Raw genomic sequence first — 42912 nt, forward strand, 5'->3', positions numbered from 1 at the left:
TCCTGCACGGCGGAGTCGGCAAACGGCGTCGCGACACCATGGTGGCCGAATTCCAGTCACCGGACGGACCGCCGCTGATGTTGCTGTCGCTCAAGGCCGGTGGCACCGGCCTCAATCTGACCGCCGCCAATCATGTCGTGCACCTGGACCGCTGGTGGAATCCGGCGGTGGAGAACCAGGCCACCGATCGGGCGTACCGGATCGGCCAGCAACGCGCGGTGCAGGTGCGCAAGCTGGTGTGCGTCGACACCATCGAGGAACGCATCGACGAAATGATCAGCGGCAAACGCCAACTCGCCGATCTCGCGGTCGGTTCGGGGGAGAACTGGATCACCGAGTTGAGCACCGACGAGCTGCGTGATCTGTTCACGCTCGGCGCGGAGGCGGTGGGCGAATGAGTCCACGCGTGGATTACCGCGAATTCGGTCCGCGACGGCCGGTGTCCGGTGGCGTCGAAGCGCGCAGCAGACGGGGCGCTTTCGCGCGTACGGCGTGGGGTCGGGCGTTCATCCAGGCGGTCGAACGGATGGCCGAACCGGGGCGGCTCGCGCGTGGGCGCAGCTACGCGCGATCCGGGCAGGTCGTCAGTTACCGGATCGAACGTGGCGCGGTCGTCGGTGAAGTGCAGGGCAGCCAGCCGCGCCCGTTCACCGCCACCTGCACGGTGCGGCCGCTGCGCGCCGAGGAGATCGATCTGCTGGTCGAGGAGATTCGCTCGGCGCCAGGCATGCTGGCCCAGATCGCCTCCGGCGCGCTGCCCGCCGCGCTCGCACCGCATCTGCTGCCCGAGACCGCGGCGGATCTCGATTTCGGCTGCACCTGCCCCGACCCGGGCTGGCCGTGCAAGCATGTGGCGGCGCTGTGCTACCTACTCGCCGAACGGCTCGACGAGTACCCGCGTGATCTGCTCACCCTGCGCGGGCTCTCATTGGACACGCTGATCGGGGGAGTCGAGCGTGGCGGCGGCACCGGCGGTGACAGCGACCCCTACGGCGAAGGGCTCGAGCTGCCCGCCTTGCCGACACCCGAATTCCGGCCCGCGACAGCGGATCTCGACCCGACCCTGCTGCGCCGTGCGCTGCGCATGCTCGCCGAGGACGAGACCGTCGCCGCGAGTGGCCTGCGCACCCTGACCGCCTGGTACGACGACTTGCGGCAGGCCTGACTCAGGCTTCGTCGATGCGGTACACGCGCTGTGCGTTCGCCCGGAACACCTGATCGAGGCACTCCGAATCGCCCACGTGTTCGGTGACGACCGCCGCCACGGCCTGCGCACTGCCGGCGATGGTGGTGATCGGCTTGTCCACCGGGAAATTCGAACCCCACACCAGCCGCTCGACCCCGAAGCAGTCCACCGCGTGCCGCAACATCGGGCCGATTCGTTCGATCAGCTGGGGAACCGGTGTCGCGCTGCCGCGCGGTGGAACCGGATGTCCGAGGATCGGCATCATCAGACCGCTGATCTTGGCCACCACATTCGGCTGGGCCGCTACGGCGGCGATGTCGTCGCGCCAGCGCACGAACAGCTCGCGCCGATGCCCCGGGTTGAATCCGGTGTGCTTGCCGACCGCGCCGAAGATTCCGGCGGGTGTGCCGAGATGATTCAGCACGATGGTGACCTCGGGGTACCGCGCGGCCAGCGCGGCCACATCCGGCAGCTGATGCGAATACACCCACGCCTCGAACGACAGCTGCCGCCGCGCGAGTTCGGCGAAGCCTTCGAGGAAGGCGTTCGCGGTGAGGTCACCGGGCGTGCTGGTGAACGAGCGCACGTCCGGGTCGGGATGATGCGCGACCATGGTGCGGATGCCGCGCAGCAGCGGCGACGCCGAGGCGTGTGCCTCGAGCAACTCGGCGAAGCCCGGTGCCGCCGGATCGGCACTGGCGATGATCGCGCCGAGGCGCGGGGTGTCGATACCGAACGGCAGACTCGCCACCCAGCGCGTCTCGTCCGCCTTCGCCAGCGGTCCGGCCCCGGTCCATTCGACCTCGATATGGGCGATGGTGCGGACCTTCAGCCCGGCCGTATCGTTGCGGTAGTTCGCGGGCAGATACGGATGCATATACGGCGTCGGATCGCCGACGAATTCGCGGTCACGGCGTGGCGCCACCTTCATCGCGATACCGATCGGCAGCGGCAGATACCGGAACAACCGCGCCAGACCGCTGAAATCGCGTGGCGTCGACAGCGGATCCCACTGGTGGATATGCGCGTCGATGATCGGAATGTCGGTGAGATCCATGATGTCCGTTCCGTCCGCCGTTCACCCGGTCCGGGCGATTGTCACACGCGAGCCGTGCCCGCATCCGGAGTACGGCCGAAACCGCGGGCGGGTCGGACATACTGGCGGCGTGGACCACGACAACAGTGCGGGATCGGGGTCGGCGCACGCGGCCGCCTTGCGCCCCCTGGTCGATTCCGGGGTGCTCACCGAGCAGCAACTGGACCGCGTGCTCGCCGCGCTGGCCGAACCGGTCACTCGGCCCGCCCGCACCAAGGTGCTGGCCGAGGTCGCTGCCTATGCGGGCGCGGGATTGTTGCTTGCCGGGATCGCATTGGTGTTGGCCGCCTCATGGGAAGACCTGGCGCGCACCGGCCGTGTGGCGATTCTGATGTTGATCACCGTGGTGGTCGCGGTGATCGGGGTTGCGGTCGCGGGCGGCCCGGCCGGGCTGTTCCCGTCCTTCCGTGACCGTGCCTCCGCAGGCATCCGGGTGCCGGCGTCCCGCCTCCGGCTCGCCGCGGTCCTGTTCGCACTCACCGCCGCGCTGGTCGCCGGAACCGTCGGCAGCGCGATCGAGGACGGTGACACCGATTCCGCCTGGGTCTACGCCTGCATCGCGGGCCTGATCGCCGCCGCGATCGGATATCTCGCGCTGCCGTCGCCGGCCGGGATGATCGTGTGCGCGATATTCAGCGCTGCTGTCGTCTCCGGGATGATCACCGATGTCGCCGGGCTCCGCGAGGGCTGGCCCGGGTTCGGCATCCTGCTGCTCGGTGTCGGCTGGGCCGTCCTCACCCGGTTCGGCGCCTTCGGCGAACGCTGGGCCGGCTACCTGATCGCGGTGCTCTTCGCGATCTTCGGCGCCCAGACCTGCGGCGAATACGAGTCCATGGTCCTGGCCTACTGGCTCACCGCGTTGATCGCCGTGCTCTGCTTCGCCCTCTACCTGACCGAACGTTCCTGGGTCCTCGTCCTCGGCGGCGGCGCTGCTCTCGCCCTGGCGGCGGCGGAAGCGGTCTGGGACTGGACCGATGGCTCCGTCGCCGCGGCCGGCGCGGTGCTCATCGTCGGCGCCCTGGTTCTCGGCGCCGGCGGCTACCTGCTCACCCGCGCCGGCCACGCCTCGCGATAGCGCGAACCAGCGGCTAGGAAGCCTCGGGTGCGTACGCCCGGAGGAAGGTCTCGACCGCCGCGTTCGCGATATCGCGGAGAGTCGCCTCCGGGACCTCACGGGTGCCGAGCCTGCTGTGCCGTTCGAGCGGCCCGGTGAGCAGGGCCAGTAATTGCTCGGCCGCGCGTTCCGGATCGGCATGGCGCAGCCGCCCGTCGAGCATGTAGCGAGCCAGCCGGTCGGACAGCGCCTCGGCCAGCCGCTGCGGCACCCGCTCCAGGACCTCGGCGGCCAGCTCGGGGAAGGTGACCAGCTGTGCGTAGGTCAGCCGATGTAATGCCGTGGCTCGGGCGCCGGCGCACACCGTTGCCAGGCGATAGGCGGCCTCTCCGAGCGCGGCGCGCGGATCGGGACTCGAGCCGCGCAGTGGTTCCAGCGCGGCCGAACACTGCGCCGCGACCGAATCCGCCGCCGCGCGCATCGCCTCCCGGAGCAGGGTCGGCTTATCGGTGAGGTGGTTGTACACGGTCGGCTTGGCCACCCCGGCCGCATCCGCGATCTCCTGGACGCACGCCTGGTCATAGCCGCGGCGTGCGAAGACCTCGAATGCCACATCGAGGATCGCCTGCCGTTTGTCGATGCGTCCCCGGCCGGTCGTCGGTGAAGTCACGGGGGGGAGCTTATCGGGAACGAACAGATTTTGAACTTGCGGGTTCATTCTTCTGACTGTACTAGTAGGTACGGCATTTTGAACCAGCAAGTTCAACTGGAGGCTTGATGATCGTGCACGTACTACGTTTCGGGTTCCGCGAGGAGGTCACCGAGCAGCAGAAGGAGCTGGTCTTGGCGACAATGCGCCGCACCGCCGCGGTGGAATCGGTCGAATTCGCCTGCGTCGGACAGGATCTCGGCGATCCCGCGTCGGGATACACACACTCGTACTGCGTGGGTATCGCGGACCTGGCCGCGCTGGAGCGCTACATGCACGATCCGGTGCACCTGGCCGGAGATCCGGTGATCATCCCGTATCTGGCCAAGGTGGCGATCGGCCCGGATATCTCCGATGACCCCGATCCGGAGCTCGGTGCCCGCATCATGGCGCTGCATCAGCGCAAGGTGCGGATGTATCCGGAGTGGGATCGGCTCATGTCGACGATCCCCGAGGTGCTCATCGCCTGAGTCTGGTGTGACGAAGTGGGTGGGTGTAGCATTTTGCTTGGACGTCCAACTATTGGACGACCGTAAACCTGCGCATGCGCCGCATGTTGCCACTGTTCAACCACCCTGAGGACAGGATTCGCATGGTTCGTGAACTCACCCACTTCATCGGCGGACAGCAGGTCCCCGGCACCTCCGGCCGCTTCGGTGACGTGTTCGATCCCAATGTCGGGCAGGTGCAGGCCAGGGTTCCGCTGGCCAGTACCTCCGAGGTGCAGGCGGCCATCGCGAACGCCGCCGCCGCGCAGCCGGAATGGGCCGCGTTCAATCCGCAGAAGCGGGCGCGGGTCCTGATGAAATTCCTGACCCTGGTCCAGGACGAGATGGACAGCCTGGCCGCGCTGCTGTCGAGCGAGCACGGCAAGACCCTCGCCGACGCCAAGGGCGATATCCAGCGCGGCCTCGAGGTGATCGAATTCGCGACCGGCATCCCGCACCTGCTCAAGGGCGAATACACCGAGAGCGCGGGCACCGGCATCGACGTCTACTCGATGCGTCAGCCGCTCGGCGTGGTCGCGGGCATCACCCCGTTCAACTTCCCGGCCATGATCCCGCTGTGGAAGGCCGGACCGGCGCTGGCCTGCGGTAACGCCTTCGTGCTCAAGCCATCCGAGCGCGATCCCTCGGTGCCGCTGCGACTGGCCGAGCTGTTCCTCGAGGCCGGGCTGCCCGCGGGCGTGTTCAACGTCGTCAACGGCGACAAGGAGGCCGTCGACGCGATCCTGCACGATCCGCGCATCCAGGCGGTGGGCTTCGTCGGTTCCACTCCGATCGCTCAGTACATCTACGAGACCGCCACCGCCAACGGCAAGCGCGCCCAGTGCTTCGGCGGTGCGAAGAACCACGCCATCGTGATGCCCGACGCCGACCTCGACGACGTCGCCGATCAGCTCATCGGCGCGGGTTACGGCTCGGCGGGCGAGCGCTGCATGGCCATCTCGGTGGCCGTGCCCGTCGGTGAGGAGACCGCCGACCGGCTGGTCGCCAAGCTCACCGAGCGGGTGCACAAACTCAATGTCGGCCGCTCCGACGATCCGGGCGTCGACTTCGGCCCGCTGGTCGGCGCCGACGGCCTGGACCGGGTGAACAACTACATCCAGGTCGGCATCGATGAAGGTGCCGAACTGGTCGTCGACGGTCGCGGCCTGACCGTCGACGGCGCCGAGGACGGCTACTTCGTCGGCGCGACCCTGTTCGACAAGGTCACCCCCGAGATGCGGATCTACACCGAGGAGATCTTCGGTCCGGTGCTCAGCGTGGTGCGCGCGCACGATTACGAAGAAGGCCTGCGCCTGGCCAGCGAGCACGAGTTCGGCAACGGTGTCGCGATCTTCACCCGCGACGGCGATACCGCGCGTGATTTCGCCGCCCGTGTGCAGGTGGGCATGGTCGGCATCAATGTGCCGATCCCGGTGCCCATCGCCTACCACACCTTCGGCGGCTGGAAGCGCTCCGGTTTCGGCGATCTGAACCAGCACGGCCCGGATTCGATCCGCTTCTACACCAAGACCAAGACCGTCACCCAGCGCTGGCCGAAGGGTCTGAAGGAGAACGCGGACCACTTCGTCATCCCCACGATGGACTGATGCGATGTTCACACTGAACGACGACGAACGCGCCATCCGCGAGACCGCACGCGATTTCGCCGACGAGTTCCTCGCCCCGCACGCACTCGAATGGGATGAGCACATGCACTTCCCGATCGAGGTGCTGCGCAAATCCGGATCGGTCGGCCTCGGCGGCATCTATGTCGCCGAGGACGTGGGCGGATCCGCGCTGCGCAGGCTGGACGCGGTGCGCATCTTCGAGGAACTGGCCACCGGCTGCCCGGCGGTCGCCGCCTATATCTCGATCCACAATATGGCGGCGTGGATGATCGACGCCTACGGTGACGACGCCCAGCGTTTCCGCTGGCTGCCGGGCATGACGTCGATGGAGATCCTCGGCAGCTACGCCCTCACCGAACCTGGCGTCGGCTCGGACGCGGCGGCGTTGACCACCAAGGCGGTCCGCGACGGCGACGATTACATCCTCAACGGCGCCAAACAGTTCATCTCCGGCGCGGGCGCCAATGACGTCTACGTGATGATGGTGCGCACCGGAGACGAAGGCGCACGCGGCATTTCGGCGCTGATCGTGCCCGCCGACACGCCCGGCCTCACCGTCGGCCCGAACGAGAAGAAGATGGGCTGGAAGGCGCAGCCGACCAGGCAGGTGATCCTCACCGACGCCCGTGTCCCGGTCGCCAATCGGCTCGGCGCCGAGGGTGACGGCTTCCGCATCGCCATGAACGGGCTCAACGGCGGCAGACTCAATATCGCGGCTTGCTCGATCGGCGGCGCGCAGGCGGCACTGGACAAGACCGTGCCGTACCTGGCGCAGCGGCAGGCGTTCGGGGCGCCGCTGTTGAAGAATCAGGCCTTGCAGTTCGACCTGGCCGATATGCGCACGCAGCTGGAGGCCGCGCGCACCCTGCTGTGGCGGGCCGCCGACGCCCTCGACGCCGATGCCGACGACAAGGTCGAGTTGTGCGCGATGGCCAAGCGTTTCGCCACCGATGCCGGGTTCGAGGTCGCCAACAAGGCCCTGCAACTGCACGGCGGCTACGGTTACCTCGCCGAGTACGGTCTGGAGAAAATCGTCCGGGATCTGCGCGTGCATCAGATCCTCGAGGGCACCAACGAGATCATGCGGGTGGTCGTCGCCAGGTCGATGACCTCGGCCGCCCGTGGGGCAGGAGCAGCATGAGTGAACCCGAAGTCCTGATCGAGACCCGTGACGGGCTCGGCGTCATCACCCTGAACCGGCCAAAGGCCATCAACGCGCTCAACCACGCGATGGTGCTCACCATCACCGAGGCGCTGCGGGCCTGGGCCGAAGACCCGCAGGTGCGGACCGTGGTGCTCACCGGCGCCGGCGAGCGCGGTTTGTGCGCGGGCGGCGATATCGTCGCCATCCACAACGATGCCAAGAGCACACAGCAGGATTCGGCGTCCCAGGCCACCGGCGCCGAATCGGCGTCCGGCCGGTTCTGGCGTGACGAGTACATCCTCAACGCGCTGATCGGCCGGTATCCGAAGCCGTATGTCGCGGTGATGGACGGCATCGTGATGGGTGGCGGCGTCGGGTTGTCCGGTCATGCCGGGCACCGCATCGTCACCGAGCGGTCCATGATCGGGATGCCCGAGGTGGGGATCGGGTTCGTTCCCGATGTGGGCGGTACCTATCTGCTGGCAAGGACTCCGGGCGAGCTCGGCACCCATGTCGCGCTCACCACCGCCCGGATGCGCGCCGGTGACGCCATCGCCGCCGGTTTCGCCGACTATTACATCCCGTCCGAGCACATCCCGGCGCTGCTGGACACGCTGCGCACCGAGACCGCCGATATCGCCATCGCCAAATTCGCCACGGCCGCACCGGAATCGGAGCTACTGGCCCAGCGTTCCTGGATCGACGCCTGCTACAGCGCCGACACGGTCGAGGAAATCGTCGAGCGGTTGCGCGCCAACGGACCCGAGGCGGAAGCGGCGGCCACCGAACTGCTCTCGAAATCGCCTGTCTCGCTGAAGGTCACGCTGCGCTCGCTGCGTTCGGCCCGGCGCGCGGATTCGCTGGAGGCGGTGCTGAACGAGGAGTATCGCGTCTCGATCGCCACGCTCGGTTCCCACGACCTGGTCGAGGGCATCCGCGCGCAGGTGATCGACAAGGACCGCAACCCGCAATGGTCTCCGTCCACCCTGGACGCGGTGACCGACGAGCAGGTCGCGGCCTATTTCACCGAATTGGGTGGCCATGAACTGGGTTTGACCGCCCCGAGCCCGGAGGGACAGCAGTGAACGAGCCTGCCCGCAAGACCATCGGTTTCCTCGGCCTCGGCCATATGGGTGCGCCGATGGCCGCCAATCTGGTGCGCGCCGGATACGACGTGCACGCCTTCGACCCGATGCCCGCCGCCCAGGAGGCCGCCCGCGAGGCCGGGATCCGGCTGGTCGAATCCGGCGTCGCCGCCGCCGTCGACCGCGACATCGTGATCACCATGCTGACCAACGGCAAACTGGTCCGCGACGTCTACGGCGAACTGGTGCCGGCCGCGCGGCCCGGCGCGCTGTTCATCGATTGTTCGACCATCGATGTCGCCGACGCCAAGGCGGCCGCCGAGATGGCGATCGCCGCAGGTCATCGCGCACTGGACGCGCCAGTGTCGGGTGGGGTCGCCGGTGCTGCCGCAGGCACGCTGACCTTCATGGTCGGCGGCGCGGAGGCCGATTTCGCCGAGGCGCTTCCGGTGCTGGAGGTCATGGGCGCCAAGGTCGTGCACTGCGGCCCGAACGGCGTCGGCCAGGTCGCCAAGATCTGCAACAACATGCTGCTCGGTATCTCGATGATCGGCCTGTCCGAGGCGCTGGTGCTGGGGGAGAAGCTGGGGCTGAGCCATCAGTCGTTCTTCGATGTGGTGTCCAAGGCCTCCGGCCAGAGCTGGGCGCTGACCAACTACTGTCCGGTCCCCGGTCCGGTGCCGACCAGCCCGGCCAATAACGATTACGAGCCCGGTTTCGCCACCGCGCTGATGAACAAGGACCTCGGCCTGGCCGCGAATGCGCTGCGTAACAACGGTGTCGATGGTCAGCTCGGCCTGCTGGCGGCGCAGATCTACGAGCGGTTCAACCAGTCGGCTGCTGGTAAAGACTTCTCCGCTATCGTCACCGACATCCGTAACCGCAGCGAGCAAGAGGGTGCACAGTGAACGAATTCGAGACCATTCTGCTGGAGCGCAAGGGCCGGGTCGGCCTGATCACGCTGAACCGGCCGAAGGCGCTGAACGCGCTGAACGCGCAGGTCCTCGATGACGTTATCGCCGCACTCGACGAACTGGAGCATGACGACGAGATCGGCGCCGTCGTCATCACCGGCTCCGAGAAGGCCTTCGCCGCGGGCGCCGACATCAAGGAAATGCAGCCCAAGTCGTACATGGACATGTTCATGAACGACTACTTCGCCCGCTGGGACCGGCTCGCGGAGTTCCGCAAGCCGACCATCGCCGCCGTCGCCGGGTACGCGCTCGGCGGTGGCTGTGAGCTGGCGATGATCTGCGATCTGCTGATCGCCGCCGATACCGCCAAGTTCGGTCAGCCCGAGATCAAGCTCGGCGTCATCCCCGGTATCGGCGGTTCGCAGCGGCTGACCCGCGCCATCGGCAAGGCCAAGGCCATGGACCTGGTGCTCACCGGCCGCAATATGGACGTCGAGGAGGCCGAACGCGCCGGGCTCGTCTCCCGGATCGTGCCTGCCGCCGAACTGCTCGACACCGCGCTGGAGGTGGCCGACACCATCGCCTCCATGTCGCTGCCGGTCGCGATGATCGCCAAGGAAGCGGTGAACCGGTCCTTCGAGACCACCCTGTCCGAGGGGCTGCGATTCGAGCGCCGGGTCTTCCACTCGCTGTTCGCCATCGAGGATCAGAAGGAAGGCATGGCGGCCTTCGTGGAGAAGCGGCAGGCGAAGTTCACCAACCGCTGATCGACGCGGGCTCGGTCAGCGCTCGGAGCCGGACGGAATTCCGGCGATCTCCATCGGCGTCGGCGCGGTACCCCCCTCGGGGTGCCGCGCCGATTCGCCGTTGACGGTGAGCAGTCCCGCGATGGTGGCGCCGAGCCCCGCGGTCACCGCGAGGGCCGCGACGAGCTTGCGGCGCCCGACCGGACCGCCACCGGCAAGGCTCGCCGACAGCCCGCGGTGGCGCAGGCGCGGCATCTTGATCTCGGCCGCGCGCCGTTCGGCCGCGAGCAGCACCGCCCCGCGCGCCGAGACGTATTCGGGCTCGGGATCGTAGACGATCGGCATCCCGACCAGCCGTTCCAGTTCGGCCCGGAGGGTCGGGTTGCGGGTACAACCACCCAGCAGCACCATCGCGTCCGCGCGCACCCCCGTCTCCTCCGCGAGCTGGCGGACGAACGAGGCCGAATGATGGATGCCTGCCGCGCACAGTTCGGCGAGATCGCTGCGGGTGACCACCGCACGCTCGTCGGTGCCGGGGTTCATCGCGGTCACCACCCGCGCACTGCTGAGCGCTTCGCGATGTTTGCGGATGGTCGGTTTGTCGGTCAGCACGCCGCCGCGGGCCAGCTGCCAGCGCAGCAGGGCGTCGTAGCCGTCACCGCCGAGCACCGTGCTGCGGCGCGAGGCCAGCACGGCGTCGGTGCGGCAGTCGATATGGGTGATGGTGAGCCCGGAACTGCCCAGGTCGTAGAGGATGACGGTGTCGGCATCGGGCAGCGCCCCGGTGAAGCGCAGGTAGCGCAGCTGGGCCAGCGGCTCGTCGACGATGGTGAGCTCGTGCCCACCGGCTGCGGCCCTGATGCTGTCGGCGTGCAGCGAGCATCGACAGGTCACCGCGATGCGGGTGATCAGTTCGTCGCGCCGCGCGGCGGCGACCCGCATCCTGCGGATCGCCTCGAACACTGCCTCTTCGATCCCCGCCCCGGCACGCCGTGGAACCTGGCATCGGTCGATGGGATCCAGATGGGGTTGGTCGGAGTGGGTGAGCACAGCGCGCGCACCACAGGCACCCGCCGACACCCCGAGGACCAGCACCATGCGCTCCATGGTGGACCACCGGCGCAGCGTTGCCAAGATGAACGGGCGCGAAATTCGCTACTTGGATGCCGGAACGTTACCCAGCGGATGTCTCGGAGGAGTAATGGACGGTACGGTTTTCGCCGTTTGTGCTACTTGGGCGTTTCGCGCGGTTTGTCGTTGTGCTGGTTCACGAATCGGTGGCGCTCCAGCGGGCCGGTTCCTCGCCGGTGTCGAAGTCGCCCGCGGTGTGCCGGAATTCCGCCAGGATCTGCAGCAGTGTGCGCAGCCGGTCGGGCTCGAGTCCCGGGTGCGCGAAGACTTCGGCGTTGAGACGTTCAGTGGCCTTGGCAACCACTTCCCTTCCCGGATCCGTGATTTCGATGAGCGTGGCGCGCCGATCGCTCGGATGCGGTACCCGCACCACCAATCCGGCCGCTTCCAGGCGGTCGACGGTATTGGTGACGCTGGTCGGATGCACCTGCAACCTGGCGCTGGCCTTGGCCATCGGTAGTGCCCCGGTCTTGCTGAAACTCAGCAGCATGAGCAGTTCGTAGCGGGAGAAGGTTAGCCCGGTGGGCTTCAACGCCTCGTCCACCCGTGACATCACGATCTGCTGGGCCCGCACCAGCGAGGTCACCGCCGCCATCCCGTCGGCCACCGCGCCCCAGCCGTGGCCCACCCATTGCCGGTGGGCCTCCTGGATCGGGTCGAGCGGTAGCGGACGTGACCTGGACATGGATCCGATCATTCCATGTGCCCACCGCCGGGCCGTCGCGCCGCGACCCGTGCCTTGCGATCACGGTGATCGCAACCCTGGGCGTCCGGCGGCGGACCCGGCAGTATGCAGAGGCGAGGCGGGCGTGGCTGAGTGGTTCAGGCAACGGTCTGCAAAGCCGTTCACGCGGGTTCGATTCCCGCCGCTCGCTCCACGCATGGGTGCGCCGCCGCGGTGCCTCGCCCGGTTCCGTCACTGCCGGGCGAGGTGCCGGGCGGTCTCAGTGCAGGCCCGAGAAATCCCGTGGCACAACATGATTACGGTCGGCGAACGTGCCGAGGGTGTAATCGGGGAACAGGCCGAAGTACTCACCGCGGGTCAGTGTGCTCCAGCGGCGCGCCTGCTCGGTGCGGGTCTTGTAGAAATTCAGCATGTACCCGCCCTCGTAGATCCGCAGCAGACTGTAGCCGCCCGGATATTCCTTCACCGCCGCCACCTCGAGGAATTCGACGGCGCAGGCCGTGTCGGGGCGGGTGCGCCGGTTGCGGTGGGTATGACCGCTGTGGTGCAGGAACACCCCGGGTGCGCGCTCGTACAGGGCCTGCAGTTGGGCACTGTCGTGGCGGTTGAGCACGAACCCGGGGCCCGCGGTGTTGGTCAGGCCGGATTCGACGGTGACCGGATGATGCCCGAAGACCAGGGTGGGACGCTCGGGCTCCGCGCGCAGGAGCTCGCGGAGCCGCGCCAGCTGCGGCGCCTCGATCGTGCCGCCCGCGCCGTCCAGCTCGCTGGTGTCGAGGCCGATCAGCCGTAACCCGCCGAGATCATGCTCCACCGGCTGCTGACGCGCCCCGAATTCCGCTGCCCAGCAATCGGAATGAGAATCGTTTCCGGGGACTGCGGGGCAGTCGCGGTATTCGGCGCCGGTGTGCGGGCGGTCGTGGTTGCCGCGCACGGCCAGATAGTCGGTGCCTGCCGTACCCCAGTCGTCGAGCCGGGCGCGCACGCCACGGGTCTCGGCCGGAGTGGCCTCGCTGGTGAGATCACCGGCCAGGAGCAGGATCCCGGCGTCGCGATCCGGGCGGCGCAGGTCGTCGAGCAAGGCCGCGAGCATCACCTCCGGGTACGGCCGCAGCCCCGGTTCCTGGCGGAAACCGGGCGGCAGCTCCCCGATGACGAGTCCGCTGACCTCCTCGCCGAAATGCACGTCATTGGCCAGCGCTACCGTGCGCAGCAGCCGGCCAGGGGGCGGGACCAGCGTGGTGAACTCGCCGAGCAGTTCGGGGCTGCCGGGCAGACGCGTGGTGAGCGATACCGCGGGCGCGGCCCGCACCCCATGGGACCAGGCTTCGAAACGGTAGCGCCGACCCGGCTCCAGTCCATCGAACTGCGCGTAGTGGAAGGGGGTTCGCGCCTCCGAGGCCCAGACCTGGATCGGCGCACGCGAACTGTCCGCGGGAACCAGCCGCACTTCGCCGTCGGTGGGCACCGGCAGCAAGCGTCCGCCGGCATCCGGTGCACGTGTGGTCCAGGTGAGCACGGCCGACCGATCGGTGACGGTGACGAGTTCCAGATCGCCCGCGACGATCGGATTCGGCTGGGCCAGAACCGAACCCGGCCGCACTACGCCCATAGCGGGCAGCAGCGCGGCCAGGCCGATGGCGCCGAGGAAGCTCCGGCGCGAGGGTCCGCAGCAGGTCACCGGCGGCGGATCAGTTGTTGTCGTCGGAGTCCGAGCAGATCTTCCACTTGCCGTCTTCCTTGGCGAGCGTCTCGTCCGAGGTGTTCTCCGGGTCGGTGCTGTCCTCACCGGGCATGGAAATGCTGAACGTGCCGGTGACCTTCGCGGTGGCCTTGTCGCCGGTGATCACCACGTTGTCGACCTTGTCGATCTCGATCGAGAAGGACGCCTTGTCCATCATGTCCTTCTCGCTCTGCGAGGCCTTGTCGAACTCGGCCCGGTCGGCCGCGCACGACAGCTCGGCCGCGGCGATGATGCCCTCGTTCTCCATGGTGTCGTAGAACTCGCGGATCGAGTTCTCGATCTGCTTCTCGTCCGAGGCCAGCGGCGTCTTGCCCTGCATGGTGAGCACGATGCCGGTGGTGATACCGCCCACCACCACGAGTGCGAGCACCACGAGGCCGACGATCAGGCCGGTCTTCTTCTTGGGCGGCTGCTGCGGCGGGTACCCGCCGGGCTGCGGGAACCCGCCCTGCGGCGGATACTGGCCCGGCTGCGGCCCGTACTGCGGCTGCTGCCCGTACGGCTGCTGACCATAGGGCGGCTGCTGCCCGTACGGGGGCTGCTGCCCATGCGGGGGCTGCTGCCCGTGCGGCGGCTGTCCTGCTGGTGGGTACGTCATGTGGGTTCGTCCTCCCTATCCCCGGGGTGTGCGTGGAACATTACGACACCCGGTGCCCGCTGTCCGCGTCCGGCTCGATGACCGCAGGCACGCCACAGGGCGAGCGTCACCAGCACTGGGAAACGTGGATCCCGGTCCGGTGTCAGGCTGTTCGGGCGCCTGCGCCGGTGCCAGGCGTGCACGCCGGGAAAGCTGGAGGTAGTCATGGTCGGACGCGGAATTCACTTGTGCGGCAGCGTGCCGATGGATGGCCCCGAAGCCGTGTTCCGCCAGGTGTCCGCTCGCCTCGGTAGGCGAGTTGCCCGGATACCCGACGGTGAAACCGGCATTCGCGACAACTGGGTCGTCTGGCAGCTGGCCTGCCTTCAGGCTCATCCTGATCTGATGACGGTGCCGCCGCCGAGCCCGGAGTACGGGCCGAGCGAGCGGGTGCGACCGCGGCCTGGTGTCGATCCGCTCTCGATCGACCTCGGCCCGCTCGGCTACGCCGAGGCCGCGGTGGAATCGTGGAAGGTCTTCGAGCGGTTGCGCGCCGACGGGGTGATCGACGGCGGTATCCGGTTCCAGGTGAGCTTGCCCTCGCCGATCGCGGTGATCGGTGCTTTCACGGCCGGTCCGCAGGCGGAATTGGAGCGGCGCTACGAGGCCGCGCTGCTCGCTGAGCTGGAGATGATCGTGGCCGAGGTCCCGGCGCGCGATCTGGCGATCCAGTGGGATGCCGCGGTCGAGTTCGCTCTCTTCGAAGGGGTGTTCCCGTCCTGGTTCGGGTCCGGCTACGACCAGTTGCTGGCGGGCGTCACCGAGCGGCTGGTCCGGTTGGGCGCCGCCGTTCCCGAGGGCGTGGAGCTCGGATATCACCTGTGCTACGGCGATTTCGGCCATCGCCATTTCGTCGAACCCGCCGACACGTCGACGCTGGTGGCGGTCGCCAACGGCATCGCATCGGCTGCGAACCGGCCGGTGGAGTGGATTCATCTGCCGGTGCCGCGCGATCGTGCCGACGCCGCGTACTTCGCGCCGCTGGCCGATCTCCGCCTCGCACCCAGCACCACGCTGTACCTCGGTGTGGTGCACGCCGGTGACGGGTTCGCCGGCGGACGGCGGCGGATCGAGGCGGCCGCGGCCGTCGTCCCCGATTTCGGTATCGCCACCGAATGCGGTTTCGGTAGGCGCCCGGCCGAGCAGATCCCGCAGTTGTTGGATCTGCACGCTCGACTGGCGGATTCGCTGGGGTGACCCATCTGGGGCGGGGATCGGCCACCTGAGAGCCTGAACGAGAAAGACCCCGACCGGCGAAACGCTGGTCGGGGTCTTTCGTGCTGTGCCCTCGGCAGGAATCGAACCTGCGGCCTTCTGCTCCGGAGGCAGACGCTCTATCCCCTGAGCTACGAGGGCGGGGATCGGGCCGGTCGGGGCCGGGAGGGCCGTCCGATCGGGCGGCCAAAGCGTATCGCATCCGTCGGCCGTGTGCCAAAAGCGGCTCAGTTCAGCGGCAGGGGAGCGGCGCCGCGGGCGGTGAGCATGCCGGTCATCAGCTGGGATTCGCCCTGCTGGGTCTGGTCCATGTTGCTCGCCAAGGTCCGCACCGCCGCTGTCTCGGCGTAGGTGGCGGCGTACTGGATCATCGGCAGCCCGCCCTGGTGGTGGCGCAGCATCAGTTGCAGGAACAGCACATCCAGCTCGGTGCCTTCGGCCCGGCGCAGCGCCGACAGCTCCTCGGGGCTCGCCATTCCCGGCATCTCGCGCATCGGTCCCTCGGTGGCGTGCGGCGAGGTCTGGCCGGTGCCCGTGTGGTCGTGGCCGCCGGCGTGCTCGGTCATCCAGCCCATGTAGCCGTCGACCGCGCGGGCGGGTTCGCCCCACAGTTGCAACCAGCCCTGCATCCGGCCGACCTGGTTCTGCTGGGTGGTGAGGATGTCGTAGGCCAGCCGCCGCACATCCTGATCGCCGGACCGGATCAGCGCCACCCCCGCCATCTCCACCGCTTGGGCGTGATGAGCCGACATGTCCTGGCTGAACCCGACGTCGACGGCGCTGGGGGAGGGCCCGGAATCCCGGTCCAGCGGCTGACGGGCCAGCACCCCGATGGCGAAGCCGAGCACCATCGCCCCGATGACGCCGATCACCAGCAGGGCCGTGCGCTGGCGCCGGACCTGCCCGGCGAAGCCGGAGTCGTCCTCTGCCGATTCCTCGTCGTTACCGGTCTCGGGAACATCACCTCGGGCGGCGACATCGGAGTCGGCCGCGCTGTCGGTATCCGTACCGGAAGCCCGGGCCGCGGTCTCCTCGGAGTCCTTCGGCAGCTCCGTCGATCCCATCTACTGGCCCGCGCCCGGCTGGGCGCCCTGCGGAGCCTGCGGAACGGGCGCACCACCCGGCACCGGCGCACCGCCGGGCATACCGGGCAGACCACCCGGCAGACCGGGGATGCCGGGAACGCCGGGGACACCGGGCACCCCGCCCGGCATGCCGCCCAGTTCGGTCGGATCTGGCGTGATGCCGCCACCGTCCATCGGCACCGCGTCGGGGCCGGGGGGAGTGGGGTCGAACGGCGGCGGGTTCTCGGTGTCGAAGACGATTGTCGAGCAGTCCGCGCCGACCTCGGGGTAGGCATAGGAGTTCAGCCGCAGCGCGGTGATGAACTGGCCGACGCGCTTGTCGTCGGCGCTGTCGAGCTTGAGCTGATGCCCCCACGATTGCAGTGCGACGGCCGAATCCTGGCCGGGGTAGGGCGACATCATCGTGTACTGCTCGCCCTTGACCTTGCTCGCCAGCGTCTCGATCCCCGCGGCGTCGACCTTGTCCGGGTTGTAGGTGATCCACACCGCGCCGTGCTCGAGCGAGTGCACGGCGTTCTCCACCCGGATCGGCTTGTCGTAGACGATGCCGGTGCAGGTGGCCCAGGAACTGTCGTGCGGGCCGCCGAAGGGCGGGCTCTGGTCGTAGGCCACCCGCTGATTCGGCTGGATGTGCAGGCCGGCCGGGTATTCCTTCTTCACCACGCCGTCGATGGCGAGCGATGGGTCCTGGTTGTCCTCGCTGGGGGTGAACTTCTCCAGTTCCGCCGCTTCCTGGTACTTCGGTACCAGGTTGTAGGCCAGGGCGCCGATCAGCGCGATGATCACGGCGGCGGCCCCGATGGCCAGCCAGGGAATCTGGCGCTGACGTGTACCTTTACCCTTGCCGCTGCCCTTTTTCCGGCCGGGCGCCGCCTTTCCCGCGGCCTTCACGGCCTTGGCCGACGTGGCGCTGGTCTTGCTCGGCATCGCTGATCGTGCTCTTTCGACGTGGTGGACGGTCGTGTGCGCGGTGCCCGCGTGAGGACGAACACCTGGTGCCCACTCGTGGTGCACACCTGCCCAGACCATAGGATAGAGACTCGTGACTCCAGCTGACCTTGCAGATCTCCTTCACGCGACCGCGGCGAAGGTGCTTGTCGAACGTGGACTGGACCCGGCGGTCCTGCCCGACGAGGTCACCGTGGAGCGTCCCCGTAATCCGGAACACGGCGACTATGCCACGAATCTGGCCATGCGTGTCGCCAAGAAGGCCGGAACCAATCCGCGTGAGCTGGCCACCTGGCTGGCCGAAGCGCTGGACGCCACCGACGCCGTCGCCGCGGCCGAGGTCGCCGGCCCCGGATTCCTGAACATCCGCCTGGCCGCTTCCGCGCAGGGCGCGATTCTCGAGCAGGTCCGCACCGCAGGCGCGGCCTACGGCACCGCCGACACCCTGGCCGGCACCAAGATCAACCTCGAGTTCGTCTCCGCCAACCCCACCGGTCCCGTGCACCTCGGCGGCACCCGCTGGGCCGCCGTCGGTGACGCGCTCGGCCGCATTCTCGCCGCCCAGGGCGCCGAGGTGGTGCGCGAGTACTACTTCAACGATCACGGCGCGCAGATCGACCGCTTCGCCGAATCGCTGGTCGCGGCCGCCACCGGCGCTCCGACTCCGGAGAAGGGTTACGCGGGCGCCTACATCAGGGAGATCGCGGACAAGATCGTCGCCGAGCATCCCGGTGTGCTCGATATCGAGCCCGAACTGCGCCTGGAGCGGTTCCGCGCCGAGGGCGTGGAGCTGATGTTCGCCCACATCAAGAAGACGCTGCACGATTTCGGCACCGACTTCGACGTGTACTTCAACGAGAGCTCGCTGTTCGCCTCCGGTGCGGTCGAGGAGGCGGTGAACACCCTCAAGAACTCCGGCGACCTGTACGAAAAGGATGGCGCCTGGTGGATCGCCAGCTCCGAATACGGCGACGATCAGGACCGAGTCGTCATCAAGAGCGACGGCAATGCCGCCTACATCGCCGGTGACATCGCCTATTTCCAGAACAAGCGGGCCCGCGGCTTCGACCTGTGCATCTACATGCTCGGTGCCGACCACCACGGCTACATCGGCCGGTTGAAGGCCGCCGCCGCCGCGTTCGGCGACGATCCGGCCACCGTCGAGGTGCTCATCGGTCAGATGGTGAACCTGCTGCGCGACGGTGTCGCGGTGCGGATGAGTAAGCGTGCCGGCACCGTCGTCACCCTCGACGACCTGGTCGAGGCCATCGGCGTGGACGCCGCACGCTATTCACTGGTGCGCAGCTCGGTGAATTCGAGCCTGGACATCGACCTGGATCTGTGGACCAAACAGGACAGCGTCAACCCGGTCTACTACGTGCAGTACGCGCACGCCCGCGCCGCTTCCATCGGCCGCAATGCCGCCGAATTCCCCGAGTACGGCACCGTCGAGCCCGATTTCTCGCTGCTCACCGCCGACGAGGAGGGCGCGCTCATCCGCACCATCGGCGAATTCCCGCGGGTGGTCGCCAGCGCCGCGAGCCTGCGCGAGCCGCATCGCATCGCCCGCTACCTGGAGGAACTGGCCGGGGCCTATCACCCGTTCCAGACCAACAAGTCCCTGCGCGTGCTGCCGCTGGGCGACGAACCGGTCTCGCCGACCAACGTCGCCCGCCTCGCGCTGGTGAACGCCACCAAGCAGGTGCTGGCCAACGGCCTGGCCCTGCTCGGCGTCTCCGCACCGGAGCGCATGTGAGCACCCTGCACCAGGCATCGAACGCACCGGCAACGGAGGAGAACTAGTGAGCGCCCATCCTGCCGGACCCCGGCACGCCGAAATCCCGCACGCCCCCAACCTGCCGCAGCGCCCGGCCGACCCGAAGCAGCTCATCGAGCTGCCCGCGCATGTGTGGCCGCGCAACGCCACCCGCGGCGAGGACGGCGTGGTCCGGCTGGCCGGCATCCCGGTCACCGAACTGGCCGCCGAATTCGGCACGCCGCTGTTCGTCATCGACGAGGACGATTTCCGTTCCCGCTGCCGCGACATGGTGCGCGCGTTCGGCCCCAACGCCAAGGTGCACTACGCCTCCAAGGCGTTCCTGTGCGGTGAGGTCGCGCGCTGGATCCGCGACGAGGGCCTGTCGCTGGACGTGTGTTCCGGCGGTGAGCTCGCCGTCGCGCTCAACGGCGGCTTCCCCGCCGAGCGAATCGCCCTGCACGGCAACAACAAATCCGTCGCCGAGCTGGAGGCCGCGGTCGCGGCCGGAGTCGGGCATGTGGTGGTCGACTCGCTGATCGAGATCGAACGGCTCGAGGCCGTCGCCGGGCGCGCCGGTGTGGTGCAGGACGTGCTGGTGCGCGTCACCGTCGGCGTGGAAGCCCATACCCACGAATACATTTCGACCGCGCACGAGGACCAGAAGTTCGGCTTCTCCATCGCGGGCGGCGACGCCATGCAGGCGCTGGCCCGGGTCTTCGAGGCCGACAATCTGCGTCTGGTCGGCCTGCACAGCCATATCGGCTCGCAGATCTTCGAGATCGACGGTTTCGAGATCGCCGCGCGCCGCATGCTCGGACTGCTGCGCGACGCGGTCGACACATTCGGCGCCGAGCGCACCGCGCAGATCGCGATCCTGGATCTCGGTGGCGGGCTCGGTATTTCGTATCTCGAGGCGGACGATCCGCCGCCGCTGGACGAGTTCGCCGCCAACCTCCGCAGGCTCGTCGCCCAGGAGGCCGAGCGCGCCGGGCTGCCCGAGCCGGTCATCGCGGTGGAGCCGGGACGTGCCATCGCAGGCCCCGGCACCGTCACTCTGTACGAGGTCGGCACCATCAAGGACGTCTCACTCGACGGCGGCCTGCGGCGGCGCTACGTCAGCGTGGACGGCGGGATGAGCGACAACATCCGCCCCGCGCTGTACCAGGCCGACTACGACTGCCGCCTGGTCTCGCGCGCCTCCGATGCCGAGCCGGTGGTCGCTCGCGTCGTCGGAAAGCATTGTGAGAGTGGGGATATCGTCATCAGGGACACCTGGATGCAGGCCGATGCCGGTCCGGGTGATCTGGTCGCGGTGGCCGCGACCGGTGCGTACTGCTACTCGATGTCGAGCCGGTACAACATGCTGACCCGGCCCGCGGTGGTCGCCGTCCGCGACGGACAGGCACGACTGCTGCTGCGCCGCGAGACCGTCGCGGACCTGATCGGACTCGAGGTCTGATGTACGACGTGATGAGCAAGGTGGAGGTGCAATCAACGTGACCGAGGCGAATGATGCCGGCGCGGCTGTGGCCGCGAAGAACGGCACCTGGGGAAACGAACGGCCGATCGGCGTGGCGGTGCTCGGTATGGGCAACGTCGGCACCGAGGTCGTGCGCATTCTCCGGGACCACGCCGATGATCTGCGGTCGCGGGTCGGTGCTCCGGTCGTGTTGCGCGGTGTCGCCGTGCGCGACCTGGACCGCGATCGCGGGATCCCGGCCGAACTGCTGACCACCGATGCCGAAGCACTCGTCGCGCGCGCCGATGTCGACCTGGTCGTCGAGGTCATGGGCGGCATCGACCCCGCCCGCGGCCTGATCCTGGCCGCCTTGAACGCGGGCAAGTCCGTGATCTCCGCGAACAAGGCGCTGCTGGCCGATTACACCGGTGAACTCGCGGCGGCCGCCGAACGCAGCCGGGCCGACCTCTACTTCGAGGCCGCCGTCGCCGGCGCCATCCCGGTGGTGCGTCCGCTGATCCAGTCGCTGTCCGGCGACCGGGTGAACAAGGTGGTCGGCATCGTCAACGGCACCACCAACTTCATCCTCTCCGCGATGGATGAAACCGGCGCCGATTACCACGACACCCTCGCCGAGGCGACCCGCCTCGGCTACGCCGAGGCCGACCCGACCGCCGACGTCGAGGGCTTCGACGCTGCCGCCAAGGCCGCGATCCTGGCCTCGCTGGCCTTCCACACCCGGGTCACCGCCGCCGACGTCTACCGCGAGGGCATCTCCAAGATCACCTCCGAGGACCTGGAGACCGCCTCCGCGGTCGGCTGCACGGTGAAGCTGCTCGCCATCTGTGAGCGCGTGCCCGCGGGCCCCGGCGAACCCGGACCCGACGAGGGCGGTAAGGAGCGGGTCTCGGTGCGCGTCTACCCGGCGCTCATCCCGCGCGAACACCCCCTGGCCGCCGTCAACGGCGCGTTCAACGCCGTCGTCGTGGAGGCCGAGAACGCGGGCCGCCTGATGTTCTACGGCCAGGGCGCCGGTGGCGCTCCCACCGCGTCCGCGGTGCTGGGTGATCTGGTGATGGCCGCGCGTAACAAGTTCTACGGTGGCCGCGCGCCCGGTGAATCGGTTTATGCTGAGCTGCCGATCGCGCCGATCGGCGATACACCCACCCGCTACCACGTGAACCTCCAGGTCGCCGACCGCGCCGGCGTCCTACAGGCGGTCGCGGGTGAGTTCGCCGATCACGGGGTGAGCATCTCGACCGTGCGTCAGGAAGGCCATGGCGCGGGTGCGCGCCTGGTCGTCGTCACCCACCATGCGACGGAGTCGGCGCTCGCGGATACTGTGTCCGCGCTGGCGGAACTGCCGTCCGTCACCTCCGTGACCAGCGTTTTGAGATTGGAAGGCACCGAAGAATGAGTTCGACAGCGGGAGTGGCCCACCAGACCGGAGTGCACTCCCGGTGGCCGGGTCTGATCACGGCCTACCGCGATCGGCTCGCGGTCGGTGCCGATTGGGAGCCGGTCACCCTCTTCGAGGGCGGTACTCCGCTGGTGCCCGCGACGCATCTGTCCGAGCTGACCGGCTGCGAGGTCTACCTGAAGGTCGAGGGCCTCAACCCGACCGGTTCGTTCAAGGACCGCGGCATGACCATGGCCATCACCGATGCCAAGTACCGCGGCCAGAAGGCCGTGCTGTGCGCCTCCACCGGCAACACCTCCGCGTCGGCGGCGGCCTACGCCACCCGCGCTGGCATGAGCTGTGCGGTGCTGATCCCCGAGGGCAAGATCGCGATGGGCAAGCTGGCCCAGGCCGTCATGCTCGGCGCGAAGGTCATCCAGGTACAGGGCAACTTCGACGACTGCCTCGAGCTGGCCCGCAAGGTGACCTCGGAGTTCCCCGAGGTCGGACTGGTCAACTCGGTGAACCCGGCGCGCATCGAAGGCCAGAAGACGGCGTCGTTCGAGATCTGCGATGTGCTCGGCAAGGCGCCCGATGTACATGTGCTCCCGGTCGGCAATGCCGGCAACATCACCGCCTACTGGCGCGGCTACCGCGAATACCGGGCCGACGGCATCACCGACTCGCTGCCGCGCATGCTCGGCGTGCAGGCCGCCGGTGCCGCCCCGCTGGTCAACGGCGCCCCGGTGAAGGACCCCGAGACCATCGCCACCGCCATCCGGATCGGCGCCCCGGCCTCGTGGAACAGCGCGGTCGAGGCCAAGGACGAGTCGGGTGGCGCCTTCCGCGCGGCCACCGACGAGGAGATCCTCGAGGCTTACCGGCTCGTCGCCGCGACCGAGGGCGTGTTCGTCGAGCCCGCGTCGGCGGCCAGCGTGGCGGGGCTGCTCGCGGCGCGCAAGGAGGGCTGGCTCGATTCCGGGCTGACCGTGGTGTGCACGGTGACCGGCAACGGTCTCAAGGACCCCGATACCGCGCTGCTGGGCATGCCCCAGGTCCAGGCGATCCCGGTCGACCCGGTCGCGGTCGCCGCCGAACTCGAGCTGGCCTGAGTTGACCGCGCGCGAGAGCCAGGTGATGACCAGGACGCTGCCCGCCGGATTGTCGGTGACCGCGCGGGTGCCCGCGTCCAGCGCCAACCTCGGTCCCGGATTCGATTCGCTCGGTATGGCATTGGGCATCTACGACGAGATCGAGGTGCGCACCACGAGCACCGGTCTCACCATCCGGGTGGAGGGTGAGGGCGCCGACGACGTGCCTTGGGGCCCTTCGCATCTGGTGGTCCGCGCGATCGAGCGCGGACTGGAAGCGGCCGGGGTGTGGGCCGACGGTCTCGATGTGGTGTGCCGCAACGTGATTCCGCATTCCCGTGGTCTCGGCTCGTCGGCCTCCGCGGTCGTCGGCGGTTTGGCCGCGGGCTGTGGGCTCGCGGCGAAATTCGATCCAGCGTCGACCGTCGACACCGACCGGCTGGTGCAGCTGGCCTCGGAGTTCGAGGGCCATCCCGACAACGCGGCGGCCAGCGTGCTCGGCGGCATCGTGGTGTCCTGGTCGGAAACCGATCGCGCCGCCGACGCCGGCCTGGACGGTGCCACGGTGGAACACCACAACCGCGCCTACCGCGCGGTGCGGGTGACCCCGCATCCGGCGCTGCGCCCGGTGGTGCTGATCCCGGAGGACCGGTCATCGACCGCGCACACGCGTGGCCTGCTGCCCGAGGTGGTCCCACACGGTGACGCCGCGTTCAACGTCAGCCGGGCCGCGCTGGCCGTGGTGGCGCTGACCGAGCGCCCGGATCTGCTCATGCCCGCCACCGCCGACCGCCTGCACCAGGCCCAGCGTGCGCCCGCGCTGCCGCTGACCACCGCCTGGATCGCCCGGTTGCGGGCTGCCGGGATCGCCGCGACCGTCTCCGGTGCCGGCCCGACGATCCTGGCCCTTACCACCTCAGATTTCCCCGCCGAGCTGCGCGAACAGGCCGTGGCCGACGGTCTGCGGGTGGTCGAGCCCGGACTCGCCGAGGGCGTCGGCATCCACTGACGGCGAGTCCACCTTGCCGAGGCTCACAGTTGCCAGCTATCCTGGGCAAGTCCGTACATCGTGCGCGTCAGACGCCGGTGCTTCATCAGGGCAATCGCTCCAGCAGGCTCCAGGCTCGAGCCTCCAGGCCATGGGGGTGTTGCGGAGCTGCGCAACTGGAATGATCTCTCCCACCTTTTTCATGATCGGTGGCGAAGCCTCCGACTCCGACGGAGCAGGCGATACGGCTACACATCCGAGCCCGGCACAGCGACCGGACTGCGGAACGAACCCTCGACACAGCACACGGCCCATCGAGGGAAGGAAAGGATCTCCGTGACAGATACGGACCTGCTCGCGACACCCGGGGTGGATTCCAACCCGCAGGCCTCGGGAGACCGCGATAGTGACTCCGGACAGATTTCGAAGATGAGCGAACACACCGACGTCGCACGATCGGGGCTGACTGGAATGTTGTTGCCGCAGTTGCGCGCACTCGCGGGGGAGCTCGGTATCCGAGGGACCTCCGGTATGCGCAAGGGCGATCTGATCGCCGCCATCAAGGAAAATCAGGCCGGGAAGGCGGCGGCCGCGGACAAGCCCGCGCGCGGTTCCGCCAAGTCCGCCACCAAGACCGAGGCGAAGAACGCGGCCGCGGCCCGCGCCGAGCAGCCGACGCTGGACGTCGCGCCCGCGAAGGAACCCGCCGCGCAGAACACCGCGCCCGCTCAGGACTCGCAGCCCGCCGCGGCCACGGCCACCCAGGCACCGCCCGCCGACGCGGCCAAGGACGCGCGCGCCAAGACTTCCGAGAAGAATTCCGCCGACAACGCTGCCGAGAGCGCAGCGCCCGCCGCCGAGAACTCCGACGAGTCCGGTCGTGAGCAGGGCCAGCGTGGCCGTGGCAGGCAGCGTCGCGGCCGCGACCAAGCGCGCGGCAACGCCGATCAGGCCCGCGGCAACGCCGGCGGCGGTGACACCGCCACCGAGACCCGCACCGAAGAGGCCAAACCGGAAGGCGACGGCGGCGAACGTCGTCGCGACCGTGGCCAGCAGCAGGGCCAGTCCGGTGACCGCGGCCAGAACGCCGGTGGACGCGACGGCCGCGGCGACAACCGTGGCGGTGACGACGAGGAAGGCGGCCGCGGCAGGCGCGGACGCCGGTTCCGCGAGCGCAGGCGCAGCCGCGACCGTGAGGGTGGCGGCGGCGAGGCCCGCGAGCTCGAGATCCGCGAGGACGACGTGCTGCAGCCGGTCGCGGGCATCCTCGACGTGCTCGACAACTACGCGTTCGTGCGCACCTCCGGCTACCTGGCCGGCCCGAACGACGTGTACGTCTCGATGAACCTGGTCCGCAAGAACGGGCTGCGCCGCGGTGACGCGATCACCGGTGCGGTGCGCGCCCCGCGCGACGGTGAGCAGTCGAATCAGCGGCAGAAGTTCGATCCGCTGGTCCGTTTGGACACCGTCAACGGTGGTGACGTCGAGGCGGCCAAGCGCAGGCCCGACTTCAACAAGCTCACCCCGCTGTACCCGAACCAGCGGCTGCGGCTCGAGACCACCCCGAACAAGCTGACCACCCGCGTCATCGACCTGATCATGCCGATCGGTAAGGGCCAGCGCGCGCTGATCGTGTCCCCGCCCAAGGCCGGTAAGACCACGATCATGCAGGACATCGCCAACGCGATCGCGGTCAACAACCCCGAGTGCTACCTGATGGTGGTGCTGGTCGACGAGCGGCCCGAAGAGGTCACCGATATGCAGCGCTCGGTCAAGGGTGAGGTCATCGCCTCCACCTTCGACCGTCCGCCCGCCGACCACACCTCGGTCGCCGAGCTCGCGATCGAGCGGGCCAAGCGTCTGGTGGAGATGGGCAAGGACGTCGTCGTGCTGCTCGACTCGATCACCCGATTGGGTCGCGCCTACAACAACTCCTCGCCTGCCTCGGGCCGAATCCTTTCCGGTGGTGTGGATTCCACCGCGCTGTACCCGCCCAAGCGGTTCCTCGGCGCGGCCCGCAACATCGAGAACGGCGGCTCGCTGACGATCATCGCCACCGCCATGGTGGAGACCGGCTCGACCGGCGACACGGTGATCTTCGAGGAGTTCAAGGGCACCGGTAACGCCGAACTCAAGCTGGACCGCAAGATCGCGGAGCGGCGGGTGTTCCCGGCGGTGGACGTCGCACCGTCCGGTACCCGTAAGGACGAACTACTGCTGAGCCCAGACGAGGCCGCGGTGCTGCACAAGTTGCGGCGCGTACTGTCCGGCCTGGACTCGCATCAGGCGATCGACCTGCTGATCGACCGTCTGAAGAAGAGCAAGAACAACCTGGAGTTCCTGATGCAGGTCTCCAAGACCGCGCCGGGCGCGCTCGACGAGTGATGCGCCGAACCGCCGCGCGGCGGTGAGCACGGCCTCGAGGGCTCCACTGCGGTGGAGCCCTCGAGCCGTTTCCGGGGCCGCGCGCGAACTGCGCGGCCCTCGGATCGCGGCGGGGGAGAAGAACACGACGCCGATCGCGGCGGCTCCCGCGATCAGAAAGGCGAGAATGAGCGCGGCGCCGTCGAACGAGGTGCGTCGCGAGGCGGCCGTCAGGGCGGTGTCGGATGCTGGTGCGTGCTGTCGTTGCTGGTCCACCGGGTGGGCCGGGGTCTGGATCTCCGCTGGGAAACCCGATGCCGAGGGCAGGCCGGAGCCCGCCGACGACGGAGAGTCCGTGCCACCCGGCGCGGCGAACCATCCCGCCGCGACAGCCACGACCAGTGCGACCAGCACCGCGAAGGCCACACGGTTGTTCATCCGGCTGTTCACAGGATCTCCTTTCCATGTCTCGGCACGCCGACGTGCATCGGATTCCAACACTATGAACGGAGCTGTTCGTATTCTTGAGTAGCCGACTACCCGACTTCAGGGTTCCTCGAGTGCTGCCGGTGCGCGTCCCCCCACTTCCTGGGGCGATAGCGAAGGGGGATTACTCGCCGGGGAACAATCGGGTCCGCGGGGGCGTTCGATAGACGTGTCGGTGAATCTGGCATACTGGATCGCCGTGCGTCCGCGCTGTTCGCGGACAATCCCGCCTAGTCGGCTCCGGTTCACGTTCGACGCCATCCGCGCGAGCGACCCGGCGCCATTTTCGAGAGGACACCCATGAAGGCAGGAATCCACCCGACCTACGTCGACACCACCGTCGTCTGCGGTTGCGGCAATACGTTCCAGACCCGTTCCACCAAGGAATCCGGTCACATCACCGTCGAGGTCTGCTCGCAGTGCCACCCGTTCTACACCGGCAAGCAGAAGATCCTGGACACCGGCGGCCGCGTGGCCCGCTTCGAGGCCCGCTACGGCAAGCGCGCCGAGAAGAAGGCCGACGCCAAGTAGCTTCCTCGCCGACGCCCGGTCCTGCCAAGCAGGTCCGGGCGTCGGTGTTTTCTCGGCCCGACCACCGATATCGAACACGCACGAGAGGAAGCCGACCGTGACCCAGCCGTCCGCGATCGACGACATCCTGGCCGAGTACGCGGGCTTGGAGACCCAGCTCGCCGATCCGGCGCTGCACAACGACGCGGGCGCGGCCCGCCGCGTCGGTAAGCGGTTCGCCGAACTCGCGCCCGTGATGTCCACCTACCGCAAGCTCGGCGCCGCTCGCGACGATCTGGCCGCCGCCCGTGAGCTCGCCGCCGACGACGCGGCCTTCGCCGCCGAGGTCCCCGAGCTGGAGCAGCAGGTGAGCGAGCTGGAGCAGGCCCTGACCGACCTGCTGGCCCCGCGCGACCCGCACGACGGCGACGATGTGGTGCTCGAGGTGAAGTCCGGTGAGGGCGGCGAGGAGTCCGCGCTGTTCGCCGCGGATCTGGCGCGAATGTACGTGCGCTATGCCGAACGGCACGGCTGGAAGGTCGAGATCCTCGACGCCACCTATTCCGATCTGGGTGGATACAAGGAAGCGACGCTGTCGATCAAGAGCCGCGACGCCGCCCGCGACGGTGTCTGGTCGCGGTTCAAGTTCGAGGGCGGGGTGCACCGGGTGCAGCGGGTGCCGGTGACCGAATCGCAGGGCCGGGTGCACACCTCCGCGGCCGGCGTGCTCATCTACCCCGAGCCCGATGAGGTCGAGCAGGTCCAGATCGACGAGACCGATCTGCGCATCGACGTCTACCGCTCCTCTGGCAAGGGCGGCCAGGGCGTCAACACCACCGACTCCGCCGTGCGCATCACCCACCTGCCCTCCGGCATCGTGGTGACCTGCCAGAACGAGCGGTCCCAGTTGCAGAACAAGGCGCGCGCCATGCAGGTGCTGGCCGCGCGGCTGCAAGCGCTGGCCGAGGAACAGGCCGAACAGGAGGCCGCGGCCGGGCGGGCCAGCCAGATCCGCACCGTTGACCGCTCCGAACGCATCCGCACCTACAACTTCCCGGAGAACCGCATCGCCGATCACCGCATCGGCTTCAAGGCGCACAACCTGGACGCGGTGCTCGACGGCGATATGGACGCCCTGCTCGACGCACTCGGCAAGGCCGACCGCGAAGCCCGCATGGCCGCGGAGTGACGGCCATGTGCCGCCGGGCATGACCGGTCGGGACCGAAGAGTTCCCGCCATGCCCCGCCATCGGGCAGAGTCGAGGCCATGACCCGCACACCGTTGCGGCCCGCGCTCGTCGAGGCCGTCGAAACACTTCAGGCCGCGGGCGTCCCGAGCCCACGCGCCGACGCCGAACAGCTGGCCGCCCACGTCCTCGGTGTGCCGCGTGCCCGGCTGCTGCTCGCGCCGCTGCTCACCCCCGAGCAGCGCGCCGAACTGCACGAGCTGGTGCGTCGGCGCGCACAGCGAATCCCGTTGCAACACTTGATCGGCCGCGCGGCCATGGGACGGATCGATCTGGAGGTCGGGCCGGGGGTGTTCATCCCGCGTCCGGAGACCGAGCTGGTGTTCGCCTGGGCGCTGGCGCACCTGGAGGCCGTGCGCCACGATCACACACCGGTCGTGGTGGATCTGTGTACCGGCTCCGGCGCGCTCGCCCTCGCCATCGCACACGCCCGGCCGGACGCCGAGGTGCACGCGGTCGAAATCGACCCGGCGGCCCTGAAATGGGCCAGGCACAACGCGGACCTGCGGATCGCGGCCGGCGACACCCCGATCACCCTGTACGCCGACGACGCGACAGACCCCGCGCTGCTCACCGAGCTGAACGGCCGGGTCGATATCGTGGTGTCGAATCCGCCGTACATCCCCGTCGGCGCCGAACTCGACCCCGAGGTCGCCGACCACGATCCGCACCGGGCGCTGTTCGGCGGCCCGGACGGCCTCGACGTCATCCGCGGGCTGGTGCCGACCATCGCCCGTCTGCTGCGCCCCGGCGGTGGTACCGCCATCGAGCACGACGATTCCAACGGCTCCGCGCTGGCCGCCCTGCTCACCGGGACCGGCGCGTTCACCGAGATCACCGAGCATCCCGATCTCGCGGGCAAGCCGCGCTTCGTGGCGGCGGTGCGTAGCTGAGCCGGCACCCCGCCCCGAGGGCCGCGAGCAGGGGTTCGCGGTCCGCCGCCCTGGCATGGTTTGTCCGTGGCGCGTGGCGAATTCGCGTTCTACCCGGGGGCCGACGGCGCCGCGACGCCCGCGTGACAGGATGGGTGCCGTGAGTACCGTCTACGACTGCGCGGATCCCGACTCGCGCGCCGCCGGACTGTCCGCCGCGACCAGCGCCCTGAAATCCGGGCGGCTCGTCGTCATGCCCACCGACACGCTCTACGGCATAGCCGCGGACGCGTTCGACAGCCAGGCGGTCGCCGAGCTGCTCGCCGCCAAGCGGCGCGGGCGCGATATGCCGGTGCCGGTGCTCGTCGGTTCCTGGCACACCATCGACGGGCTGGTGTTCTCGGTGCGTCCGCAGGCCAGAGACCTGATCCAGGCGTTCTGGCCGGGCGGGCTGAGTCTGGTTGTGCAGCAGGCACCTTCGCTGGCCTGGGATCTCGGCGACACCAGAGGCACGGTGATGCTGCGGATGCCGCTGCACCCGGTCGCGCTGGAATTGCTGCGCGCCGTCGGCCCGCTGGCGGTGTCGAGCGCCAATGTCTCCGGGCAGCCGCCCGCAACCACCGCCGCGGAAGCACGCGCCCAGCTGGGCGAGCACGTCGGGGTGTACCTCGACGGGGGCCCCGCCGAGCACGCGATCGCCTCGACCATCGTCGACCTGACCGCCGATCAGCCGCGCATCCTGCGCGAGGGCGCGGTTTCGGTCGCCGATATCGCCGAGGTGCTCGGTATGGCGCCAGAGGCGCTGTCCGGGCCTGCTGCCCGGTGACCGAATGGCCGATCGGATGAGCGGGCGGTATCGCGAGTGATCGCGGTGCACGCATTGGGAAGTTCCGGTGCCGTCGTCCCGCTGCGCGAGCTGCTGCTGGTGCTGCTGGTGTCCACGGTGGTGACCTTTCTCGCCACCGGCGGGATCCGGGTGCTCGCCATCGGGTTCGGCGCTGTCGCGGTGCCGCGCGAACGCGATGTGCACGTCAAGCCGATACCGCGGATGGGCGGGGTCGGCATGTATCTGGGCGTGGTGGCGGCCGTGCTGTTCGCCCACCAGCTGCCCGCGCTGCGCCGCGGCTTCGACTACCGGCCCGATATCGCGGCGGTATTGGTCGCGGCGACGATCATCGTCGCGGTCGGCATCGTCGACGACCGCTGGGGCCTGGACGCGCTCACCAAATTCGCCGGTCAGGTCACCGCCGCGGGTGTGATGGCGGTGATGGGGCTGAGCTGGTACGTCATCTACAACCCGTTCAACAACGAGACCGTGGTGCTGGACGGCTTGCAGAGCGCCCTGGTGACGGTCGCGGTCGCGGTGACGCTGATCAACGCGATGAATTTCGTCGACGGCCTCGACGGCTTGGCCGCGGGCCTCGGCCTGATCTCCTCGATCGCGGTGTTCGCGTTCTCGGTGGGCCTGCTCACCGAACAGGGCGGTTCGGTCGACACCTACCCGCCCGCGCTGCTCGCCGCCGCGCTGGCCGGAGCGTGCCTCGGCTTCCTGCCGCACAATTTCTCGCCGGCCCGGATCTTCATGGGCGATTCCGGCTCGATGCTGATCGGGTTGGTGCTGGCCGCGGTGTCGACCAGCGCGTCAGGGCGTATCCCGCTCACCGGCTACGGTCCGCGCGACATCGTCGGCCTGCTCTCGCCGCTGCTGCTGGTCGGCGCGGTGATGTTCATTCCGGTGCTCGACCTGCTGCTGGCCATCGTGCGCCGGGTGCGGGCCGGGGTCAGCTTCTCCACCCCGGACAAGATGCACCTGCACCACCGGCTGCTGCAGATCGGCCACTCGCAGCGGCGTGTGGTGCTGCTCATCTATTTGTGGGTCGGTGTGCTGGCCTTCGGCGCGGTCGGCACCTCGCTGATGGACCGGCGCGTCGTCGTCCTGCTGATGGCGGGCGGACTGGTATTCGCCCTGGTCGCGACGGCGGTTCCGGGGTTGCGGCGAGAGCGCGCGGCCGCCGCCGAACACGCCGAGCATCCCGGTGAGCCGCAGGAGCCCGCGGGATGACGGCATCGGCGCAGGACAAACGGCACGGGTAGAGTGCGGCTCGTGAGTTCGACACCGTACACAGACCCAGGCCCCGACGCTCCGCTGCGCGCCGCGCTGCGCTACGGCCTGGTCGGGCTGGTCGTGCTGACGGTGCTCGCGGTGGCGATCGCGGGTGCGGTTTCCGGCCTCGCCGGCGTCTGGGGCGCGCTGCTGGGCGCGGCCATCGGTGGTGGCTTCATCCTGACCACCGCCGCCGTGGTGCTCTTCGGCGCGAAACTGCCGCCGACCACGGCCGGATTGGTGATGCTGGTCAGCTGGGCGGGCAAGCTGCTGGTGGCCATGGTGGTTATCGCGATCTTGAATCAATTCGATTTCTACGACCGCGTGGCGCTGTTCCTGACCGTCATCGGAGCGCTGGTCATCGTGCTCGGTGCCGAGACGTACGGCGTTCTGCGGCAAAAGGTTCCGTACGTGACGGTGCCCGATCGCGAGGCCGGTCAAGGTACCGATCGGTAACAAATCGCACCCAGCTACACGCTGTCGTAGATAACTTGGTAAAGTCTTGGTAAGCAAGCGACCATAGGGGGGATCACCACGATCCCGCCGGGTGACGCTATGCTACTGCCGTGCCGGGCTCCGTTCCGGTTCTGCATGTCGACGATGTCGCCGACACACGTACAGACGCCCGAGCGGGAATGCCGCGCAGCTGCTGACGAACTTCGAGCCGACCTGAGTCGACCCACATTGATCGTCAATGTCCGATCGAACCGCGGGAACGACCGAACCCGCGGCCCGAACACGGGAGAGAACGCTGAGCGTCACCACTTTGGCCGCGGAATTTCACGCGCCATCGCTAACCGACTTTTTCCCTCCGGCGGTGCTGTTCGAGGGAACGCCGTTCGAACTCGATCGCTTGATGCTCATTCGCATCCTGATGTCGGCGGTCCTGATCGGCCTCATGGCGCTGGCCTTCCGTTCGCCCCGCATCGTTCCGCGCGGGCTGCAGAACGTCGCCGAGATCGGCCTGGTCTTCGTCAAAGAGCAGATCTGCGAAGAGGTCCTCGGCAAGGAAACCGGGCGCAAGTATTTCCCGCTGATCGCGACGATCTTCTTCACGGTTCTTTTCCTGAATTTCTCCAGCATCGTCCCGTTCTTGAATATCTCCTCGAACGCGCGGATCGGAATGCCGCTGGTGCTGGCCGTCATCGCCTACATCGCGTTCAACTACGTCGGTATCAAGAAGTACGGCTTCTTCAAGTACATGCGTAGCAGCATCGTGGTGCCGAACGTGCCGCCCGCGCTGCACGTACTGCTGATTCCGATCGAATTCGTCTCGACCTTCATCCTGCGTCCGTTCACGCTGACCGTCCGACTCATGGCCAACATGCTGGCCGGTCACATCATGCTGGTGCTGTTCTTCAGCTCCACCTGGTTCTTCCTGTTCGACGCCGCCAACTGGATGAAGGTGTTCTCGCCGTTCTCGCTGCTGGCGGGAATCGGGTTCACGATGTTCGAGATGTTGGTCATCTTCCTGCAGGCCTACGTGTTTGCACTGCTGACCGCCGTGTACATCGGCCTGGCCGAGCACGCAGATTCCCACTGACCGCACTAACAAATCACTGGAGACCTGCTACACCACGCCGACCGGCGGGTGAGCAACAGAAAGGGAAAGAAGACTCATGAGCCTCTCGTACCTGGCCCAGGAAGCTGCCAACGAGTCGACGCTGAAGGGCCTCGGCGCCGTCGGCTACGGCCTGGCCGCCATCGGCCCGGGCATCGGCGTCGGCATCGTCGTCGGTAAGGCGATCGAGGGTATCGCCCGCCAGCCCGAGCTGCAGGGCACCATCCGTACCAACATGTTCCTCGGTATCGCGTTCACCGAGGCGCTGGCCCTGATCGGCCTCGTCGCCGGCTTCATCTTCTGATTCCGATGAACGCGATTTCTTTGCTCGCAGAGGAGAGTTCGGAGGAGATCAATCCTCTGATCCCCGAAACGTACGACATCGTCTGGTCGATCGTCTGTGTCGCGGTTATCGCGGTGCTGTTCTACAAGTTCGTCGTGCCGCGCCTGACCAAGGTGCTCGACGAGCGCAGCGAGAAGATCGAAGGCGGTATCGCCAAGGCCGAGGCCGCGCAGGCAGAGGCTCAGCAGACGCTGCAGCAGTACCAGCAGCAGCTGGCCGACGCCCGCCTCGAGGCCGCGCGCATCCGTGAGGACGCGCGCACCCAGGGCCAGCAGATCCTGGCGCAGATGCGCACGGAGGCCCAGGCCGAGAGCGACCGGATCGTGGCCGCTGGCCACGCCCAGCTGGAAGCCCAGCGCCAGCAGATCCTGACCGAACTGCGTTCCGAGGTCGGCCGTACCGCGGTCGACCTGGCCGAGAAGGTCATCGGGCAGTCGGTCTCGGACGAGGCCAAGCAGGCGGCGTCGATCGAGAAGTTCCTCAGCGAACTCGACGACACCGACGCCGGCATCGGGGTCGGAAGGTAGCGACGCGAAAGTGAGAAGCATGTACGCAGCGAGCCGCGAGGCCAGCTCCCGTTCGCGGGAAGCGCTTCGGGCCGCTCTGACCGGAAGCGACAGTGTTGCCGCGACGACGGGTTCGGAACTGTTCGCCGTCGTCGCCGTGCTGGACGACCAGCGTTCGCTGCGTGTTGCGCTCGCGGACGTGTCGGTGCCCGGTTCGGCTCGCGCCGAACTGAGCGAGCGGGTCTTCGGCGGAAAGGTCAGCGTCGCCACCCAAGCGGTGCTGACCACCGCGGTGGCCCAGGACTGGTCCCGCACCGCCGACCTGGTCGACACCCTGGAGTTGCTCGGCCAGGAAGCGCTGCTGGAGTCGGCCGCCGACAGCGGCCGGCTCGACGCGGTCGAGGACGAGCTGTTCCGGCTCGGCCGGATCATCGCCGACAACCCCGACCTGGAGCAGGCTCTGTCGGATCGCGCGAAGCCGCAAGCGGCGCGGCGTGAACTGATCACCCGCCTGCTGACCGGCAAGGCCGAGCCCATCACCGTCACGCTCGCCGAGCAGGCGGTGACCAGGCAGCAGACCGGCCTCGGCACGGCCTTCGACGAGTTGTCCGATCTGGCAGCGTCGCGACGCGACCAGATCGTCGCGCACGTGCGGGCCGCCATCGCCCTGACGGCGCAGCAGAAGGAGCGGCTGGCCGCCTCCCTGCAGCGCATCTACGGCAAGCCGGTCACGGTGCACGTGCAGGTCGACGCGAGTCTGCTGAGCGGGCTCGTCGTGCGCGTCGGTGACGACGTGATCGACGGCACCGCCGTGGGCCGACTGGAGCGGCTGCGCCGCGAACTGGCGTAACCCGCCACCCAACCCCGACATTCGAGACCAGACAGCGAGAGCAGGAAGAACATGGCGGAGCTGACGATCTCCTCCGACGAGATCCGTAGCGCGATCGAGAGCTACACCCAGAGCTACACCCCCGAGACCTCCATCGAAGAAGTCGGTGTGGTCACCGATACCAGTGACGGCATCGCGCACGTCTCCGGCCTGCCCTCGGCAATGGCCAACGAGCTGCTCGAGTTCCCGGGCGGCGTGCTCGGCGTGGCGCTGAACCTCGAGGACCGCGAGATCGGTGCGGTCATCCTCGGCGAGTTCGCCGAGATCGAAGAGGGCCAGCAGGTCCGCCGCACCGGCGACGTGCTCTCGGTCCCGGTCGGCGACAAGTTCCTCGGCCGCGTGGTCAACCCGCTCGGTCAGCCGATCGACGGCCTCGGCGAGATCGAGGCCGAAGACCGCCGTGTGCTGGAGCTGCAGGCCGCGACCGTGCTGGAGCGCCAGCCGGTCGAGGAGCCGATGGCCACCGGCATCACCGCCATCGACGCCCTGACCGCGATCGGCCGTGGCCAGCGTCAGCTGGTCATCGGTGACCGCAAGACCGGCAAGACCGCGGTCTGCATCGACGCGATCCTGAACCAGAAGGCCAACTGGGAGTCCGGCGACCCCAAGAAGCAGATGCGCTGCATCTACGTCGCCATCGGCCAGAAGGGTTCCACCATCGCCGGCGTGAAGGCCGCGCTGGAGGAGCACGGCGCGATGGAGTACACCACCATCGTCGCGGCCCCGGCCTCCGATTCCGCCGGCTTCAAGTGGCTGGCCCCCTACACCGGTTCGGCCATCGGCCAGCACTGGATGTACCAGGGCAAGCACGTCCTGATCGTGTTCGACGACCTGACCAAGCAGGCCGAGGCCTACCGCGCCATCTCGCTGCTGCTGCGTCGTCCGCCGGGCCGCGAGGCGTACCCCGGTGACGTCTTCTACCTGCACTCGCGCCTGCTGGAGCGTTGCGCCAAGCTGTCCGACGAGATGGGCGCCGGCTCGATGACCGGTCTGCCGATCATCGAGACCAAGGCCAACGACGTCTCGGCGTTCATTCCGACCAACGTCATCTCCATCACCGACGGCCAGGTCTTCCTCGAGTCCGACCTGTTCAACAAGGGTGTCCGCCCGGCGATCAACGTCGGTACCTCGGTCTCCCGTGTCGGTGGCGCCGCCCAGACCAAGGCCATGAAGAAGGTCGCCGGATCGCTGCGTCTGGAAATGGCCCAGTACCGCGAGCTGGAGGCGTTCTCCGCCTTCGCCTCCGACCTGGACGCCGCGTCGCTGGCCCAGCTCGAGCGCGGTGCCCGCTGGGTCGAGCTGCTCAAGCAGGACCAGTACTCCCCGGTCGCCGTCGAGGACCAGATCGTCTCGATCTACCTGGTCGACGCCGGCTACTACGACTCGGTCCCGGTCGCCGACATCCGTCGCTTCAACAGCGAACTGCTCGAAGACCTGCACCGCAGCGTGCCCGAGGCCTTCGCCGCACTGGAGGGTGGCGCCAAGCCGCTCGACGGTGAGGCGGCCGATCAGATCAAGGCGGCCACCGACAAGTTCAAGCAGGGCTTCCTCGCCTCCGACGGCAGCCGTGTGGTGAACGAGGCCGCTGCCGGCGAGCTGGACCACGAAGAGGTCGAGTCGCTGTCGGTCACGCGCAAGCACGTCGAGAAGTAAGTCGGGCGACGACCAATGCGTTATTCGATTCTTCTGGCGAATGAAGGGAGTGTGAACCGTGGCAAGCTTGCGTGAATTGCGCTCCCGCATTCGTGGTGTGAATTCGATCAAGAAGATCACCAAGGCCCAAGAGCTGATCGCGACCTCGCGAATCTCCAAGGCCCAGGCCAGGGTCGCGGCCGCGAAGCCGTACGCGGAGGAGATCACCAAGGTCCTCGGCGAGCTGGCGAGCGCGTCGAAGAACCTGTCGCATCCGCTGCTGACCGAGCGGGCCGACCCGCGCCGCGCCGCCGTGCTGGTGATCACCAGTGACAGCGGTATGTGCGGTGGTTACAACTCCAACGTGCTCAAGCGCGCCGAGGAACTGATGACCACCCTGCGCGGCGAGGGCAAGGAGCCGGTGCTGTACGTGATGGGCAACAAGGGCCTCACGTACTACACCTTCCGCAACCGTCCGCTGGTCGCGTCGTGGACCGGGTTCTCGCAGCAGCCGAAGTACACCGATGCTTCGGCGGCCTGCCGCCATCTGGTCGATGCCTTCATGGCGGGCGCCGACGGCGAGGTGCCGCATCCCAACGGGACCGGCGACATCGCGGGCGTCGACGAACTGCACATCGTGTACACGCGTTTCGTGTCGATGTTGACCCAGACCCCTGAGGTGCGTCGTCTGGCGCCGATCCAGGTGAGCTTTGTCGACGAGAACTTCGACATGGGCGAGGACTCGTTCAGCGATTCGGCCACGGCCGACCCGCAGGCGCAGTACGAATTCGAGCCCGACGCCGATGTGCTGCTGGCGGCCCTGCTGCCGAAGTACGTCAATACGCGTATCTACGCGTCGTTGCTCGAGGCAGCGGCATCCGAGTCCGCGGCTCGGCGCACCGCAATGAAGGCGGCCACTGATAACGCCAACGAATTGGCCAGCGTGCTGCAGCGCGAAGCCAACTCGGTGCGTCAGGCCCAGATCACGCAGGAAATCAGCGAAATCGTCGGCGGCGTGAACGCGCTGGCGTCGAGCTCGGACCGCGACTAAAAGCGCAGGAAGAGAACTTATCCAAATGACCGCAGCTGTCACACAAGACAACTCGAGCCGGACCGGCGCTGCTGCAGGCCGCGTCATCCGGGTCATCGGCCCCGTCGTGGACGTCGAGTTCCCGCGTGGTGCCATCCCCGAGCTGTTCAACGCTCTGCACGCCGACATCACCCTGGCCTCGGTGGCCAAGACCCTCACCCTCGAGGTCGCCCAGCACCTCGGTGACAACATCGTGCGTACCATCTCGATGCAGCCCACCGACGGCCTGGTCCGTGGCGCCTCCGTCAGCGACACCGGCAAGCCGATCTCGGTGCCCGTCGGCGACGTCGTCAAGGGCCACGTCTTCAACGCCCTCGGCGACTGCCTCGACAGCCCCGGCCTCGGCCGCGACGGCGAGAACTGGGGCATCCACCGCAAGCCGCCGAGCTTCGACCAGCTCGAGGGCAAGACCGAGATCCTGGAGACCGGCGTCAAGGTCCTCGACCTGCTGACCCCGTACGTCAAGGGCGGCAAGATCGGTCTGTTCGGTGGTGCCGGTGTCGGTAAGACCGTTCTGATCCAGGAGATGATCACCCGTATCGCGCGTGAGTTCTCCGGTACGTCGGTGTTCGCCGGCGTCGGTGAGCGCACCCGTGAGGGCACCGACCTCCGCCTGGAGATGGAAGAGATGGGCGTCCTCCAGGACACCGCCCTCGTCTTCGGCCAGATGGACGAGCCGCCGGGCACCCGTATGCGCGTCGCCCTCTCGGCCCTGACCATGGCCGAGTACTTCCGCGACGTGCAGCACCAGGACGTGCTGCTGTTCATCGACAACATCTTCCGGTTCACCCAGGCCGGTTCCGAGGTCTCGACCCTGCTGGGTCGTATGCCTTCGGCCGTGGGTTACCAGCCGACGCTGGCCGACGAGATGGGTGAGCTGCAGGAGCGCATCACCTCGACCCGTGGTCGCTCGATCACCTCGCTGCAGGCGATCTACGTCCCCGCCGACGACTACACCGACCCGGCGCCTGCGACCACCTTCGCCCACCTGGACGCGACGACCGAGCTTTCCCGCCCGATCTCGCAGAAGGGCATCTACCCGGCCGTCGACCCGCTGACCTCGACCTCTCGTATCCTCGAGGCGTCGATCGTCGGCGAGCGGCACTTCGCCGTGGCCAACGAGGTCAAGCGCATCCTGCAGAAGTACAAGGAACTGCAGGACATCATCGCCATCCTCGGTATGGACGAGCTCTCCGAAGAGGACAAGGTTCTCGTCGGCCGTGCCCGCCGCCTGGAGAAGTTCCTCGGCCAGAACTTCATCGTCGCCGAGAAGTTCACCGGTCAGCCCGGTTCGGTGGTTCCGCTGGAGCAGACCATCGACGACTTCGACCGCGTGTGCAAGGGCGAGTTCGACCACTACCCGGAGCAGGCGTTCAACTCCTGCGGTGGTCTCGACGACGTCGAGGCGGCCGCCAAGAAGATCGCCGGAAAGTAGTCACCGATGGCCGATATGTCAGTTGATCTCGTCGCCGTCGAACGGCTGCTCTGGTCCGGCCGGGCGTCGTTCGTCAGCGCGCAGACCACCGAGGGCCAGATCGGCATCATGGCAGGCCATGAGCCGCTGCTCGGCCAGCTGGTCGAGGGCGGCACGGTGACCATCGTCGATACCGACGGTCAGCGCATCGTCGCGGCGGTGCACGGAGGGTTCTTCTCGGTCACCGGCGACTCGGTGCGTGTGCTGGCCGAGTCCGCCGAGTTCGCCGGCGAGGTCGATATCGAGGCGGCCCGCCGGGTGCTTGCCGAAGGGACGGCCTCCGACGAAGACAAGCGGGTGGCGCAGGGCCGGGTGCGCGCGGTCGAGCAGAACGCGAACGCCTGAGCTCGGACGCTGTCGAGCGTCCAAGCGGCACAACACAATCGAATACGACACTGCCGGTGGCGATCTCGCCGCCGGCAGTGTTGTTTCGGTCGCCGTGATCGCCGGGCGGCCGGCGCTAGCGGTATGTTCGCCGACAAGCCCGCCCCATTTGTAAACTCGAGTCCGTGGTTGAATGACCGGGTTCGGTCGACGGGGTGGGATTCGATCGATTCGGCGAACGAAGGGATGGACGGCATTGCACACCGGGATGGTTCTGCTGATCATTCTGGTATGTCTGCTGGTCGCCCTCGCCCTGGCCTCCACCTATCGTCTGGTGATGTTGCGTCGCGGCGGCACGGCCGCGATTCTGCGGGTGCTCCCGGCTCGCGGCGGAGAACGCTGGCGGCACGGACTGATCCGCTACGGCGAAGACCGGCTCGTCTTCTTCAAGCTGTCCAGCCTCAAACTCGGCCCGGATTCGGTGATCCACCGCCGCGGCATCGAGGTCGGTGAGCGGCGCGGCCCGCGGGGCGACGAATACGACATCATGACCGACGAGATCGCGGTGATCGCGGTATCGGATGCACAGGGCAGCTTCGAGTTGGCATTGGATCGCGGCTCGCTGGCTGCCTTTTTGTCATGGGTGGAGTCAAGGCCCTCCGATCGCGCCCGCCGGCTGCGCGGGCACTGACAGCGGCCGCCGGTCTCGGCGGGGCAGCGTTTAAGGTGGTCGTGTGAGTGTGCATCTGACCCGGATCTATACCCGGACCGGGGACGACGGGACCACCGGGCTGAGCGATTTCTCCCGCGTGGCCAAAACCGATCCGCGCTTGATCGCCTACGCCGACTGCGATGAGGCCAATGCCGCGATCGGCGTCGCCCTCGCGGTGGGCGCTCCCTCCCCGCGGATCGGGGAGGTCCTGCGCCAGGTGCAGAACGATCTGTTCGACGCGGGCGCGGACCTGTCGACGCCGATCGTCGAGGCGCCGAAATATCCGCCGCTGCGCATCACTCAGCCGTATATCGACCGGCTCGAATCCTGGTGCGACGAGTTCAACGAAGGGCTCGCCCCGCTCAACTCGTTCATCCTTCCCGGCGGTACTCCCTTGGCCGCCCATCTGCATGTGGCCCGCACTGTGGTCCGGCGCGCCGAGCGTTCGGCCTGGGCGGCGGTCGAAGCGCACCCCGACGACACCGGTACGCTGCCCGCTCGATACCTGAATCGGCTGTCGGACCTGTTGTTCATCCTCGGCCGGGTGGCCAATCCCGGTGGCGATGTGCTGTGGCAGCCCGGTGGGGGCGCCGAGTCCGCGGACCGCGACGACTAGTTCACTGCCTCGGTGGCCGATCGCCGGGAGCCGGTAGAGCATTATCCTTGCACTCAGTGGTGCGCCGAAGACGCGGAGAGGCGGCATGGAACGTTTTCTGGTAACTGGCGGCAATCGGCTCGTCGGTGAGGTCGCGGTCGGGGGCGCCAAGAACAGCGTCCTCAAGTTGATGGCCGCGGCCCTGCTGGCCGAAGGCACCACAACCATCACGAACTGCCCCGACATCCTCGACGTCCCGCTGATGGCGGATGTGCTTCGCGGCCTCGGCTGCGATGTGACGATCGACGGGTCGGTCGTCACCATCGACACGCCCGCCGAACCGAAGTACCACGCCGATTTCCCGGCGGTCACCCAGTTCCGCGCCTCGGTCTGTGTGCTCGGGCCGCTGATGGCCCGGTGCAAGCGCGCGGTCGTCGCGCTGCCCGGCGGTGATGCCATCGGTTCCCGTCCGCTGGATATGCACCAGGCCGGGCTGCGTCTGCTGGGCGCGACCAGCGAGATCGAGCACGGGTGCGTGGTGGCCAGGGCCGACGAGCTGCAGGGCGCCCGGATCCGGCTCGACTTCCCGTCGGTCGGTGCCACCGAGAACATCCTCATGGCTGCGGTGCTCGCGGAGGGGGAGACCGTGATCGACAACGCCGCGCGTGAGCCCGACATCGTCGACCTGTGCAACATGCTGGTGCAGATGGGTGCGCGGATCAACGGCGCGGGCACCTCGGTGCTGACCATCGAGGGCGTCGAGCGGCTCTCGCCCACCACCCACCGGGTGATCGGCGACCGCATCGTCGCGGCCACCTGGGGTATCGCCGCCGCGATGACCATGGGCGATGTGCGCGTCACCGGCGTCAACCCGAAGCATCTGTCGCTGGTGCTGGACAAGCTGCGTTCGGCGGGCGCCCGGATCTCCTTCGAGCCAGACGGTTTCCGGGTGGTGCAGCCCGAACGTCCGCGTGCGGTGAACTTCTCGACGCTGCCGTTCCCCGGTTTCCCCACCGACCTGCAGCCGATGGCGATCGGTCTCGCGGCGATCTCCGACGGCACCTCGATGATCACCGAGAACATCTTCGAAGCCCGATTCCGCTTCGTGGAGGAGATGATCCGACTCGGTGCCGACGCGCGCACCGACGGTCATCACGCGGTGGTTCGCGGAATCCCGCGGTTGTCGAGCGCGCCGGTGTGGTCCTCCGACATTCGCGCCGGCGCCGGGCTGGTGCTGGCGGGCCTGGTCGCCGACGGTACGACCGAAGTGCACGACGTGTTCCACATCGACCGCGGCTACCCGAACTTCGTCGAGCAGTTGCAGGCGTTGGGCGGGCAGGTGCGGCGGGTCGGCGTCACCGAATGACGGCCCGGATCGCCGGTAGGGCAGCGGAAGCGCGGAAGCGATAGCCGAAACCTCGCCGAAAACCCTTCCTGACCAGGCGATTTGACATTGCAAATGTAGCCACGTAACTTTATTCGAGTCAGAGCGACACGGACACCGACCCGGAGCCCAGGAGCTGAGCGGAAACGCTGAGCGTGCGGCCAGGGAAACGAGGTAGTACGAGGAGCGCCTGACGATCACACTAGCTGGACCGGTACCCCGGATTTGCTTCGGGTCTACGGCCGAGCTAAGCTGTAAAAGTTGCCTCACGGAAGCCCCAGCAAGATTCTGGCGTGGATGTGTGTGCGTGTGTTCTTTGAGAACTCAATAGTGTGTCGATGAATGTCAGTGCCAATTTTATTATTGGTTCCGGCCCCTCATACCCCCGTGTGTTGTGGGTCGGACATTTTGAATGTCAGCAAATTTTTGCTGGTGTTCGGTTTTGCTAGGTTTTCGGACTCTAGTTTAGATATTTCTGATTCGCCCTTCGGGGTGTTTCGAGAGTCTTCAACGGAGAGTTTGATCCTGGCTCAGGACGAACGCTGGCGGCGTGCTTAACACATGCAAGTCGAGCGGTAAGGCCCTTCGGGGTACACGAGCGGCGAACGGGTGAGTAACACGTGGGTGA

At 68.0% G+C, this 42912-nt stretch carries 41 protein-coding genes, 2 tRNA genes and 1 rRNA gene (1 of these 44 cut by a window edge); 35 read left to right on the forward strand and 9 right to left on the reverse strand.

Features of this window, described 5'->3' with window-relative positions; translation table 11 throughout:
* Positions 1–398, forward strand: the final stretch of a protein-coding gene (locus AC4HOU_RS27640) for a DEAD/DEAH box helicase (RefSeq protein WP_490725574.1). Its footprint begins 2416 nt before the window's first position; 398 of the gene's 2814 nt are visible here — the last part of the coding sequence; its start codon lies beyond the left edge, outside the window; it ends in the stop codon at positions 396–398.
* Complete coding sequence (locus AC4HOU_RS27645; RefSeq protein ID WP_280212993.1) at positions 395–1165, forward strand: SWIM zinc finger family protein; 771 nt, start codon at positions 395–397, stop codon at positions 1163–1165. Before AC4HOU_RS27640 ends, AC4HOU_RS27645 begins: the two co-directional genes overlap by 4 nt.
* A 1-nt stretch (position 1166) precedes the next feature.
* Here AC4HOU_RS27645 and AC4HOU_RS27650 read toward each other — a convergent pair whose 3' ends face one another.
* On the reverse strand, positions 1167–2243 hold the full coding sequence (locus AC4HOU_RS27650) for an amidohydrolase family protein (protein WP_490725575.1): 1077 nt from the start codon (positions 2241–2243) through the stop codon (positions 1167–1169).
* Positions 2244–2352: 109 nt separating this feature from the next.
* Here AC4HOU_RS27650 and AC4HOU_RS27655 point away from each other — a divergent pair, with 109 nt between their 5' ends.
* Positions 2353–3357, forward strand: a complete 1005-nt coding sequence (locus AC4HOU_RS27655) for a DUF2157 domain-containing protein (RefSeq protein WP_490725576.1) — start codon at positions 2353–2355, stop codon at positions 3355–3357.
* 13 nt (positions 3358–3370) lie between these two features.
* On the opposite strand, the gene AC4HOU_RS27660 is transcribed toward AC4HOU_RS27655, so the two are convergent.
* Positions 3371–4006, reverse strand: a complete 636-nt coding sequence (locus AC4HOU_RS27660; RefSeq protein WP_324197398.1) for a TetR/AcrR family transcriptional regulator — start codon at positions 4004–4006, stop codon at positions 3371–3373.
* A gap of 107 nt (positions 4007–4113) precedes the next feature.
* On the opposite strand from AC4HOU_RS27660, the gene AC4HOU_RS27665 reads away from it, so the two are divergent.
* From AC4HOU_RS27665 to AC4HOU_RS27690, 6 genes are all read left to right on the forward strand, one after another.
* Positions 4114–4515: a Dabb family protein gene (locus AC4HOU_RS27665; protein WP_163813906.1), complete on the forward strand. Its 402-nt coding sequence runs from the start codon at positions 4114–4116 to the stop codon at positions 4513–4515.
* 122 nt (positions 4516–4637) lie between these two features.
* The gene (locus tag AC4HOU_RS27670) at positions 4638–6140 is read left to right on the forward strand and encodes a CoA-acylating methylmalonate-semialdehyde dehydrogenase (protein WP_490725577.1); all 1503 of its coding nucleotides are present in this window, start codon (positions 4638–4640) and stop codon (positions 6138–6140) included.
* 4 nt (positions 6141–6144) lie between these two features.
* Positions 6145–7302, forward strand: coding sequence for an acyl-CoA dehydrogenase family protein (locus AC4HOU_RS27675; protein WP_163813909.1), 1158 nt, complete (start codon positions 6145–6147; stop codon positions 7300–7302).
* Positions 7299–8390, forward strand: coding sequence for an enoyl-CoA hydratase/isomerase family protein (locus AC4HOU_RS27680; RefSeq protein WP_490725578.1), 1092 nt, complete (start codon positions 7299–7301; stop codon positions 8388–8390). Before AC4HOU_RS27675 ends, AC4HOU_RS27680 begins: the two co-directional genes overlap by 4 nt.
* A complete protein-coding gene (gene mmsB / locus AC4HOU_RS27685; RefSeq protein ID WP_163813912.1) occupies positions 8387–9298 on the forward strand; it encodes a 3-hydroxyisobutyrate dehydrogenase in 912 nt (303 codons plus the stop codon). The genes AC4HOU_RS27680 and mmsB overlap by 4 nt, the downstream gene beginning before the upstream one ends.
* Positions 9295–10071, forward strand: coding sequence for an enoyl-CoA hydratase (locus AC4HOU_RS27690; protein WP_194990472.1), 777 nt, complete (start codon positions 9295–9297; stop codon positions 10069–10071). Before mmsB ends, AC4HOU_RS27690 begins: the two co-directional genes overlap by 4 nt.
* Before the next feature lie 15 nt (positions 10072–10086).
* On the opposite strand, the gene AC4HOU_RS27695 is transcribed toward AC4HOU_RS27690, so the two are convergent.
* Entirely contained in the window at positions 10087–11148 is a 1062-nt protein-coding gene (locus AC4HOU_RS27695; RefSeq protein ID WP_462734544.1) for an Hsp70 family protein, read from the reverse strand.
* A 169-nt stretch (positions 11149–11317) separates the two neighbouring features.
* Positions 11318–11866, reverse strand: coding sequence for a MarR family winged helix-turn-helix transcriptional regulator (locus AC4HOU_RS27700; protein ID WP_175585900.1), 549 nt, complete (start codon positions 11864–11866; stop codon positions 11318–11320).
* Positions 11867–11984: 118 nt separating this feature from the next.
* On the opposite strand from AC4HOU_RS27700, the gene AC4HOU_RS27705 reads away from it, so the two are divergent.
* Positions 11985–12059: transfer RNA gene (locus tag AC4HOU_RS27705), tRNA-Cys, on the forward strand.
* A gap of 66 nt (positions 12060–12125) precedes the next feature.
* Here the strand turns inward: AC4HOU_RS27705 and AC4HOU_RS27710 are convergent.
* Both AC4HOU_RS27710 and AC4HOU_RS27715 read right to left on the reverse strand, forming a co-directional pair.
* A complete protein-coding gene (locus tag AC4HOU_RS27710) occupies positions 12126–13547 on the reverse strand; it encodes a metallophosphoesterase family protein (protein ID WP_490725579.1) in 1422 nt (473 codons plus the stop codon).
* Between the two features lie 10 nt (positions 13548–13557).
* Positions 13558–14208: an Rv0361 family membrane protein gene (locus AC4HOU_RS27715; RefSeq protein ID WP_194991820.1), complete on the reverse strand. Its 651-nt coding sequence runs from the start codon at positions 14206–14208 to the stop codon at positions 13558–13560.
* A gap of 384 nt (positions 14209–14592) precedes the next feature.
* Here AC4HOU_RS27715 and AC4HOU_RS27720 point away from each other — a divergent pair, with 384 nt between their 5' ends.
* Positions 14593–15444 carry a hypothetical protein gene (locus AC4HOU_RS27720; RefSeq protein ID WP_218586418.1) on the forward strand — a complete coding sequence of 284 codons (852 nt, stop codon included), beginning with the start codon at positions 14593–14595 and terminating at the stop codon, positions 15442–15444.
* 86 nt (positions 15445–15530) lie between these two features.
* Here AC4HOU_RS27720 and AC4HOU_RS27725 read toward each other — a convergent pair.
* The 3 genes from AC4HOU_RS27725 to AC4HOU_RS27735 form a co-directional block, all read right to left on the reverse strand.
* A tRNA-Arg gene (locus AC4HOU_RS27725) sits at positions 15531–15603 on the reverse strand.
* 86 nt (positions 15604–15689) lie between these two features.
* Positions 15690–16526: a DUF305 domain-containing protein gene (locus AC4HOU_RS27730; protein WP_163813920.1), complete on the reverse strand. Its 837-nt coding sequence runs from the start codon at positions 16524–16526 to the stop codon at positions 15690–15692.
* Entirely contained in the window at positions 16527–17474 is a 948-nt protein-coding gene (locus tag AC4HOU_RS27735; RefSeq protein ID WP_163813921.1) for a thioredoxin-like domain-containing protein, read from the reverse strand.
* A gap of 115 nt (positions 17475–17589) precedes the next feature.
* On the opposite strand from AC4HOU_RS27735, the gene argS reads away from it, so the two are divergent.
* The 24 genes from argS to AC4HOU_RS27855 form a co-directional block, all read left to right on the forward strand.
* Positions 17590–19251, forward strand: coding sequence for an arginine--tRNA ligase (argS, locus tag AC4HOU_RS27740; RefSeq protein WP_163813922.1), 1662 nt, complete (start codon positions 17590–17592; stop codon positions 19249–19251).
* A gap of 46 nt (positions 19252–19297) precedes the next feature.
* Complete coding sequence (gene lysA, locus AC4HOU_RS27745) at positions 19298–20713, forward strand: diaminopimelate decarboxylase (protein ID WP_490725580.1); 1416 nt, start codon at positions 19298–19300, stop codon at positions 20711–20713.
* Positions 20714–20780: 67 nt separating this feature from the next.
* Positions 20781–22130: a homoserine dehydrogenase gene (locus tag AC4HOU_RS27750; RefSeq protein ID WP_280211048.1), complete on the forward strand. Its 1350-nt coding sequence runs from the start codon at positions 20781–20783 to the stop codon at positions 22128–22130.
* Positions 22127–23224, forward strand: coding sequence for a threonine synthase (gene thrC / locus AC4HOU_RS27755; RefSeq protein WP_163813925.1), 1098 nt, complete (start codon positions 22127–22129; stop codon positions 23222–23224). The genes AC4HOU_RS27750 and thrC overlap by 4 nt, the downstream gene beginning before the upstream one ends.
* A gap of 25 nt (positions 23225–23249) precedes the next feature.
* The gene (gene thrB / locus AC4HOU_RS27760; protein ID WP_163813951.1) at positions 23250–24212 is read left to right on the forward strand and encodes a homoserine kinase; all 963 of its coding nucleotides are present in this window, start codon (positions 23250–23252) and stop codon (positions 24210–24212) included.
* Between the two features lie 315 nt (positions 24213–24527).
* Positions 24528–26576, forward strand: coding sequence for a transcription termination factor Rho (gene rho / locus AC4HOU_RS27765; RefSeq protein WP_194990834.1), 2049 nt, complete (start codon positions 24528–24530; stop codon positions 26574–26576).
* Positions 26577–27341: 765 nt separating this feature from the next.
* Positions 27342–27572: a 50S ribosomal protein L31 gene (gene rpmE / locus AC4HOU_RS27770; protein ID WP_036533791.1), complete on the forward strand. Its 231-nt coding sequence runs from the start codon at positions 27342–27344 to the stop codon at positions 27570–27572.
* Between the two features lie 97 nt (positions 27573–27669).
* Complete coding sequence (gene prfA, locus AC4HOU_RS27775; RefSeq protein ID WP_490725581.1) at positions 27670–28740, forward strand: peptide chain release factor 1; 1071 nt, start codon at positions 27670–27672, stop codon at positions 28738–28740.
* Between the two features lie 78 nt (positions 28741–28818).
* Positions 28819–29691, forward strand: coding sequence for a peptide chain release factor N(5)-glutamine methyltransferase (prmC, locus tag AC4HOU_RS27780; protein ID WP_462734783.1), 873 nt, complete (start codon positions 28819–28821; stop codon positions 29689–29691).
* 139 nt (positions 29692–29830) lie between these two features.
* On the forward strand, positions 29831–30496 hold the full coding sequence (locus AC4HOU_RS27785) for an L-threonylcarbamoyladenylate synthase (protein ID WP_138445854.1): 666 nt from the start codon (positions 29831–29833) through the stop codon (positions 30494–30496).
* 54 nt (positions 30497–30550) lie between these two features.
* A complete protein-coding gene (locus tag AC4HOU_RS27790) occupies positions 30551–31732 on the forward strand; it encodes an MraY family glycosyltransferase (RefSeq protein ID WP_228815292.1) in 1182 nt (393 codons plus the stop codon).
* A gap of 33 nt (positions 31733–31765) precedes the next feature.
* Entirely contained in the window at positions 31766–32230 is a 465-nt protein-coding gene (locus AC4HOU_RS27795) for a Cg1360 family ATP-synthase-associated protein (RefSeq protein WP_163813929.1), read from the forward strand.
* Positions 32231–32468: 238 nt separating this feature from the next.
* Positions 32469–33317 (forward strand): F0F1 ATP synthase subunit A, encoded by an 849-nt coding sequence (gene atpB, locus AC4HOU_RS27800; protein WP_081505323.1) that lies wholly within the window; start codon positions 32469–32471, stop codon positions 33315–33317.
* A gap of 76 nt (positions 33318–33393) precedes the next feature.
* Entirely contained in the window at positions 33394–33639 is a 246-nt protein-coding gene (locus AC4HOU_RS27805; protein WP_011207590.1) for an ATP synthase F0 subunit C, read from the forward strand.
* Positions 33640–33644: 5 nt separating this feature from the next.
* Entirely contained in the window at positions 33645–34205 is a 561-nt protein-coding gene (locus tag AC4HOU_RS27810; RefSeq protein ID WP_163813930.1) for a F0F1 ATP synthase subunit B, read from the forward strand.
* 19 nt (positions 34206–34224) lie between these two features.
* A complete protein-coding gene (locus tag AC4HOU_RS27815; RefSeq protein ID WP_194990838.1) occupies positions 34225–35034 on the forward strand; it encodes a F0F1 ATP synthase subunit delta in 810 nt (269 codons plus the stop codon).
* Positions 35035–35085: 51 nt separating this feature from the next.
* Positions 35086–36726: a F0F1 ATP synthase subunit alpha gene (gene atpA / locus AC4HOU_RS27820; protein ID WP_163813932.1), complete on the forward strand. Its 1641-nt coding sequence runs from the start codon at positions 35086–35088 to the stop codon at positions 36724–36726.
* 58 nt (positions 36727–36784) lie between these two features.
* Positions 36785–37756, forward strand: coding sequence for a F0F1 ATP synthase subunit gamma (locus AC4HOU_RS27825; protein ID WP_194990840.1), 972 nt, complete (start codon positions 36785–36787; stop codon positions 37754–37756).
* Between the two features lie 25 nt (positions 37757–37781).
* Entirely contained in the window at positions 37782–39230 is a 1449-nt protein-coding gene (gene atpD, locus AC4HOU_RS27830) for a F0F1 ATP synthase subunit beta (protein ID WP_104362174.1), read from the forward strand.
* 6 nt (positions 39231–39236) lie between these two features.
* Positions 39237–39614, forward strand: coding sequence for a F0F1 ATP synthase subunit epsilon (locus AC4HOU_RS27835; protein WP_163813933.1), 378 nt, complete (start codon positions 39237–39239; stop codon positions 39612–39614).
* Positions 39615–39861: 247 nt separating this feature from the next.
* Positions 39862–40284 (forward strand): DUF2550 domain-containing protein, encoded by a 423-nt coding sequence (locus AC4HOU_RS27840; protein ID WP_175585901.1) that lies wholly within the window; start codon positions 39862–39864, stop codon positions 40282–40284.
* Positions 40285–40327: 43 nt separating this feature from the next.
* Positions 40328–40921: a cob(I)yrinic acid a,c-diamide adenosyltransferase gene (locus tag AC4HOU_RS27845; protein ID WP_194992740.1), complete on the forward strand. Its 594-nt coding sequence runs from the start codon at positions 40328–40330 to the stop codon at positions 40919–40921.
* Between the two features lie 85 nt (positions 40922–41006).
* Positions 41007–42266, forward strand: a complete 1260-nt coding sequence (gene murA, locus AC4HOU_RS27850; protein ID WP_163813936.1) for a UDP-N-acetylglucosamine 1-carboxyvinyltransferase — start codon at positions 41007–41009, stop codon at positions 42264–42266.
* Between the two features lie 525 nt (positions 42267–42791).
* Positions 42792–42912, forward strand: a 16S ribosomal RNA gene (locus AC4HOU_RS27855); the annotation flags it as partial.

The sequence above is a fragment of the Nocardia sp. JCM 38205 genome (assembly GCF_058222935.1).

Bases quoted from the DNA above. Each gene is read 5' to 3' on its own strand.
- AC4HOU_RS27645 (WP_280212993.1), top strand. From the start codon at position 395: ATGAGTCCACGCGTGGATTACCGCGAATTCGGTCCGCGACGGCCGGTG.
- AC4HOU_RS27650 (WP_490725575.1), bottom strand. From the start codon at position 2,243: ATGGATCTCACCGACATTCCGATCATCGACGCGCATATCCACCAGTGG.
- AC4HOU_RS27665 (WP_163813906.1), top strand. From the start codon at position 4,114: ATGATCGTGCACGTACTACGTTTCGGGTTCCGCGAGGAGGTCACCGAG.
- AC4HOU_RS27670 (WP_490725577.1), top strand. From the start codon at position 4,638: ATGGTTCGTGAACTCACCCACTTCATCGGCGGACAGCAGGTCCCCGGC.
- AC4HOU_RS27675 (WP_163813909.1), top strand. From the start codon at position 6,145: ATGTTCACACTGAACGACGACGAACGCGCCATCCGCGAGACCGCACGC.
- AC4HOU_RS27680 (WP_490725578.1), top strand. From the start codon at position 7,299: ATGAGTGAACCCGAAGTCCTGATCGAGACCCGTGACGGGCTCGGCGTC.
- AC4HOU_RS27695 (WP_462734544.1), bottom strand. From the start codon at position 11,148: ATGGTGCTGGTCCTCGGGGTGTCGGCGGGTGCCTGTGGTGCGCGCGCT.
- AC4HOU_RS27700 (WP_175585900.1), bottom strand. From the start codon at position 11,866: ATGTCCAGGTCACGTCCGCTACCGCTCGACCCGATCCAGGAGGCCCAC.
- AC4HOU_RS27715 (WP_194991820.1), bottom strand. From the start codon at position 14,208: ATGACGTACCCACCAGCAGGACAGCCGCCGCACGGGCAGCAGCCCCCG.
- AC4HOU_RS27720 (WP_218586418.1), top strand. From the start codon at position 14,593: ATGACGGTGCCGCCGCCGAGCCCGGAGTACGGGCCGAGCGAGCGGGTG.
- AC4HOU_RS27730 (WP_163813920.1), bottom strand. From the start codon at position 16,526: ATGGGATCGACGGAGCTGCCGAAGGACTCCGAGGAGACCGCGGCCCGG.
- AC4HOU_RS27735 (WP_163813921.1), bottom strand. From the start codon at position 17,474: ATGCCGAGCAAGACCAGCGCCACGTCGGCCAAGGCCGTGAAGGCCGCG.
- thrC (WP_163813925.1), top strand. From the start codon at position 22,127: ATGAGTTCGACAGCGGGAGTGGCCCACCAGACCGGAGTGCACTCCCGG.
- thrB (WP_163813951.1), top strand. From the start codon at position 23,250: ATGACCAGGACGCTGCCCGCCGGATTGTCGGTGACCGCGCGGGTGCCC.
- rpmE (WP_036533791.1), top strand. From the start codon at position 27,342: ATGAAGGCAGGAATCCACCCGACCTACGTCGACACCACCGTCGTCTGC.
- prmC (WP_462734783.1), top strand. From the start codon at position 28,819: ATGACCCGCACACCGTTGCGGCCCGCGCTCGTCGAGGCCGTCGAAACA.
- atpB (WP_081505323.1), top strand. From the start codon at position 32,469: ATGTCCGATCGAACCGCGGGAACGACCGAACCCGCGGCCCGAACACGG.
- AC4HOU_RS27805 (WP_011207590.1), top strand. From the start codon at position 33,394: ATGAGCCTCTCGTACCTGGCCCAGGAAGCTGCCAACGAGTCGACGCTG.
- AC4HOU_RS27810 (WP_163813930.1), top strand. From the start codon at position 33,645: ATGAACGCGATTTCTTTGCTCGCAGAGGAGAGTTCGGAGGAGATCAAT.
- AC4HOU_RS27815 (WP_194990838.1), top strand. From the start codon at position 34,225: ATGTACGCAGCGAGCCGCGAGGCCAGCTCCCGTTCGCGGGAAGCGCTT.
- atpA (WP_163813932.1), top strand. From the start codon at position 35,086: ATGGCGGAGCTGACGATCTCCTCCGACGAGATCCGTAGCGCGATCGAG.
- atpD (WP_104362174.1), top strand. From the start codon at position 37,782: ATGACCGCAGCTGTCACACAAGACAACTCGAGCCGGACCGGCGCTGCT.
- AC4HOU_RS27835 (WP_163813933.1), top strand. From the start codon at position 39,237: ATGGCCGATATGTCAGTTGATCTCGTCGCCGTCGAACGGCTGCTCTGG.
- AC4HOU_RS27840 (WP_175585901.1), top strand. From the start codon at position 39,862: ATGGTTCTGCTGATCATTCTGGTATGTCTGCTGGTCGCCCTCGCCCTG.
- murA (WP_163813936.1), top strand. From the start codon at position 41,007: ATGGAACGTTTTCTGGTAACTGGCGGCAATCGGCTCGTCGGTGAGGTC.